This window comes from Acaryochloris sp. IP29b_bin.137, from assembly GCF_028285745.1.
Taxonomy (GTDB): domain Bacteria; phylum Cyanobacteriota; class Cyanobacteriia; order Thermosynechococcales; family Thermosynechococcaceae; genus Acaryochloris.
In genome coordinates this window covers 1-57,353 of record NZ_JANQOP010000046.1, presented here as the reverse complement: position 1 = coordinate 57,353, position 57,353 = coordinate 1, and the positions used below count along the sequence as shown (strand labels likewise).

Genomic DNA, 57,353 nt, shown 5'->3' with positions numbered 1-57,353 from the left:
AATCATTACGGGACTGAGCGGCATTGTCTGGGTCCATCATATGTTTGCCAGCGGCACCCCCGGCTGGATGCGGATGTTGTTCATGTTCACGACCATGGCAATTTCAGTGCCCACAGGCATCAAAGTCTTCGCTTGGGTCGCCACCATCTGGGGCGGTAAGCTGCGCCTGACCACTTCGATGCTATTTGGCTTGGGGGGACTGACGATGTTCCTATTTGCCGGAATTACTGGGATTATGTTGGCGTCGGCTCCCTTTGATATTCATGTCAATAATACCTACTTTGTCGTAGGCCATTTCCACTACGTTATTAATGGGGCCGTAGTGATGGGCTTCTATGCAGCGATTTACCACTGGTTTCCGAAAATGACGGGGCGGATGTATTACGAAGGCTTGGGGAAACTCCACTTTGCCTTAACCTTTATTGGCCTAAATCTCAACTTTTTGCCGATGCATCCCTTAGGGCTACAAGGAATGCCCCGTCGCGTGGCTTCCTACGATCCAGAGTTTGCCTTCTGGAATGTGTTGGCAAGCCTGGGAGCCTTTCTGTTAGGGGTTTCTACCCTGCCCTTTATCTTAAATATGCTCAGTTCTTGGGTTCGGGGTGAAACCGCGAAGGACAATCCCTGGCGGGCCATTGGACTGGAATGGTTGATTGCCTCGCCGCCTCCCCATGAGAACTTTGAACAAATTCCGATCATCCTGTCGGCTCCCTACGGTTATGGCAGCGATGAACCTTTGACCGCAAACGATCCGACGAAGGAGCTAGCCAGTGAACCCAGCGAATCTTGATCCGGCCCTCGAAGCTCAGGTTATCCAGGAAACGGCTCATGAAGAAGACCACCGCATGTTTGGCTTCATCATCTTTCTGTTATCAGAAAGCATCATCTTCATCAGCTTTTTTGTGGGCTACACCGTTTATAAAACGAGTGTCACTGACTGGCTACCGGCGGGTGTGGCAGGGTTAGAGGTCCATGAGCCCCTGATCAATACAATTGTCCTGGTCTCTAGCAGCTTCATCATCTACTTGGCCGAGCGTTGTTTGCATCGCGATAATCTGTGGGGATTTCGAGCCTTTTGGTTGTTAACCATGGCAATGGGTAGCTACTTTCTTTATGGTCAAGCTGTGGAATGGATGAGTTTGCCCTTTGGCTTTAAGTCAGGCGTGTTTGGCGGCACATTTTATTTACTGACGGGCTTTCACGGCCTGCATGTCTTAACTGGGGTGCTATTGCAGAGCATTATGCTGACCCGTTCATTTATCCCCAATAACTATAGTGGGGGGGAGTTTGGCGTCGCGGCAACGTCTATCTTCTGGCACTTTGTCGATGTGATCTGGATTGTGCTCTTTATGCTGATTTACGTGTGGCAATAGTCCACCCCATCCTTTGTTATGACCATCAGGTACATGGATAGCGCACACTGCAGAATGGGAAGGAAATAGCCATGATTATTAATGATCAGCACTACGACATTATCATTGTGGGGACGGGGGCGGGTGGGGGCACCTTGGCCCAAAAACTGGCACCCACAGGCAAACGAATTTTGATTCTGGAGCGCGGGATAGCCATGGCGCTAAAGGACCAAAATCCGGCGGGGGTCGATGTGTTGAAGAACAAGCGCTACCATGCTCCTGAACAATGGTATGACCAATCGGGTGAGCCGTTTTCACCCCAAACGAATTATGCGATTGGCGGCAATACCAAGATCTATGGGGCATCCCTGATGCGGATGCGCGATCGCGACTTCGATGCCGTCCCTTACCAGGATGGCATAGCCCCCGAATGGCCTCTGAAATATGCTGACTTTGAGCCTTACTATACGGCGGCTGAACAGCTCTATCAGGTGCATGGCGACTATCAGCAAGATCCAACGGAGCCTCACCATAGTGAGGGGTATCCCTATCCGGCGGTGGATCATGAGCCGGTGATGCAGCCGATTGTAGATGCGATTTCACGCCAGGGACTCCACCCTACCCCATTACCGGTCAGCTTGAACCAGCAAGGCGATGATCCCACCGGCGACGCAGAAGTGTTTGGCATCAATCCAGCGCTCAGTTATGACAACGTTACCTTAAAAACCTCGGCACGGGTGGTAAGTTTGCACACCAACCCCAGCGGGACTGAAATCAAAGGCGTGCAGGCTGACGTCAACGGACAGCCAATCCTGTTTACGGGACAAGTGGTGGTATTAGCCTGTGGTGCCGTCAACTCAGCCGCGTTGATGCTGGTATCGGCCAATGAAAAGCACCCCAACGGACTTGCCAACCACTCCGGCCAGTTAGGCCGCAATTTGATGAAGCATCAGATGACCGTCATTGTGGAACGTGCAGCCACGCCAAACTCGGGCACCTTTCCCCATAGCGTTAGCATCAATGACTTTTACTGGGGAGATGGTGACTATAGCTACCCTATGGGCCATATTGAAAATACTGGTGGCCTACTGCAAGATGTCATTTTTGCTGAATCGCCACCCCTGCTATCGGTGCTCGCCCAAATCATGCCGGGAGCGGGTCTGAAGCAACTGGCCGCTCGTTCGATTGGCTGGCGTGCCCAAACCGGTGTATTACCCGATCCCAACAATCGTGTGTACTTTCAAAATGGGAAACTCCGCTACGAGTTTACGCCCAACAATACTGAAGCCCACGATCGGCTCGTTTACAAGTGGCTAGAAGTGCTTAAGGCCGTGGAAAAAACCGAAAATTTACAACGCAGCGGCGTTTATCCGCGGGGAGAAGTGCCGCTGCAAGTGGTCGGTTACCAAAGCGGAACCTGTCGCATGGGGACCGATTCTACAACATCCGTCTTAGATCTCAACTGTCGCACCCATGAGATCGATAATCTCTACATCGTCGATAGTAGTTTCTTCCCGTCCTGTCCCGGTGTCAGTCCTGCCTTAACAGTGATAGCTAATGCACTGCGGGTTGGGGAACAGTTGATGCATCGAATGGGGGCGTGAGTCACGCGAGTCCCATTACATCATGCTTGCGAATGGATTGATCTATCCTTGCCTTTGATAAACGATCAGTCTATTGACCATTGATAATTCTAGAATTATCAGTTTTCGCTGTTCGCTGAATTGAAAGGCCTCTACTCGGCGGATAGTATCGTTAGCATCCAAGAAAACTACATCAGCGACATTTGGATATACCCCTGATATTCATCAACTGCTTTGATACGCCGAACGTTCATCAATTCGCATATCAAATGGGGCTCCTTTACCTGCGGGCGGATAGACTTTAATTCTAGCGCTCGGACTAAATTGGTTAAGCTGGTTGGCAAAGTCCACCATATGGTTGAGTATCTGCCAGTTTTTAGCTTGACTCGAACAATAGATAATCAACGTCACGGGCTCTAGGATCCGAATTGTCCATTGGCACTCTGCGAGTAGGACCTGGGTAGAACCCTCACAGTGTGAGAAAAAACATTGGCGGATAGAATCTTCTAGCTGCTTTTGCAACGCTATATCTCGGTCTGTAATCTGACGCGGTGGTAAATCATCAGGGGGCAAATCTTGATCAATCATGGCTTTATCCTAGGAAATGGAAGAGGTTAGAGACTGATACCTTGGCGCTCCATCGCCAGTACTTCAGCAATACGTTCAGGAAATTCTTTTAGATCTGCATCTTCCCCTTTGGGCATTGGAGATATAAAGGTATAGCAAGGATCGCACTGGCCCGTATCAAAGACCTGCAGCACCCATTTGTCCGGTAACTCCGGAACACCAATTTCTACGGTATACCAGGTACTGCCTGATTCTCGGGTGGCCAGTACAGCGAAGAAATCTTGGTCTACGGCTGGGATATCTAAGTCTGACATTAAAAATTCTATGGCCAAGGTTTCGGCATCCGTCGAACCTAAAGTCATCATCGTTCTTGTTCTCCAATATCAAGGTCATTCTTGTCAGGAGGCTAGCTGTAACTGCTATCACTCATACAGGTCTGGACATCCCGAGTCAGATCGCTATCTGATGCCAATCCAATCCAGTGGTCCACTTCTGCCAAGCCAAATCCTGAAATACAACGTTTTCACACCTGCATGAGGGGTCGCCAGATCAAAATGGGTTGTTTCACCATCAAGGCTAGAGCGGCTTCCACGCTGAGCTGCTTGGGGCAAACCTCCCCAGCGGTGATGGCTGGAGCCGTAGGGTTAAACCATTCCGCCACAGGGCGGTCGCCAAAAAAGGGCCGTAGTCGGCCTTGGGTCCAGGACTCGGCCAGCAGATTATGCACCTTTACCTGATGCCCAGCCTTCTTTAGAAGGTGTTTCTGTTTCGCATTTCCGGCGCAACCGGGTTTTTCGTAAAAATCCACTCTCACCATAGTGTTAGTCCTCCTCTGATGGATTGAGAATACTGAACAGCACTTCAGCCCCAAATTCTTTGGCTTCGATTTGCAGTACTCGCTCCCCAATAACTTGCACCTCTTCTAGACGACCGAGCCGGGCCAAGACGAGTCCCGATGCAGTATAGGCGCTGAGATAGAGACGGGCATTTGGATCATCCAGCCGTTCCTGAAGGATAGGTTGAAGGTCAGACCATGCGTCTGGCCAATGCTCATTCTTATGGATGTGATCGCAAATCAAAGCTGCCATCTCTAGCGCCCTAGGATCATCATTCTTGTAAAAGAAATAGCGATAAGCACTCACCAGCACATCGAGTTCAACATCTGGCTCAGCTAAAGCCTGGTGAATGTAAGCTGATGCGGTTTGGGTATCTTCCCAGGACTGGGCAGCTGCCACCAACAGGGATTGAGGCACATCGGCACCAGAGATCCAAGAGGCACAAGTTGTTGGGGTCATTATGCTTCACATGTAATAGATACTGATCAAAAAAATTAAGCAGGTGAATGCCAAAAACCCTAACGATAGATAATCTTGGAAAGATAGACTCAACTAGTTCTGTAGTGATCGATCAGGTCTATCGATAAGACATTTATAGTTTTATACACCTTGTATTTAGGCTATTTTAAATCTGTAAAATTATTCAGTATCAGTAAATACAAATCCTAGAATAACTAATCGTTTTAATCAACTATATAAAGTAGGCAATCAATTAGATTAAGAAATAAAATAAAAGCTTCTTTGAAGAATATAAAATCATATCTATTTCAAGATCAATTCAGCAAAAGCTTATCAAGCAAATGTCATACGCCTAAGCAAATTAAAACCTACTTCCTATAGCTGGCAAATTTATCCCAGATTAAATATATTCAGACTATCCATGATTCAGGAATATTTTGGAGTTAATTTAGAAGAAAAAACTAAAGAATAATCCTCTATTATCAAGAAACCCTAACCTATGCAGAGATAATGGCTGATTCCTCCAAAGTAGAGGGCAGAACAAAAATAGTTAATAAATCATTAAACCGTATTTATCGATATAAAAAAACAGCTCTCAGATTGATATATCTTATAGCAAGATATCTGAGTTTATCTCCAATTAAGTACAAGCTTTTATCCGGCTTCTCGGTGTCGAGTGAGTTATCTCTACACAAACTCTAGGTGTTTGTATCTCTTTCCTTAAAAAGGGCTCAGTGAAGAGCTTCTTGATGCAGGTTCTGTTAATCAGACTCATCAATACGGCAATGTGAGCCCAATGATCTGCGTGACTCATCTAAATCATGACTTATACCATCAAAGATAGCTGTAATGTTTGCGAAAACTGCTACCCCCAATGTCCGATTGGGGCCATCAAGCCTGAAGCTGAATCAGACGGCTACTGGATTGATCCAACCCTTTGCGATGGTTGCCAAGATATTGAGATACCCCATTGTGTCCAAGTCTGTAGTGTAGGGGCCTTATCTCCCCTGCAAGCCAAAAAAGGACGCTATAAAAGTACCCTGCTGCCTGCAGCAATTCCTGATATTTTTCTCAATGGCAAATCCACCCCCTTTGCTTCTTCCATGGTGATTTGGGAAGCCTGCAATATCTTAGCGATGCAGCAGCGCTTACCCTGGCAAACTGATCTTGAGGGGTGTCTTGAATATCGTCGGTCTGTGCGTCGAGGTCTGGGAGAAATGCGATTTCGACTGGCTGCAAATCCCGAAGATACTTCCCCTGCTGCCATGCCAGTGAAACAGGCAATGGATGCGCTTAAATGTTTCGACATTCGCGCGACCTGTATTCATTTGATTTTTGCGGCCTACGCAATGACGGTTGATTGTGCTTGGCAGGATACTTTTGTATTGAACGATCAACATATTGAGCAGTACTTAGGACTCGATAAGCGTAAAGATTTGACCAAATTAGAGAAGCTCACCTTAATTAAAAAGCTGGTGTCTCAAACCTGCCAAATTCTGGTGGCGATGGACTGGCCCCGCCAAGGAAAAGTGCAAGCCTTTTCCATCGGGGAATATCCAATTTGGCACCTACTCGATACTCAGTACTACTTTGAACAGGATGCTCATGGCTATCGCCATTTAATTGGTTTAAGCTTTACAGTCCGAGCTGGGCGTTGGGCTGAGTATTTTCTCAACAAGCAAAATTACCGTCGTCAAACCGTTTTCTACCAGTATGGTACGCTGCCCCAGTCCTTACTCACAGAAGTAATGGGCCATTGGCAACAACACCCAGGTGCAATCCGTTTGCTCTTATGGCTATTGTTTAAACTACGCTTGGGGGGCGATCATCGGCTAAAAGTCCGTACCCTGCTTCGCATTGCCTATGGCGATGAACGATTAAAAGAGGCAACCTCTGTTCGAGGGGCCCATAAGCGTCTTCTGAAGTCCTTTGAAAATAGTCTGGAACATATTTATTACTATGGCTTAAAACCGATATTTGATTCAGAAACCTATCCTTCAGAAATTCAACCGCTGTGGGCAAGGGTGAGTGATATTCCAGATGATGTTGATGAGGCATTGGAATTTTGGGTTGAAGATGCAAACCAGTCCTTTAGTCTGACGGATGCAGCCCCACGGGACAAGTGGCAGCGGCTCCTAAATGCGCGCCTGCTAGGGTTTGAGCTACCGGAGATATGGCAGCAAACGGTGAGTCGCCGTACGAACAAGAAACGGAGTCGATCCTCCAAAAGGCAGACTTCGGCCCAAAATCGGTCAGGCCAACTCTCCGGCCATGCAGTGAAAGCGGCGCGTCAAGCGCAAAGGCTGAGCCAACGGGCCTTGGCTGATCGTCTTGGCAAAAGTCAGAGCTGGATTCGCGATATTGAAAAAGGTCGATTTAGCATTAGTCCTGAGGATCAGGCTCAACTGCAAAAGACGCTAAATATTTCATGCTGATCCAGACCAAGAAATTAGCATTGATCGAGAACCTGAAGGAGAGAACTAGTCTTCATCCAAAGCAGGAAAAGACTCTTCAATTTCCCAGAGGATACTTCTGTGGGCGATAAACCAACTACGGGATTCAGGGGTTAATGCATCCCAAATAAGGTCGAGGTCAACATGGGGAGACTCGTACTGGTATGTTTTACCCAGCGATCGCAAATTTTCAGCGACTGTTTCTGGAATTCCAAAATCTAGCCAGTGCACGGTTATGGCTCTCCGGGCAATCCCGCCAGTTGGATCGTAAATGATCTGTGCAACTCGGATCAGATCGGCAAAATGGGTGGGTCTAAGGCCGGTAATCTGTTGGATTTCCCCAACTCGGTCTGGATTAGATTGAGTATTCATCACGGTGCTTTACAGGGAGTGCTATCGGTCTACGGACATGACTTAGCATGCTAACTGCTAACGGCCTGATAATTTTTCACCCGTTGCTCGGCTCCAACTCCTAAGATTTTGGCTAGCCAAGGGGGCGGCGAAGTTGCGATCGCATGCTGTAAGTCTGCGAGGATTTCTCTGATAGGGCCTCCTGTTTCAATCTTCATCGGATAGATATTGGCTTGAATCACCTTGGCGGCAGCGGGTCCTCCAATGGAAACCACATAGAGAATCGGACAATCTTTGATTAACTGGACCCGAAATCGGTTTTTATCCTCACTCAGCTTTGCTCCCATGGCCGAGCGAACCTCAATGAGTTTGAGGTCATCAGCAGAGAGTTGATAAATTAAGTACCGTTGGCAAGATCCAAAATGTCCATCTAATTCCTCAGCCGTGTTGGATGCAACGGCGATCCGAACGGAATTGGGCATATCGCCATCCCGATAATGTTCAACCGGCAAGTAGGGTTCAGCCTCCTCCTGTTCGCCCCACAGGATCTGAACGGCTTCTTTAAAGGCCGCAATATCTTGGTTATCGGCATCTTCGCCTTCCCAGTCCCCATCGTCTACATCGTAAATGTTGCCAAAGGATCGTTTGAGTTGGGTGACAGTTAATGTCCCTAGGGACTCTTCGTTAATGTCATCGCTGAGATGGGTTTGCAGTGCCTCAATTAACTCGCCAACTGAAACATCCGGTAATGCCCTAGCGGCTAAGGCAATTCTGATGGCGACTTCGTCAGAAAAGGGTTGGTTTTTCATCACTTTGCTCCTGAATGGGGTCGTTAATTTTGCGTTAAGGCTCAGACTGCTTTGAACCGGGCATCGGCAACCTCAGTTTGTTTCCTCGCGCCTTCTAGCCATCCAAATCTTGCTCCAGCCCGGTTGTCAAACTCCCCCACATAGGGCTTGATATCCAGTACGGGCGTGCCCTCCAAGAAATCGATATCCTCAATGTGCAATGTATGGGCTTTAATTCCACACAGTTTCACAATGGAAAGGCCAATGGGATTGGGTCTCATAGGAGCACGGGTTGCAAAGACACCCCGCAGTTCTGTATCCAAAAAGGGTAAGACCTTGAGGTTGTAGTCCCTCGATGCATGGAGGTGACACAACAGAACCAGATGAGAAAACCCCTCCAAATCACTCAGACCTTCGATATACTCATCCCACACTTCCACCGTTCCCTTAGCCTGCCTCGCGCGGGAAAGTTGGATAGGCGTACCTTCCACCGTAATAAACGGGCTGTGCACCACACCGATAGGATAATACTCGATTTGCATATTGGCTTTCCTGCGAATGTTTGGGGCAATGTCGTTGCCATGGTTGAACCGTCTAGTCCAATGACGACTTTACGTGCCTGACTGTTCAGGACCGAACCCTTACAAGATGAAGTCTGTGGATAAGAAATTCGATTTCCGTTCTCGGACAATCTCTGTGATGATGGCCTTGTTCAATGGCTTATCTTTGGCTGCAACGAGGGTGCGAATGGAAAACGATCGCAAAGCGTCTGAAACCGACAGGGTGCCCACGGCTGAATCTTTACGCCCCGTAAACGGGAAGGTATCTGGACCGCGCTGACATTGACTGTTCAAGTTGACCCGGCAGACCTGGCTGACGAGGGGGTCAATCAGATTGGTAATCGCATCGGTATCTTGACCAAAGATGCTGACCTGCTGGCCATAGTCGGAGTTCACAATGTAATCAATCGGCGTCTCAATGTTGTCGTAGGGAACCACAGGGATGACTGGACCAAACTGTTCTTCCATGTAAAGTCGCATGACTGGGGTTACAGGAAACACCACGGCTGGATAAAAGATAGAGGCCCTAACGGTGCCGCCATTGGGGTTGATCACTGAGGCACCATGGTGGATGGCATCCTCGACCAGTGCGGTGAAATACCGAGTCCTCTCTACCTCGGGTAAGGGGGTAATCATCACGCCTTCATCCCAGGGCATACCGACCGTGAGGGTTGCGATCGCAGCCACAAATTTTTCCAGAAAAGCATCCACAATCTGACGATGTACAAACAAAATCTTTAAAGCCGTACATCGTTGCCCATTAAAGGAAAGCGTCCCTAGCACACATTCTTGCACCGTCAGATCAAGATCAGCATTGGGTAGGATGATGGCTGGATTTTTGGCCTCCAATCCATAAATGGTGCGGAGACGATTTAGCTTAGGATGTCGCTTTTTCAAATCGTTGGCAGCCCGACTTGACCCAATAAACGCAAAGGCGCTGATCTTGCCCGAGGCCATCATTGGTGGAGTGACCACCCGACCACTCCCATAGACGGTATTCACAACGCCAGGGGGAAAGGCTTTCTGAAAGGCTTCAAGCAGCGGGGTGCAGAGCAATACACCTGGACGGGGCAGTTTCATCACTACCGTATTGCCCATGATCAGAGCTGGAATCAACAGCGTAAAGGTTTCATTGAGGGGATAGTTGGAGGGCCCCATACATAGAACGACGCCTAGCGGTGCCCGCCGAATTTGACCAATCACGCCTTCAGTGATTTCAAACCGAGACGATACTCGATCCAAGTTCTTTAGGGCATCAATGGTGTCTTCAATATAGATAACGGTGCGGTCAAACTCCTTTTGGGAGTCTTTATAGGACTTACCAATTTCCCACATCAGGAGCTTTACGACTAGCTCCCGTTGCTCCTTCATGCGATAAGCAAAGTCTTGCATATGTTCGATGCGCTGAGCCACAGACGAGGTGGGCCATACTCCTCGACCCCGGTCATAGGCTGCAACAGCTGCGTCAAGCGCGGCCAGAGATTCTGCCTCCGTGTGCAAAGGGAAATAACCCACCGTTGCAGGGACTAACCCTTCCTCCGTTTCAAGGTGAATGGGAGATAGTACCGTTTCCATCTCGCCTTGCCAATGGCGAAGCTCTCCGTTGATGAGGTACTCACGTTGGTGGATAGGGGCTTGCAAATGAAAGGCCTCTGGAATGTCATCGGCCCGCGGGAAAATCGAATCTACCTGCATGGGTCGTTTTGCATTTAAGCGGGGTTGAGTAGTAGTTTGGTTCATCAAGGGCTTACCGAAGAACAACGATTACAGATGGATGGAGACATCTTGGAACAAGGCTGTTGGCACACAAACAGGATGCTTACAAACTTGAATTAGCGGGCAATGGTGGTTGAATCTGGATAGTCTGTGGCGTCAATGTTGCTTTATTTGCTGAGCAAGCGCTTCGATCTCCCCTAGCAACAAATCTATTTTCATCAGACGATCGATAATTTCCGGCTGATCGAACAATGGTTTTTTCTTGTGAAACGACTTGATTCGTTCGAATATCTGCTCAGATATACAGTTTTTGGCGATGGATGGTGGCGCTGAATACCCTATGGCCCTGATCAGTGCCCTGACCTCACTTTTCGTCTTTCCCTGAGCCTGAGAGATTAAAGAATCATGATATTCAGGGGGCTGGCGGTTGATTAATATAGCATTGGTGGGTGAGAGTTCACCGGCTCGAACTGAGGCTAAGATGCTGGGAGCTAACTTAAGTAATGGCAGACGATTGGAAACAAAACTCGATAGTTTGAGTCCAAACTCGCCCAATATCTCTTGAATGACTTTATACTGTTGATCGCTAAACACACCCGGATTTACAGCCCCCCGAGCTTGTGAATTCTTGACTTTATACAGTGATACCTTCAGATCCTCAAACGATAGACAAAGTCTTAAAGCGAGGAGGCCCAGGATACTTTCGGTTTGTTCAATCAGCGAAATATCTTCGCTGAGGAGATGGGCAATAATGGCTGCTTCTAACGCTACTGTGTCGGACATGTCGCGCACAATGCCAGGAATAGTCTTGAGCGCGAGGGTCTGACAACATCGCCATCGTCGTTCACCGCTAACGACCTCAAAAAAACTACCTTGACTGGGTCTCAACAGAATAGGTTCAAGCACCCCATATTTATGGATAGAGTCTTGGAGCAATTCCATTTTTCGAGGATCGAAATACAGCCTTGGCTGCTTCATATTTTCCGGTAGTTGGAGTGGAATGATCCGATCAACAGGGACTGCATAGGATGGAACAGCATCAGACTTTAAATCTTCTATGGCCTTTTTGAGCTGGGGAATATTGTCTCCGACCGGGATGGCGATCTCACTCCCCATCAGCGAAGTGGGGGGGTGTTTACTGTTACGTTCCATCGTGACTAGACCTCCCGATGCAGTGAGCGTGATGGGCTTAGACATAGGCCAATTGGAGGCTATGCATATGTTGAAATAGTTGCCAGCAGTATTGCTCTGGCAACTTACAGGTAGTGGCACCTCGCATGACTACATTGAAGTACCAATCATTCGGGGGAACTTCAGCTGTAGTTTTTTGCACAGCGAGATAGGTCCGAACTGGGTGATAGGTCTGGTTATTCCTTTGGACAGTTACCTGTTCATGACGATAGCCACCCTGCTCAACCCCTTCCCGTTGATCCAAGCGATCGCTGAGTCGCCAGGGCAATCGATAGAGTACGCCGTGGACGACACTGCCTTGCTCGGGCAAGAGATCGAGGGCACCACATTGGCGGTGGGCAGAATAGTAGTGAAAGCCCAAGCGATATCCCTGCAATTTTGCAGGACCAACAACGTAGGGATGGGTCTTCTCCCCTAGAGAGCGCTTGAGATCCACCGGGCACATACAGGATCCATAGGCAAAATAATAAAAATGCGGGCCTATAGCGTTCGCAGCGTCGATGGAGCGACCCGCCCGAGGGGATTGAACGGTGTTAGCAGTCGGATTAGTCAACATGGTGGGATAGAGAATGAGGCTCTGAAACACAAAAATGTGTTTGGATGATGGTCATTAAGCGCTCTGGGGTGAGCCGTTCGTAACGATGCTTGCCCGGCATAACCGTCAGACTGGGAGCTTTTGAGCAACGCTTTTGACAGCCTGAGTATTGGATCTCAACTTGATCCTGGAGCTGATGCGCTTGAAGGAGCCCTTCCAGGGCTGCCATGAGTTGATACCCACCTTGCTTTTGGCAGCCAGACTTTTTGCAAACCAAGATTTTGGCCCGCTTACGCTGTGGTTGATCCAACGGACACTCCAATTTAGGGTTATGTGTTAGCCCAATGTGGGACACAGCGGGAGGTGAGGGAGGGCACGGGCCTGATCTGCCCCCTGAGTGAGGTGGGAGAGAAAAGAGAGTATAAGCTTGTAGCTTAATCACACCCGCCTCTCCATGGATTTGGCTGCGACCAATACAACAGATGCGATCGCCCAGCTTGAGACGTTGTCGTAGGGACGCCCGCAGAGGTTTAGGGAGCTTGATGGGAATTTCTTCTTCCTCTACCTCAAGCAGGAGTGATTTGGGTTGATCTGGATCGTTACCAAAGAACCCCAGAAAAGTGCCTTCTAAATTAAAAATCCAAGGTGGAGTGGTTGACATGGGTGTTCTCCTCTGCCCATCAAACAGGCGGTAATGGACTTAGTTCAAACGGGTCGCTCGGACGGTTTGGGGGGTTTGAATGGGATCACTGAGCCCTGTCACCAATAACTCCCAACCATTAGATAGAGTAAAAATATGAGCGTTTTTTGCCTGAGCTTGTTTGACAACGGGTGCTTCGAGATCTTTTTTGGCGACGTAGACCATGAGTTGGCCAGTGCGGTTGGTGTGGAGCATGACTTTCATAGGGCGATCCTGAGAGAGATGATTGAGGGAAGAAGACAAGATTAAAGTGAAAGGCTAAGGAAAAGAGGGGCCACTCATCCCAGGGGGGACAAGGTTGAGGAGTTCATCGGCCGTGAGGCCCCTTTTCACCTGGGTGGCATAATCACGGACTGCATCCAGTACGGATTGACTTTGGGTTGGGGGGAGGCTGATACCGTGGTGCTGGAGGATTTGATTGAGGAGGTGACGACCCGAGTGCTTACCAACTACTAAACGGCGATGCCACCCCACGTCTTGGGGGGCAAAAGGTTCGTAAGTCTGTGGATTCTCTAGCACGCCGTGAGCGTGAATACCCGATTCATGGGCAAAAGTATTATCGCCAACGATTGCTTTCCAGGGTGGCACTGGACAGTTTATTGTTTTCGCGATCAAGCGGGATAGTGATAAAAAATGTTGGGTTTGGATGCCGGTTTTGAGGCCATAGGTTTGCTTCAGAGCCATAACCACTTCTTCTATCGCCGCATTACCTGCCCGTTCTCCTAAACCGTTGACAGTGGTGTTAATGGAGATGGCTCCAGCTCGGACACCCGCAAGGGCATTGGCAGTTGCCATGCCTAGGTCGTTATGGGTGTGCATTTCTACAGGAATCGGGAGGGCAGCAACCAGGGCCTGTACTTTTTGATGGGTGGTAAATGGATCAAGAATGCCCACGGTGTCACAAAAACGGAAGCGGAACGCACCCCATTCTGCGGCAGATTGAGCAACGTCTATCAAGAAGTGCTCGTTAGCACGGGAGCTATCTTCACCGCCAACGCTCACGGCTAGGCCATGATCGCGAGCAAAGGTGATAGCCTCTCTCAGTTGATCCAGAGCGCGGGTCCAGTTGCCTTGAAACTTAACTTGAATTTGGATGTCAGAAACGGGAATGGAAATGTGAATTCGCTTCAGGCCACATTGAATAGAAGCTTGAATATCTGAAAGGACGGCGCGGTTCCATCCCAGCAGATGGGCATTGAGGTCGAGGTTAACGATCTCACGAATTGCAGCCGCTTCGTCCCCGCCCATGGCAGGAATACCGACCTCTAGTTCATGAACCCCGATGCGGTCGAGGAAGGTTGCGATCTCAATTTTTTCTTCTACATTGAAAGCAATTCCTGCAGCCTGTTCACCATCTCGTAGGGTGGTGTCATTAATGTAAATCTGGGGCGGAGTCGTCATTACAACCTCCAAAAGGCAGGTAGGACTAGTCGTAAGGGAATAGATGTGGGGCTGGGTGTGCGTGCATAGGTGTCAGAGGTGGCACCGTGTCCCAGCTGTACATTGCCGACATCGGATGGCATTAAAAGTTTGATACCAGCAGAGAGTTGTGCACTCTCCCTCATTTTCTTGATCCTCAAGCAAGAGATAACAGCCCAAGGCACAACAGATCACCCAAAATCTTAAAAGTTGTATGAGCAAGGTCTCCCACATGAGTTGATTGTCCAAAGTTAGGTACTCCATGGATATGAAGGAGCAGAGGTTGCTCTCTCCTCTGTTAACAAGGAAGTTGGATTCGGGCTGGGTAAGCTTTGGGTTCAATTCACGTCGACAAGACACCCGTGAGGCTATCTTGAGCAAGGAAGTGAGCCAAGTGAAAGGCTCGATCTTCTGTTTTCAGTAAAATCTCATCGTAGAGGTAGCGGGTGGCGCGATCTCCCACACTTTCAGCCTGGGTGGCAAGACGCCGGAGTAGCGCAATAATCATTTGTTCTGCAGTTAAATCGTTTTCTAGCATCTGACGGCAGGTATAAATTCCATCCGTCTCTGGGGGAAAGCAGCAATGTTCGGCGAGGGAGGTAAAATTGCCAACGGGGACACCGCCCAAACCATTGAGGCGTTCAGCAACATCGTGGCCATGTTCTTGGGTTGCCCCATAGCTTTCTTGAAAGAATTCATGGATTGAATAGAATTCTGCCCCTTCAACCACAAAATGATGTTTCTGATACTGGAGATAAAGGGCTTGAAAGCTGGCATAGACAAGATTAAGTCCTTCACAGATAACAATAGTCACATCTGATTCAAGGCCCACGGGGTTGTCCCCCACTTCACCAAAGGCCCGGACAAGATTTTGATCGAGTTGAGAGGTCATATAAAGTACTCCGATGAGGTGATCTAGTTACGAGTCATGACTGATGCATGGTGGAATTCAAAATTCAAACCTAATGGTTTGGGCAGGCAACCTTAGTTCCCCAACAACGTTCAAGCCAATCTACGCCTACTTGTCGGGATAGTGTGAATCGTCGAACAACACTATGTACCAACACCAATGCCAAGGGGTGGTGAACCTTGACGCGAAGGGTTCCATCAGAGGGGCAGGCACAAGGAATCTTAAGTTCTTGCAAACGATGCTTGACCGACCAGCGATCACCTTGATGCACAGAGACAATATGTCCCCATTCTGGGACAGTAGACGTAGACTTATTCATGGGGATGGGACTCCAGGGGTGAAAGGGATGGGCGGGTAAGATTTTGCATCTGGCTCTCTAAGGTTTCGATGCGATCCAAGAGCAACCGCAACGTCGATGCCTCTACATCAGGGAGCCGATTATGCTCTAGAGGTGGAATGGCGGTGTTATATTTGCAGACATTCCGGCTGGGAATGCCAACTGCCGTGCAGTCTGGCGGCACATCTTTTAAGACAACAGAGTTCGCTCCAATGCGGGCGTGGTTGCCAATTTGAATATCACCGAGGACCTTGGCTCCAGTACCCACCACCACCCGGCTGCCTACAGTGGGGTGGCGCTTGCCTGTTTCCTTGCCAGTGCCACCTAAGGTGACACCTTGATAAATAAGAGTGTAGTCACCAACAATGGCGGTTTCACCAATGACAACCCCCATGCCGTGATCAATAAAAACGCCCTTACCGAGTTGGGCACCAGGATGGATTTCAATCCCGGTCAATAAGCGAGCGAGATGAGAAATGAAGCGAGGTAAAAAAGAGACCCCTCGACGGTGGAGCGTATGGGCCAGCCGATGAGCGGCAAGGGCGTGCAGCCCCGGATAACAGCACAGGACCTCCAGCCAGTTGCGAGCGGCTGGATCACGCTTAAAGATAATGGCGAAGTCCTCTAAGATCGAGCACTGAAGTTCTCCTGCCCACAGCAAGAGAGGCTGGATAGAGATGCGGGACAGGGAGGGGGACATGGCACAGAGGGGAATGTCTTTCTCTGCTTATAGCAATTGTGGTTTCTGAATTGCGATCGCGAAGGCCCAATCCAGAATTACTAGAACTATTAACCTTATACTCAACGGTTACAACATTGATGTACCAAGCATTTCAAAATTATTGGGGGACAAGGGACGGGTGTTTTAGCGTTAAGGGGCAGGTATTTTAAACCTAGGGCACAAGTTTTTTTGTACTCAGTTCAAAGCCTTTATTGATAAGATTAATGCCTTTTTAATTGACCTGGTCTTAAAGCAGTTTTCTATGTACTCAAAGTTTATTTTGTGAATGTTTTATACATAAGTCATGAATTAAAAATGTAGCAGATCTTGCAAAATTACATTTAATTAGTTGAGTCTTCCTTAACAATCTTAGTTGATGTACTAATACTGAGTTAACGCTTGATAGATATCAAAGTGGGCTTACCCATTATGATGTTGGCGATCAGTCGAAGTACAGCTTTATATATACAAAGCTTAGGATTATAGATTACTCTCATTCTGATTGAAAACTCTCCTAATATTTTCCATTCAACGTTGATCCACAGTCTCTAACTTAGGGTTCTCTTCAGATCACTTAATATAGGACTGTCATATCTGATACTAATAAATAGGCGTTTTTGACACAAAGGATACAGATATATTTTCAGCCCTTAATATCGGCACTCTTATTGGTATCGAATCTAGCAAAAAAGGAGAACTTGAGTACTTAAATAATAGTCCCTGAGTCGAGCTTAAAAAGAGTGCTTATTGCTGACCAGTACAAGCATTAGGCTGAGTGCAGAAATTACAGAGTAAAGACTACAAAAAGCTAGGTGATTGACCAGGAAATACCTGTACCCTGATCAAGGAAAAAAATTAATTGCTTGAATGCCAAGGGTTGTAGTATTTGAGTACAGCGTTAATCATCCAATAAAACCTATCAGGGCGGCTCTTCTCAACACTGCTAGAGCCATTGATATAACTCATTCAACACCGAGCAGCCAATAAATTACTCGCTCAATCGATTTCAGGCGTAATACCCCTTCTTGAGGCTCTATCTGTGGCTTTACTAAGGGAAAGCCAACAGACCAACTGCTTTTGCCTCTCGGAAATCTATTGGTGATGAGAAGGATTGGATGCTTCGGAGAATGCACCACACTTTGAAAAAACGGACGTTGGATTGTCAGGTATCTAACTTGGTTCTCCGGCTTTGGCAGCCCTAGTAGAACAACTCATCCGTGTTTACGGACCTGATGCCGTCAATCCAACACCGTTATTTTTCCTCGACGACTTTGTCCTTTACATCCGTAAAACAATGACGCCACCGCCATCTACTGCCCTTGCCCCTGCGCCAACAACGACGCCCGAGCTGGACATTACCTTGACCAAAACCCAAACAACGGTCAAGACGTCTGGCGGTGGCTGCGGCTGTAGTAGCAAAAACGATGCTTCAACTAGCATGAGCGAAACTCTAAAAGCTCGTATTGAAAAGCATCCCTGCTACAGCGAAGAAGCCCACCATCACTATGCCCGTATGCATGTTGCCGTGGCTCCAGCCTGCAACATCCAATGTAATTACTGCAACCGCAAATATGACTGTGCCAATGAAAGCCGCCCTGGGGTGGTGAGTGAGTTACTCACCCCCGAAGAAGCCGCCCACAAAGTATTGGTTGTCGCCGGAAAAATTCCCCAAATGACAGTCCTGGGTATTGCCGGTCCCGGCGACCCCCTGGCTAATCCCGAGAAAACCTTCCGAACCTTTGAACTGATTGCTGACAAAGCACCGGATATCAAGCTTTGTCTCTCCACGAATGGTCTGATGCTGCCCGATTATGTGGATCGGATCAAACAGTTGAATGTGGATCACGTCACCATCACCATTAATATGGTGGACCCCACTGTGGGTGAGAAAATCTATCCCTGGGTACACTATCGACGCAAACGCTATCGAGGGATTGAAGGAGTCAAAATCCTGCATGAACGCCAGATGGAAGGTTTGCAGGCTCTCCAAGAAGCAGACATTCTGTGCAAGGTCAACTCGGTGCTCATTCCCGGCATCAATGATGAGCATATGCCGGAAGTGAATCAAGCCATTCGTGCTCGCGGTGCTTTTCTCCATAACATCATGCCGCTGATTTCAGCCCCAGAGCATGGCACCTATTTCGGCTTAAATGGCCAACGGGGACCGAAGCCCAAAGAACTGAAGGCTGTTCAAGATAAGTGTTCTGGCAACATGAAAATGATGCGCCACTGCCGCCAGTGTCGTGCCGATGCCGTGGGTCTGCTCGGTGAAGACCGCAGTCAGGAATTCACCAAAGAGAAGTTCATGGAAATGCCCGAGGCTTACAACCTAGAAGCCCGTCAGGCGGCCCATCAGGATATTGAAGCCAATAAAGCGGCTGTTGCAGCGAAAAAACAGGCAGCGGCGAGTGTAAAGGTTGCTGATTCTCCAAAGGTTTTAGTGGCCGTTGCCACCAAAGGTGGGGGCCTAATTAACCAGCACTTCGGCCATGCCAAGGAGTTCATGATTTACGAAGTGGATGCCAACGAGGCAAAGTTTGTGGGTCATCGGAAGGTGGCGGACTACTGCCAGGGCGGCTATGGCGAAGAAGCCACGCTCACTGGCATCATCGACACGGTTTCAGATTGCAAAGCTGTGTTGGCCTCGAAAGTGGGACCTTGTCCGCAGAAAGAACTACAAAAAGCTGGACTGGTAGTGGTCGAGGCCTATGACGTCATCGAAACCGTTGCCCGACAGTTTTACGACGAGCATATTTTAGCCCCGAGTCCAGCGTAGATGTCATGGGTCCTACGTAACGTAGGACTCCTGTCTTCTCTTACATGGAGGAATCGAGCCATGACTTATGTCATCACCGATCAATGCATTAGTTGCCATCGTTGTCTCCAGACCTGTCCAACAGGTGCCATTGAAACCGATGGAACCACCTTTAGGATTAACGCCGATCGCTGCAATGATTGCCAAGGCGCTTACAGCGTGGCCCAATGTCGGGCTGCCTGTCCGACCCTTGGGGCTTGCGTCCTCCTAACTGACCTACAGGCTGTTTCGCTCGGGACCCAACTCGAAACGGCCACCGACTACTGGAGTGCCTGGTTTGAAACTTATAACAATCGGATTGCACGTCTCCAGGCTTCGCAGCAACAGGGCTACTGGCAACGCTGGTCCCATGCCTACTCTCAATCTTTAAAGAATTTACAGACCCAGTCCCAAACGGGTACGACCCCGCCCTTGGTTCCATAGCCTGGCTGTCACTCGTTTCCCATATCGCCCCTATTCACACCGTCAATGGAGTTAATGTGATGGTCATTTATCTAGACAACAATGCAACCACTCGGGTTGACCCCGACGTTTTGGAGGCGATGCTGCCCTACTTAAGTGACCTCTACGGCAATCCTTCTTCAATGCACAGCTTTGGGGGACAAGTCGGGGCAGCGATCCAAGATGCCAGAGTCCAAGTCGCCGATCTCTTCGGGGTGGAAGATACCGAAATTATCTTCAATAGCTGCGGGAGTGAGGGCAATAACACGGCGATTCATGCCGCCCTGGCAGCCCAGCCGGAGAAGCGCCATATTGTCACCACAGCGGTGGAGCACCCGGCCATTCTCAATGTGTGTAAGCACCTAGAGAAGAAGGGGTATACCGTAACTTATCTGTCGGTTGATCGACGCGGCCAGCTAGATCTAATGGAAGTCGAGGCGGCCATGACCGGGGGCACAGCCTTAGTCACCACGATGTATGCCAATAACGAAACTGGCGTAATTTTCCCGGTGGAGCAGATTGGGGCGATCGCCAAAGAGTATGGCGCCACGTTCCATGTGGACGCCGTCCAAGCCGTTGGCAAAGTTCCCATCCATTTGCAAAACAGCACCATTGATATGCTCACCCTTTCTGGCCATAAGCTTCACGCGCCTAAAGGCGTAGGTGCCCTCTATGTGCGTCGAGGGTTCCGGTTTCGCCCCTTCCTACTCGGCGGTCACCAGGAGCGAGGACGACGGGCAGGCACGCACAACGTCCCCAGCATTATCGGTTTGGGGAAAGCGGCTGATTTAGCCCATCAGCATCTGGCGAATATCGATCAGGAGCGTCAGCTCCGGGACTGGTTAGAGAGGCAACTACTGGAGCGAATTCCAGACTGCGAAGTCAATGGCGGCGGTACGACCCGACTCCCCAACACCACCAACATTGGGTTTAAGTACATCGAAGGGGAAGCCATCTTGTTTATGCTCAATCAGCAAGAGATTTGCGCTTCGTCAGGATCAGCCTGCACCTCAGGCTCCCTCGATCCATCCCATGTGCTTACAGCGATGGGATTGCCCTACACCATTTTGCATGGGTCGATTCGCTTTAGCTTGTCACGGTTTACCACGGAAGCGGAAATCCAGCAGGTCCTAGCCGTTATGCCCGGTATTGTCGAAAAACTCCGAGCAATATCGCCATTCAACCATGACGAGTCCGACTGGTTGCAAGGTCGCGACCTTGCCTATAGCGCTTAGGAAAGACGAGGTTTGAATTTAGCTCACTCCTCACACCTTACTCAATCAAAACATTCACCATCGCTCAAAACTCTCCTGTCCACCCTCTACCCCCCAAAAGAACCATGTGGGACTATTCTGAAAAAGTACTCGATCTGTTCTATAACCCCGTCAACCAAGGGGCGATCGTAGACCCTAACGAGCCTGATATCGCTGTAGTCTACGGTGAAGTGGGCAGTATTGCCTGTGGTGATGCGCTGCGGCTACATCTAAAGATTCAAGAGTCTGTCGACACGATCTTGGATGCCCAGTTTCAAACCTTTGGCTGCACGAGTGCGATCGCATCCTCTTCTGCTCTCACCGAAATCATTAAGGGCAAAACCCTCGATCAAGCCCTCAATATTACGAACCAAGATATAGCCCAGTATCTGGGTGGGTTGCCAGAGGCGAAGATGCATTGTTCCGTCATGGGGCAAGAAGCCCTAGAAGCGGCCATCTTCAAGTATCGGGGGATCGAAGTCGAGCAACATGATGACGATGAAGGTCACCTTGTTTGCGAATGCTACGGCATTACCGAACCTAAAATTCGGCGGGTGATTATTGAAAACGACCTCACCACCGTCGAACAGGTGACAAACTACGTCAAAGCTGGAGGCGGTTGCGGTTCCTGTCTAGCCAGCATCGAAGATACGCTGCTGGAGGTTCAACGTGAGCGGGCGGCTGTTCCCGAGCGGGTGGCCGCTGAGATGGCTAACGCAGCCCCCCTGACCCCTATCCAAAAAATCAATCGCATTCAACAAGTACTGGATGAAGAAATCCGCCCCATTTTGGTGGCAGATGGTGGCGATGTCGAGCTATTTGATGTTGATGGCGATCGCGTTCAGGTATCCCTCAAAGGAGCCTGCGGCGACTGCGCCAGCAGCACCTCGACCGTTAAATATGCCATTGAAGCCAAGTTGCGGGAGCAGGTGCTCCCTACCCTCATCGTTGAAGAAGTCACGGTTTAGTCCGTTGTTAACCCCCTCTCAGGGGTGTACTCACCACTGAAGGGGAAAGGGAACGTTGTTTCTAATGCCCTCCCCCAACCCCTGCATTCATTTTGGGCGATCGCCCCCAGCCTGAACCCGAAGCTCCTAAGCCTTTCCAGAATTCTGCTCAAACACCAGAGTTTTGGTTTCTCAAGACCCATCTTGATTATCCCTACTGATTTGGAGAAATCACACCATGAGACAGATTGCATTTTACGGAAAAGGTGGCATTGGTAAGTCCACGACTTCCCAAAACACCATTGCTGGTTTAGCTGATACCCAGCGAATCATGATTGTTGGCTGTGATCCAAAAGCCGACTCCACTCGTCTGATGCTCCACAGCAAAGCCCAAACCACGATTCTGCACCTAGCAGCCGAGCGGGGTGCCGTTGAAGATCTAGAAATTGAGGAAGTGCTGCTCACGGGCTACAAAGGCGTTAAATGCGTTGAGTCCGGTGGTCCTGAACCCGGTGTCGGCTGTGCCGGTCGGGGCATCATCACCGCCATCAACTTCCTGGAAGAAGAAGGCGCTTACGAAGATCTCGACTTTGTCTCCTACGATGTCTTAGGTGACGTTGTATGCGGTGGGTTTGCCATGCCCATTCGGGAAGGGAAAGCCCAGGAAATTTACATCGTCGTGTCCGGTGAAATGATGGCCATGTACGCGGCCAACAACATTGCCCGAGGCATTCTCAAGTATGCCCACTCTGGTGGAGTCCGTCTTGGTGGGCTGATCTGTAACAGCCGTAACGTGGATCAGGAAGTGGAGCTCATCGAAGCCCTCGCAGAGAAGCTCGGCACCCAAATGATCCACTTTGTGCCTCGCGATAACATCGTCCAACATGCTGAACTTCGTCGGATGACGGTGATTGAGTATGCCCCGGATAGTAAGCAAGCTGAGGAATATCGCACCCTGGCTCGCAAGATTGAAGAGAACAGGAATCTCGTCATCCCCACCCCAATTTCTATGGACGAGCTGGAAGAACTCCTGGTTGAGTTCGGCCTCCTCGGTGGGGATGAGGAGTACGAAAAGGCCGTTGCCGCTGACCAAGCTGCTGGCAAGGTTCTGACCAACGTGTAATCCCTAACTGTCTGAACTCGAGCGACACAGGCCCAAATCACTTGCGAGTTAGCATTCGGGGCATCTCTCGCATCGAGTCAGACATTCCCCTCCTCCTTCTCAAAACACTACTCCTAAAGCCGAAAGTGAGGGCACCATGACTACTGTAGAAGATAGAAAAGCACTGGTTCAGGAAGTCCTGGACGCGTATCCCGAAAAAGCCCAAAAGAGACGTTCGAAGCATCTCAATGTTGCGGAGGAAGGCGCGTCCGACTGCGGCGTCAAATCCAACAAAAAGTCTGTTCCTGGCGTCATGACAACCCGTGGCTGTGCCTATGCAGGCGCGAAAGGGGTGGTTTGGGGTCCGGTGAAGGACATGATTCACATTAGCCACGGTCCAGTGGGCTGCGGTTACTACTCCTGGTCCGGTCGCCGCAACTATTACATCGGCACCACCGGGGTTGACACCTTCGGTACCATGCAATTTACCTCTGACTTTCAGGAACGGGATATTGTCTTTGGTGGCGACAAAAAGCTGGCCAAGCTGATCGATGAGCTTGAAATTCTTTTCCCTCTCAGCAAGGGCACCACCATTGAATCTGAATGCCCTGTGGGTCTGATTGGTGACGACATTGAAGCTGTTGCCAGGACAAAGAACAAAGAATACGGAAAACCCGTTGTGCCGGTGCGGTGTGAAGGATTTCGAGGCGTGTCTCAATCCCTGGGTCACCATATTGCCAACGACACGGTTCGAGATTGGGTGCTGCCCAAAGCCGATGAGTACCGTGAACTTCCCGACGGATTTGAGCCCAGTCCCTACGATGTCAATATCATTGGTGACTACAACATCGGAGGTGACGCCTGGCCCAGCCGCAAACTCCTGGAAGATATGGGTCTGCGGGTGATTGCTCAGTTCTCTGGGGATGGCACCTTTAATGAAGTGGTGATGACGCCCCTCGCCAAGCTTAACCTTATCCACTGCTATCGGTCCATGAACTACATCTGCCGGTTTATGGAAGAGAAGTACGGCATTGGCTGGTTGGAATATAACTTCTTTGGTCCTACCCAAATTGCCAAGTCCTTGCGCAAGATCGCGGCGCAGTTTGATGAAACCATCCAGGCAGGCGCCGAACAGGTGATTGCGGAGAACCAGGCTCGGATGGACGAAATCATCGCCAAATATCGTCCTCGCCTAGAAGGTAAAACCGTGATGATGATGGTGGGCGGCTTGCGACCTCGCCACGTCATCCCCGCCTTTGAAGATCTGGGGATGAAGGTGATTGGCACTGGCTATGAGTTTGGCCACGGAGATGACTACAAGCGCACCGCTGATTATGTCAAAGAAGGCACCGTCATCTACGACGATGTGAGCGGCTACGAATTCGAAGAGTTTGCCAAGCAACTCAACCCCGACCTGATTGCCGCTGGCATCAAAGAGAAGTACGTCTTCCAGAAAATGGCGCTACCCTTCCGCCAAATGCACTCCTGGGATTATTCCGGTCCTTACCACGGCTATGAAGGGTTTGAAGTGTTTGCCCGTGATATGGACTTAGCGATTAACAATCCCACCTGGGGGTTGATCAATGCCCCTTGGAATGAGTAGGGCGTGACCAGAAGTGGGAGTGTATCCCACTTCCCCCCTCCACTTCCGTTTTCTCCCCTGATTAAGCACGTCCCTAATAAGGAGAGCATCATGACTGATACCGTTGACAATACCCAAAACATTCCCGCCCCTGAACCGGGCAAAATTCAGGATCACTTTGATCTGTTCCAAAACGACGAATACCAAGACCTGTTTGCCTACAAGCGTCAGTTTGAAGGAGCCCATAGTTCCAACAAGGTTGCTGAAGTCGCTGAATGGACGAAGTCTTGGGACTATCGGGAAAAAAACTTTGCCCGCGAAGCCCTGACCGTCAATCCAGCTAAGGCCTGTCAGCCGCTAGGCTCTCTATTTGTGGCCTCTGGTTTTGAAGGGACTTTGCCCTACAGTCACGGATCCCAAGGTTGCGTCGCTTACTTCCGCACACACTTAACACGCAACTACAAAGAGCCATTCCAAGCAGTTTCTTCCTCCATGACCGAGGATGCGGCGGTCTTTGGTGGTCTAAATAACATGAAACAGGGTCTGGAAAACGCCTATACCCTCTATAAGCCGAAGATGATTGCCCTGTGCACAACCTGTATGGCGGAAGTCATTGGGGATGACCTGGGTGGATTTGTGGCCACGGCCAAGAACGAAGGCCACATTCCGCAGGAACTGCCAGTACCTTGGGCACACACCCCCAGTTTTGTCGGTTCCCATATTACCGGATATGACAACATGCTGAAGGCGATTCTCAAAACCCTCACTAAGGATAAAAAGGCAGAAACTACCAACGGCAAGTTCAACTTCAACCTGGGGTTCGATCCCTATGTCGGCAACATTCGTGAGCTAAAGCGGATTCTGGGTTTGTTTGGCATTGATTACACCATCCTGTCCGACAACTCCGATACCTTTGACTCTCCCAATACGGGCGAATTCAAGATGTACAACGGACTCACCACCCTAGAAGAGACAGCTGATTCTATCAATGCGGAAGGTACCTTCTTCTTTCAGACGTATACAACACCTAAAACTCAGGAGTTGATTGCCAAAGACTGGGAGCAGAAGACTTACAACTTCCGACCTTTTGGCATCAAAGGAACGGATGAGTTTTTGATGAATCTCTCTGCCATCACCGGCAAGCCGATTCCGCAAGAACTCCAGCAGGAGCGGGGACGTGCGGTGGATGCCCTCACGGATTCTCAAGCTTGGATTCATGGCAAGCGGATTGCCCTGTACGGCGACCCTGACCATGTATTCAACCTTACCCAGTTCTTGCTGGAAACAGGGGCTGAGCCAGTTCACATTGTGGTCACTAACTCTAATGAAGAGTTTGAGGCCGAAATTCGTGAGCTGCTGACCAACAGTCCCTACGGACAAGAGGCCACGGTGTGGGGCAAGAAGGACCTGTGGCACTTGCGATCGCTCCTATTCACAGAGCCAGTTGATCTCTTAATCGGCAACTCCTACGGCAAGTACCTGTGGCGTGACACCCACACTCCTTTAGTCCGCATTGGCTATCCCATCTTTGATCGTCACCATATGCACCGCTATCCCACGCTGGGCTATCAAGGGGCGATCAATCTGTTCAACTGGATTATCAACACAATCCTAGATGAACTCGATCGCCAGACCATCGTACCGGCGAAGACAGACATCTCCTTTGACCTGATTCGCTAGTTCATATTGTCCAGAGACGCACATCCTGCGTCTCTGGTAGCCCTCTGGAGGAATTGACCATGCGTCTGAGTGAAGAAATCGAAATTGATTCCCCCCCTCAGTATGAGATGGGCAGCCGGGTTCGGGTTCGTAAAGTAATTCGCAATGACGGCACCTATCCCGGCAAAGCAGTTGGCTTTCACCTGGCCAAGAAAGGGGACATTGGCTACATCGTTGGCATCGGTACCTACCTACAACGAGCCTATATCTATTCAGTGCATTTTCTAGAAAGTAACTTCGTGGTCGGTTGCCTGGGCAAAGAGCTAGAGCTAACGGAAGACCAAAAAACAGTTTCACTCTAATCACACAATTGGGCCACGACTGATGGTACACGCAACTCACCATAACTCTCTGATACCGAACGCTCCGAAGCCCCCCAGCTTTGATATTCTGAGGCCCCTCCGACGCTGGATTGATCACATTGAAATCGAAGACCGTGCTTTTGCACAACTTCTGTGTCAAGTCATTCCTTGTGCTTGCCCCTTTGAACGAGATATCACCCTTTTTAGTTACACATTGCATATCCCCGCACTGTGCAAACTCAACCCGCTTTACAACGAAATCGTGAACTTGCGTTTTCGAGCACTGACCTATCTGGCTGACTGTTGTGGCGAAGATATAACCCCCTACCTCTGTTGATTCTGAGTCTCTCCCCATATCCTGACCCAAGCTCCTACCCTCTCTCCCTGCCCCTTCATCCCTTCATTGCCATGAAAATGACGACAGGTAAAATCAACGAACTTCTTACCCAGCACGGTTGTGAACACAATCACAAGAAAGACGGCAAGGCCAAAAAGAAAGCTTGTCAGCAGCAAGCCCAACCGGGTGCTGCCCAGGGTGGATGTGCCTTTGATGGCGCTAGTATTGCCCTTGTTCCCGTTACCGACGTTGCCCATTTAGTTCACGGTCCGATCGCCTGTTCCGGGAATTCTTGGGGCAGTCGGGGTAGCCTATCGTCGGGACCGATGATATACAAAATGGGCTTCACCACAGATCTGAATGAAAACGACATTATCTTCGGGGGTGAGAAGAAACTCTACAAAGCCATCCGTGAAGTTAAAGAACGCTACAGTCCCGCTGCAATTTTTGTTTACCTCACCTGTGTCCCCGCCTTGATTGGTGACGATTTAGATGCAGTGTGTCAAGCCGCCAGTGAGAAATTCGATATTCCGGTGGTGCCCGTCACGTCTCCAGGGTTTATGGGCAGCAAAAACCTCGGCAATCGCATGGGCGGCGAAGCCTTGCTGGATTATGTCGTGGGCACTGAGGAACCTGAATACACGACCCCCTATGACATCAACCTGATTGGTGAGTACAACATTGCCGGGGAAATGTGGGGTCTGCTGCCGCTGCTCGAAAAGCTGGGCATTCGTGTCCTCGCCAAGATTACAGGGGATGCCCGCTACCACGAGATTACTTGTGCTCATCGGGCCAAGCTCAACGTCATGATCTGCTCCAAGGCGCTGATCAATATGGCTCACAAGATGCAGGAGCGATATGGCATCCCCTATATCGAAGCGTCGATCTACGGCGTGGAAGATATGAACCATTTGCTGCGTGCGATCGCAACTCAACTGGGCAATGCGGATCTCCAAGCTCGGGTTGAACAACTCATTGAGACTGAAACTCGCAAATTAGACGAGGCCCTCGGCCCTTATCGTCAGCGACTAAAAGGGAAGCGGGTTGTCCTGTATACCGGCGGTGTCAAAAGCTGGTCAATCATCTCCGCTGCCAAAGATCTGGGCATCAATATCGTTGCTACCAGCACCAAAAAGAGCACCGAAGAAGACAAAGCCCGTATCAAAGATCTATTGGGCAAAGATGGCATCATGATGCCCAAAGGGAACGCCCAGGAACTCCTGAAGGTGATTGCAAGAACCAATGCCGACATGCTGATCGCCGGCGGTCGCAATCAATATACTGCCCTAAAAGCAAAAATCCCCTTCCTGGACATTAATCAGGAACGCCATCATCCCTATGCTGGCTATCTAGGCATGATTGAGATGGCAAAGGAACTCGATGAAGCGCTACATAGCCCAATTTGGTCGCAGGTTCGACGGCAGGCACCTTGGGAGAAGACGTCTCGGATCAAGAAGGCTAACAAAGAGGTGGAGCCCCTACCCTCTCCCACACCTGCAACGAAAGTTTTAGCCCGTCGAAAATCCGTCGCAGTCAATCCTCTTAAGCAAAGCCAGCCTCTGGGCGCAGCCCTTGCTTACCTGGGTGTCAAGGGAATGATGCCCTTGTTTCACGGCTCCCAGGGATGTACGGCATTTGCAAAAGTGATGCTCGTTCGACATTTCCGGGAGGCCATCCCTCTATCAACGACTGCGATGACAGAGGTGACGACCATCCTCGGTGGTGAAGAGAATATTGAAACCGCTCTCTCGACACTCGTAGAAAAATCAAAGCCTGAGATCGTGGGGCTGTGTACGACAGGACTCACGGAAACTCGTGGGGATGATATGCGGGGGATCTTGAGAGAGTTACGCCAGCGCAATTCCCAGATTGCAGCTCTCCCGATTGCCTTTGCTTCCACGCCTGACTTTAAAGGGGCCTTGCAAGATGGCTTCGCCGCGGCGGTAGAGTCCCTTGTCCGAGATATTCCTGATCACGACTGGGACGAAGGCTCACAGCAAGAAAATGCCTATGGCCCGTTCTATACCACCGGCCTGCCGTCCCAGGTGACGATCTTGGCTGGTCCCTCTCTCGCCCCAGGAGATGTACAGGCGATCAAAACGATGGTAAGTGCCTTTGGCCTCAATCCTGTGTTGGTGCCGGATCTATCGACATCTTTAGATGGCCATTTGGCTGCAGGCTCTTCGGGGTTGACCAGTGGGGGGACAACCCTCATTCAGCTCAAATCCCTCCCTCACTCTGCCTTTACCCTAGCCATCGGTCAAAGCATGAAACTAGCTGCTGAAATTTTACAACAGCGTTTCGGTACCGAGTACAGACTCTTTGATGGCCTCACGGGACTGGAGAACGTCGATCGCTTTCTGCAAACCCTCTCAGAGATTAGCGATCGCCCCGTCCCTGAACCCTTCCGGCACCAGCGTCACCAACTGCAGGATGCTATTCTGGATACCCACTTTTTCTTTGGCCGCAAGCGCGTGGCTCTAGCTCTAGAACCGGACCTACTCCATACCATTGCCTGGTGGCTGACCACCACTGGAGCTGAAGTCCATGCTGCAGTTACGACCACAAAATCAAAACTACTCAAGAATCTGCCCATTGACACTGTCACCATTGGCGATCTAGAAGACTTTGCCGATCTGGCTTCGGGTGCGGACCTGCTGATCGCCAACTCTAATGCCAAAGCCCTTTCTAAACAGTTGAACATTCCCCTTTATCGCCTTGGGTTCCCCGTGTTGGATCGCCTCGGCAATGGTCAACGCTGCACCATTGGCTATGAGGGGACGATCCAGCTCCTATTCGATATCGGCAATATTTTTCTGGAAGCTGATGAGAACACGGCTCACGCCCAGGTTCATGCCTGGCGAACCGGCAATTTGTAGGGGATGGTTGGTCTCGTTTGCGATTGCCAAAGGCAAATTGGAGACCTTCGCAACTATCCCTTTGCCAGTAGACCCCATCTGAAGGAGGCCCACCACTCATGAAAATTGGATTCACCACCCGCGACTCGGTTCACATTAACGCCCATTTTGGCTCGGCTAGCCAGATTGATGTCTATGACGCCAATGATCGAGGCTACGCCTTTCTAGAAACTCTGAAATTTGAAGATGACCTCAAAGAAGATGGCAACGAAGATAAGCTACAGCCCAAGCTCCAGGCCCTGAAAGACTGTGCCATTGTTTATGTTTCTGCAATTGGAGGCAGTGCTGCCGCCCGCTTGATTCAGAAAAACATTACACCGATTAAGGCCCAATCAGAAAATGACGAAATTCAGGATGTCCTATTGCGGCTAGTAAAGACCCTCAATGGCAGTCCACCCCCATGGCTACGGAAAGCTCTATCCAAAGGCCAAAGCCACACTTTTGAAGACGAGTTTGAAACCACTATCGAGGAGGAAATCACCGTATGAGTTCGACTGAAACCCCCACCCCTGTCCAGGAAGCCGTAGCGATTGACAGCTCCCCCTTTCTCAAAGCCATCGTCCAGCAGATTCGCGCTAACGATGCCTATGGCACCTATCGTAATTGGGCTGATGAGACGCTACTGAAGCCTTATATCATTCCCAAGAAAAAGCGCCGAGAGATCTCTGTAGAAGGTGAAGTTGATGTGATTACCCAAAGCCGAATCCTAGGATTTTATCGGGCGATCGCCGCTCAAATTGAACAAGAAACCGGCCAGCTCTCTCAGGTTGTCGTCGATTTGAGTCACGAAGGCTTTGGTTGGGCGCTGATCTTCTCGGGTCGCCTCATCCTGGTTTCCAAAACGCTACGAGATGCTCAACGATTTGGCTTTGATTCCTTAGAAAAGCTCAACGCCGAAGGCGAAAAGCTCGTGCAAAAAGGGATTGCCCTGAGTCAAACATATCCACAAGTTTGTGATATTTAGCCCAGGCTATCTTTCTTGTGTCCTGTCGCCCCCATTTCTACCGATGACACCCACAACTGTTTCCGAAACCATCGATACACTGAAAACCCGAATCAGAAAGCTCAACAGTAAAGCAGGGCAGATGAAAATGGATCTTCATGACATTGCTGAAGGTCTTCCCACTGATCTCGAAAAACTCCCAGCAGCTGCTGAGGAAACCTACCTCATTTATTGTCAACTCCGTGATCTTAAGCAACAGCTCAAAACTTTGGAGGCCAATCCATGACACCCACAGAATTATCGCTCGCTCAGTTTAATCAGCTCAAAGATGCTGAGGATTATTTTCAATTTTTTAATCTCCCCTTTGATCCACAGGTCTTGAACGTAAATCGTTTACATATTCTACGGAAGTTCTCCCAGCTTGTAGAGGCGGAAGAGAAAGACCTCAGGGAAGAAGAAAAACTAAATGCCTACCGCAAAGCCTTACAAACTGCCTATGACCTGTTTTTAACCTCCTCTTCGGTGGAGCAGAAACTATTCAAGGTTTTTAAGGAGAAACCCAAAGATGTGGTTAGGGTTTCAGACATTACCGTGGAATAGCCTTGTCAGAAGGTGAGGTCTCCATCATTTATCACGCTTAGCGCTAAAACCATGCTGCCATCCTTAACCCCCACTGAAGTTGAACGCTACCGCCGCCAAATCATGCTGCCCGGCCTAGGTGAAACGGGCCAGCGGCAGTTAAAGAAGACAACGGCGTTAGTGACTGGTGTCGGTGGGCTAGGTGGAACTGCGGCACTCTACCTGGCTGTGGCAGGGGTTGGCAAATTGATCCTCATGCGCGGTGGCAACTTGCAGCGGGATGACCTAAATCGGCAAATCCTCATGACCGATGACTGGGTAGGGCAACCTCGGGTCTTCAAAGCCCAAGAAACCTTGACCAACCTTAATCCTGATATTGAAATCGAGGCTATTTGTGAATATGTCAGTGCCGATAACATTGACGCGCTGGTACAGCGGGCTGATATTGCCCTCGATTGTGCCTTTGACTTCGCGGAACGGGACGCCCTGAATGCTGCCTGTGTTCGCTGGGGGAAACCCATGATCGAAGCGGCGATGAACGGGATGGAAGCTTATCTAACGACCATTGTCCCGAGACAAACCCCTTGTCTAACTTGCCTGTTCCCCGAAAAACCCGAATGGGATCGTTGGGGCTTCGGTGTTCTGGGAGCTGTGTCAGGGACCTTAGCCTGTCTTGCGGCCCTGGAGGTTATCAAGCTCGTGACCGGCTTAGGGGAACCGCTACTAGGGCAGCTATTGACGATGGATTTGGCCCGAGCTGAATTCGCAAAACGTCGACCCTACCACGATCCTCAGTGCCCAGTTTGTGGACCAATGCCTGAAGTAACCCGATCCGATCCTGTAGCTGCAAAGATGCCTGAGGATCAACCGGCAATCGTTGCGCTGCCTCCCCTTTGTTGAGTTCTGTTTAGACCCATGTTTTGGACCTCTCTTTGTTTCTTGGTACTTGCGATTGAATTTTGGCGATTCGGCCATCGATACTCTAAGGATGTTGTTCAAGTCCTTGCCTACCTTGCTTCCGTAACCTGTCTGATTATCGGTCTCGCCTTTGCTCATGTTCTCTTAAAGAGTTTCATTCTTCTGGTTTTACTCTTTAATCCCCACTGTCCCCTTGCCTCTAGATTTCGAGAGAAAAATACCTGTTCTCAGCTGTGTCTGAGACGGAAACAATGTCATATGACTCGTTAAACACGTTTTCTTATCAAACATCTTCATGGACAGCAGTCTGCCAGCCATTGTGATGGTGACTCAACGGCTCCTCTCTATTAGCTAATAACCCATATCAGGAGAATTCCTATGACTGTTACCTTGACTGAACTTGCAGAACTTCGGCTACGAACCTTTGTTCGAGGTACCCCTAACCCAACACCCACCCGAGGCATTCGACTGGCCGTGAACGAGGGGGGCTGCAACGGTTATGAATACGACATCAAAGTAGCCGAGGCACCAAAAGCAGATGATGAAATTACCGATACGGGCAGCCTCAAGATTTTTATTGACCCCAGCAGTGCTCCCCTCTTGGATGGCATCGTGGTGGACTACGTCGATGGAATGATAGAGAGCGGCTTTAAATTCACGAATCCCAATGCCACGGACACCTGCGGCTGTGGAAAATCTTTTCAGACAGCCAAGGACTGCAGCCCTGCGGGTGTGCCTTGTTCCTAAGCAACCCATCCCACTCAGTTCGGCATAAAACTGTTCTCATCCAAATGTATTGCATCGGTCAGATGCCCAGATGTCAGCTTATTGAGGAGATCAACCATGACAACTTACCAAGTTCACCTCATCAACAAAAAGCGCGAGATTGATATCACGATTCCCGTTGCAGATGACATGTTTATTCTTGATGCAGCAGAAGAACAAGAGCTAGATCTCCCTTTTTCTTGCCGAGCTGGGGCTTGCTCTAGCTGTGTTGGCAAGATTGTGGAAGGGACAGTGGATCAAGATGATCAGTCTTTTCTAGATGATGCGCAAATCGAAAAGGGATATGCATTACTGTGTGTTGCCTATCCGCGTTCTGATTGCACGATTAAAACCCATATGGAAGCTTATCTTGTTTAGTCAGAATTGCTACCGTTAAACCGTTGGAGGTTACAGATGCTGAGCTTAAACTCGAAGGCTTCCCTCAAACGACTGAAGATTGGAGAACGAGGGGTGATTGCGACCATTAGTGGCGTTAATCCAGCCGTTGCCGAAAAGTTAAAAAGGCTCGGCTTATCTCCCGGTGCTTGGATTGCCCTGGAGCAGCGGTCTCCTCGGTTTGTGGTTCGCACCCGCCAGGGGCCGTTGGCATTAACTCAGGCCATGATTGAGGCCGTTGATGTGCGGCCTCAAGTGGCATAACAGTGAATCCATGATTACTCTGTTTTGATTTTCATTCTGAGTAACAAAGTTCTCATCACCCTGCATTCATTAGGAGCAAAAACCATGGCAAAAATCGGTATTTTTTACGGCAGTACCTCCGGCGTCACAGAAGAGATCGCAGAAAAAATTTATGAGGAACTTGGATCGGAAATCTGTGATTTATACAGTATGGAAGAAGATTTTGATGATGTCGAGGATCTCTTGCAATACGACTATTTATTGCTGGGCTGTTCTACCTGGGGGGCTGGAGAGGTCCAGAATGACTGGCGTGAGCCATTGTTTGATATGGAAGTCGAGAAACCTGATTTCTCCGGCAAAACCATTGCCCTTTTTGGTCCAGGTGATTGTCAAGGTCACAGCAAACATTTTGTCGGTGCTCTGGGGATCCTCTATGACCAATTCAAAGCGCTAGGCGCAAGGATTGTCGGGGCAGTTCCCGCGGAGGGCTATTCCTTTGAAAAATCCACTGCGATTCGGGATGGCAAATTCGTGGGTTTACCCCTTGATGAAGTGAATGAAAGCGATAAAACCGAGCAGCGGATTGCCAACTGGCTAGACATTCTCAAAGCAGACTTTCCATTTCAGGTTGCTTAACCCGTGATCCCCCAGATGTTTGGCCGGATGGTGTGCGATCAACTCTAGTCACCCGTCAAACCTAGTCCCAGTATCCTAGGAGGAGATACAACATGATCACCACCCTAAATCCAGCTCCAAGACTGAATTCCAAGCGAGTGTATCGTCAAAGGGCTGATTATTTTCAGGCTGTTGCCAGGGGGCATCCAAGTGAGATGTTGGTGGCAGCACTTGAACGGTATGAGGGAGTCCCTTCATCTCCAGCCCGGTGTGCCATCAATTTGGGTTACCAAGATGGATGTGACACCGTGGAGTTACTGCGGCGAAAGTGGCAGGTTCTATCCATGGAGGGAGAACCAGACAAGCCTCCTAGATGGCATCGGCGTCAGAATTTCGATCCCCCCCATCTAGATACACGGATGCAGCACCCTAAAAACGGGTTTTTGCCCACTGGTGTTGATCTGAATTAATGCCGGCTTTGGTCTACTTTTTTGTCCTCCTGCAACCTTTCACCAGCTTTGGGACGCAATCGTGCACTCCCTAAAAGCTGGAGGCAGATTTTGTGGATATCTATCCGGTGATCGCGACTACTGGGCAACAGACCCTAATTTTAACTATCTGACGCCAGATCAGATTGAGCAGCTGTTTGAGCCGTTTGATCTAGAAGTTTTTGATGAAGAAGAACATCTGGGCCGTAATGTCCTCGGCGAGGAAAAGTATTGGCATTTATACAATATTGTTGCGCGCAAACGGGGTTAGGCATAGATTTCTTACCCTTGAGCTGAGTTGAGTTCTGCGTTTTACCTTGTAGGTCATCCCTGTCCATACAAAAACTTTCCAAATTTAACTGGAAATGAATATTGATTCCACGAGGAGGGTTACCAATGCCAATTGCCAAAGATGTGACTGAGCTAATTGGCCACACACCCCTAGTACAGTTGAACAACATTCCTCAAGCAGAGGGCTGTGTCGCCCAAATTGTGATCAAGCTTGAGGGTATGAATCCAGCGTCGTCCGTTAAAGACCGCATCGGCTTCAGCATGGTCCAAGCTGCAGAATTGGCGGGTGCGATCGCACCTGGGAAAACAGTGCTGGTGGAACCCACCTCTGGGAATACGGGAATTGCCCTAGCGATGGTTGCAGCCGCTAAGGGCTACCGCCTTATCCTCACCATGCCAGAGTCCATGAGTTTAGAACGTCGGGCCATGCTGCAGGCCTATGGTGCAGAATTAGTGCTCACCCCTAGACAACAAGGAATGAAGGGGGCTATCACTAAAGCGGAGGAAATTGCGGCGACATTGGCCAATGCCTATATGCTTCAGCAGTTTAATAATCCTGCGAATCCTCAAGTTCATCGTGATACCACTGCTGAAGAAATTTGGGCTGACACCGAAGGACAGGTCGATATCGTGGTGGCAGGGGTCGGCACGGGGGGCACGATTACCGGCGTTGCTGAGGTGTTGAAAGACTGTAAACCCGAATTGCGTGCGATCGCAGTCGAACCCGTCAATAGTCCAGTACTCTCTGGAGGTGAGTCTGGCTCCCACACAATCCAGGGGATTGGAGCTGGCTTTATTCCTGCAGTTCTCAATGTTGATTGTATTGATGAGGTGGTTACGGTGACAAACGAGGCGGCCCTTGCCTTGGGTCGTCGCCTTGCCCGCGAAGAAGGTCTCCTCTCTGGGATTTCCACGGGTGCTGCCCTCGCAGCAGCGATCCAAGTGGGTCAGCGAGCTGAAAATGCTGGCAAGTTAATTGTTATGATCCAACCCAGCTTTGGCGAACGCTACTTAAGTAGTGCTTTATTTAAAGATTTAGAACCTGCCTATCCGACCCTGGTGCCCGATAGTCTGCCAGCAAACTATTCGATCCCTAATCCGGTTGCTTGAATGGAACTAATATCATGACAGCTCCCCCCGCCGACAATCCTCGTCAAGCGCGTTATTATGCGTTGATCGATCGATTACTGGCCTGCCCCAATGGTCAAGAGCCTGAAATTCTGGAGGCTGAACCTGACTTGCTGGATGCAGCGTTTGTGCAGGCATTGATGCAAGCAGCTAGCTATTTTGCCCATCAAGATAATCCTGATGCAGCGAAGTTCCTCATTTTTATCGCCAGGGAGCTGTCCCGACAGTTGGGACTCTACCCTACGACTGAAGCAAAAACCTAGGCTGCTTAGCAGTATGGCTCATAAACGTGGAGACCCTATCTGTGAGTGTAATCATGAAACGTCGCCCATTTCTAATCTGGTTTCTGGTGGGGTTGCTTTCCTGTTTAGGGATGAGTTGTAGCTCCCAAATTTACCAGTTGACCTCAAGCGCTCAGGGCACAGCATCCGTGACCATCACGGTTTCTGCCGCTGCTAGTTTGCAAGATGTCCTAGATGCGATCGCACCCCAGTTTCAAACGGCCTATCCTCAAATCAACGTGGATTACAACTTTGGGTCATCTGGGGCGCTTCAGCGGCAAATTGAGCAGGGCGCTCCCGCCGATCTGTTTTTCTCCGCCGGTGTGAAGCCCATGGATCAGCTATCAAAGCAAGGACTGATTGTATCCGGTAGTCATCGCCCCTTAGTGACGAACCGATTAGTTCTGGTTGCCCCCGCCACCTCCCAACAAGACATCACTCATCTTGAGCAGCTCAAAAGCGTTGACATTCGCCGCTTCGCGGTTGGTGAATTCCGTAGTGTTCCTGCCGGACAATATGCTGAACAAGTTTTTGCGAATCTGGATTTGTTAGAATCCCTTCAATCTAAGTTTGTGTTTGGCAATAACGTTCGCGCGGTTCTCGCTGCCGTGGAAAGTGGCAATGCTGAACTCGGAATGGTTTATGCTACCGATGCCGTGCTTTCTCCACAGGTAAAGGTGTTGACCACCATACCCACCAAATCCCACTCGCCGATTGTCTATCCCATTGGGGTGGTGCAGAATGCATCCCATCCTGCAGCAGCTCAAGCTTTTATTGATTTCCTGAACACAGAAACGGCACAAAACACCTTCGAACGCTTTGGATTTGGCCGTGTCTAGGCTACCCTTACCCCCCCTTGGCATTCATGCATGATCTTTCTGCTCTCTGGATCTCCCTCCGCATTGCGACGATTGCCACCGCCATCACATTCTGTTTAGGGATTGCTGCTGCCAATGCTATGCAGCATTATCGGGGACAATGGCGATCTCTCCTGGATAGTCTCTTGCTAGCCCCGATGGTCTTGCCTCCCACCGTGCTGGGCTTCTTATTACTCATGCTTTTGGGGAAGAATGGTCCATTTGGGTTCCTATTTTCGGCCGTGGGCTTCAACCTGGTGTTTACTTGGTACGCCGCAGTCATTACCGCCACCATGGCCGCCTTTCCCCTGATGTACAAAACGACCTTGGGAGCCTTTGAGCAAATTGACCGTAACCTCCAACAGGCGGCCCGGACCTTAGGGGCTTCAGAACGAACCGTTTTTTTGCGGATTACTCTGCCCCTTTCCTTGCCAGGGCTTTTAGCCGGGACCACTCTGGCCTTTGCCCGTGCCCTCGGCGAATTTGGCGCAACCTTAATGTTGGCGGGCAATATTCCCGGACGGACCCAGACCCTGCCGATGGCGATCTACTTCGCGGTTGAAGCGGGAGATTTACGGGAAGCGGCTCAATGGTCGACCCTTGTCCTGGGCTTGTCTTTGGGGGGGATTGTACTAGCGAATGGCATCCACTGTGGGCGGTTTCAACCCCAGCCGCGTCGCCCTCCTAAGCGGGTTGAGAACAGAGACCCCCAACTCCGTAGTATTGTCGTTAATTCTGAGGTTTCTGAGATTCAAGGCTGGGCACTCCATGACCCCGTATTGCCATCCCCTCAATTAGAGGTGGATATTGAGAAGCGATTGCCAGGATTTACCCTATCGGTCAAGTTTATGGCAGCGGACCAACCCTTGGGGATTTTAGGGGCCTCGGGGATGGGGAAGAGCCTGATTTTGCGCTGTATTGCGGGCATCGAAAGACCCGACCAGGGCCGCATTGTACTCAATGGTCGGGTGCTGTTTGATGCTGACTTGGGGATTGACGTCACAAGTTGCGATCGCAACGTCGGGATGCTTTTCCAAAACTACGCCTTGTTTCCCCACTTAACCGTCGCTCAAAATGTCGCCTTTGGCCTTTATCGGCGTCGGCAACTCTCGTCCACTCAGATCAAGGCTGCGGTCAACCAGCAACTGAGCCTCCTTCACCTGGCGTCCTTGGCCCACCGCTATCCCCATCAGCTATCAGGGGGGCAGCAGCAGCGGGTTGCGCTGGCCCGTGCCCTGGCGAATCAGCCTCAAGTATTACTGCTGGATGAACCCTTTTCCGCCCTCGATACTCACCTTCGCAACCTAATCGAGCGGCAACTGATCCTCCGGCTGCAGGGTTACCCCGGCATCACTCTCCTGGTAACTCACAATTTAGAAGAAGCCTTTCGAATGTGTCACGGTTTACTGATGATAGACAACGGTACCATTATTGCCATTGGCCCCAAACATAAGATTTTTGAACGGCCCCATACCGTCAAGGCGGCTCGCCTGACGGGCTGTAAAAACTTTTCTCTCGCCGTGGCCCGGGGGCCTAACCAAGTGGAAGCGCTCAACTGGCATTGTCTGCTTCAGACCTTCGAACCCTTACCTCCCCAGTTGAGCCAGATTGGAATTCGGGCTCACCAGCTTTGCTTCTCTACCCACTCTCCTTCATCTGCCTCCCCCAATACTTTTCCCTGCTGGCTGGCGGCTACCAGTGAAACGCCCCATCGGATGACCCTTTACTTAAAGTTGCATGGTCCCCCGAACCATGGGCAAGACTATCACCTGCAGGCAGAAGTATTTAAAGAAAAATGGGTTGCGCTGAAGGATCAGCCTCAACCATGGACTGTTTACTTGGATCCCCTGCGATTGCTGCTATTAGAAGATCCACCGCCTCAGCGATAGTCAAGTTTAGCCCTCACCCCCCAGCCCTCTCTCAATTGGAAGACTATGCAAGAGGGTACTTCAAGCAGTACCAGTATGACTTTTATGAATTCGCCAACAGTGTCGCCCCTTCAAGTACCCCTACTAGGTAAAGGTTTCGGAGTTGGAGATGAAGTTATGGGTTACAGACCGCAAAGTTCTTTGTCCTCCTTAGATACATTTGGATTTGTGAGCAGGTAATCCTTCAGCCAATTACAGCTATGTGCCACGAAAAGATCTATCGACCAAGGCCACAGTTTGATGGTTGTGTCACTACTGGCAGAGGCAAGGATGTTTCCATCAGGACTAAAGGCCACATTATTGACAGCAGTTGTATGTCCTTTGAGAGTGTTGAGAAGTTTCCCACTTCGATCCCATAACTTGATAGTGTTGTCCTCACTGGCAGAGGCAAGGATGTTTCCATCAGGACTAAAGGCCACACTGATAACAGTATCAGTATGCCCTTTGAGGGAGTTGAGAAGTTTCCCACTTCGATCCCATAACTTGATAGTGTTATCCTCACTAACAGAGGCGAGGGTGTTTCTATCAGGACTAAAGGCCACACTATAGCCAGTATCAATATGCCCTTTGAGGGAGTTGAGGAGTTCCTCACTTCGATCCCATAACTTGATGGTGCCGTTCCTACTTGCAGAGGTGAGGGTGTTTCTATCAGGACTAAAGGCCACACTATAGACAGTATCAGTATGCTCTTTGAGGGAGTTGAGGAGTTTCCCACTTCGATCCCATAACTTGATGGTGTTGTCCTCACTGGCAGAGATGAGGGTGTTTCCATCAGGACTAAAGACCACACTGATAACACCAGCTTGGTGACTATTTAATTGATTATGTTGGTGGAAGCTAGGTGGACTACTCGAAACAGCATTGTTTCTGATGGACACATTCTTTAAAAACAAGCTGGTTGTGGAAGACAGAATGGTTGAATCTTGATTGTTTGAAGCCCTTAGCATTTGTCCAACCTGAGTGAGCATCACCAAGGCATCTAGGTGATTATTCGCTACTGTCAGCGCCCGAGCGTCATGTAAAAGTTGATTCATGTGCCTGGTGGGAGCTGTAATTGTCCACCAAGCATAAAGACCTACTGAAACAAAGATGAAACCAATAACAACAGTTAACCTTAATTTCTGACGGCGGAGAATTTTCTCATATTGACTTCCATGGAATAAAGGCTTGAGATCTTCAGGAATCGCCACTGTTAGCAGTGATTCTTTGGTCATAAAGTCCAGAAAAATAAAGTCACGTAACGGAGCTTCATCGCTTGTTTGACGTGATAGCAATCGTAGTAGGGGACGGGTTAAGTTGGGTAATGTTTGCTGATACTGCTGAGCAATCTCTAACTGAAGCGGCCCAATGTCTCCTCTCACTGCCATTACCATCAGTTGTCGAAAAGCTTGACGTACTGCCTTATTTTGATCTGGTGTCAAATTTAATACTAGATACCGCCTTAACCAATCGGGAATGTAGCCATAGCGAAACCACGGTAAACGTACCAGCTTTGAAAGGATAGGACCAGATAACAAAGCTCGCCCCTCAGTATTCTTAAGCACATTTCCTAAGTAAACCGTTATTGTCCAATGGAGTTCAGGAAATACAGCGCAAGCGGCAAACCAATACAAGCCTGATTCTTCCAAATACGTGGCAAGTTCTGATAGCATCTGTTGCCCTTTTTCCGCTCTTGGTGGATACCTTCCCAACCACTGCTGTGACCGGATCGCTAGCATCTCAGGAAAAGGTGTTGAAGGCGTTTCAGCCAATCGATAGACAGTAGAACCTTTAAGGAAAATTTGTGGAAATGCAGCGATGCCTTGGGGGGTTAAGGGTAGCACAATAAACTTCTGCATCAAATTCAATTCCCATTGACTCCAACTTTCCACGGGGTTAGGGGTTAAAAGCACCCGTTGCTCCCAGGCTTGAAGCAGATCGAGCCAGGTTTTTGGTTTCCCCGTTTGATGGCTAAATAGGATCTCTGCTTCGACCACAATTACTAGCCGATCTCTGCCGTATTGACTGAATAGGTCTTGCAATGACTGGGGGTAATGGCTCTGGAGTTCTGGATAACAAACCTGAGCATCCTCGTCAAAGAAAAAGCGTTTGATGTAGACCCCGTTTTGTTGAAGTTGTTGAATTAATTCTTCCGTTAGCTTAGCTTGGTGATCCGCATAACTGGCACGATCGATTAAAAACAGATATTCAGGTATGGTTTTTTTTGTGCAATAAATCGGTGTTAGCCATCCTCCTTGCTTGATAGAAGCTAGAAGAGTTTGCTGTATGTCAAGAGTGTTGGCAAATTGTCGGGTTCGTCGGCGTAACTGCTGGGCCGTTTGAAATACAAGGTTGGATGAAAATAGCGAACTTTCGATGCCCTGCATTGAAAGCTTCTGGAGTTCAGGCGAATGGTTGCTTTCTCGACGATTGAGAAACTGACGGGCGCTTCGATACCACCAGAAGCGCCAAATCAATAGAGTTGCTACAACTACTCCAAAAAAAAGAATGGCTCTCCATTGAAATCGTTCATTTTTAACCATTGAAGATGGTGGGAGAGGAGTTTCTAATGAGAATGGGTCAGGTACTTCGCTAGGTTGGAGGCTAGGTACTTCGCTAGGTTGGGGGCTAGGTACTTCGCTAGGTTGGGGACTAGGTACTTCGCTAGGTTGGGGAGCATTACTAGGGCGAGTTGCAGACGTCGGCTCCGGCAATGGAGTACTTGTTGAATGACTTAGGGGAATATCTTTTTGCAGTTTATGGCTCGGGAATAATAGCACTGCGCAGATAATAACAACTCCTGTTAAGAGCCGTGTTAAAGTCTTGCCTCCCCTTTGAATACGGTCCAAATCCTCTACCAAGCTTTTAGCGTTATGTTCTGGAATTTCATGACGACGAAAATCTTCTAGATTCAGCTGCCGAAAATCGTCTAGATTCAGCTGTTTTGTCCATCCATCGAATCGCTCTTGGAAATCAATCTGTTCTATGGCAGAACTGCAGACGATGGGGCCAATAAAGGACCTTAAATTCCTTAAGTCAGGCAGTTCACCTTGAGTCGCCAGGGTTAAAACCAGATCCTGAACGGCAATATATTGCTGAATGCCAATGTTGTAACCTGCATCTCGCAGATCATCCAAAAACTGAACTAGCAGTTCAGACGCTACCCATTCTGGAGTGGTTGCTGTTCCTGACTCCATCGTTCAATAACACCTCTGGCTTTGGGGATATCTTCAGCCGTTTTGATCAAACTACTCAAAGTCTTCAATACCAGACTCCGATCTTCTAAGGGGTTAGATTTGCCCTCTCCAAATCGCTGTAGTGTCAACACCCAGCCCAGTAGTTCAGCCGTTGCAGGCTTTTTACGCAGGCCGTTCTCAGGTGCACGTAAGCGATCAAATATATCCAATGCCGTTCTCAAAAATGCATTGTTGATATCAGTATTCGTTCCTAGGTGGCTGGCAATAATATGCGTTAACCGCTCCTTCGTGGGGAATGGCACATTGTAGTAAATACACCGCCGTAGAAAGGCATCTGGCAGGTCTTTTTCTGAATTGCTAGTAATTACAACCAGCGGCTGGAGGGCAGGATCTGCTTCGATCTTGGCATTCTCCAACTCGCTGACCTTGAAATACAGTTGCTCCAGCTCGTTGAGCAGATCATTTGGGAAGTCCCGTGGGGCTTTATCCACTTCATCAATCAATACCACAGAGCGCTGGGGTTGAAACGCCCCAAAATCGGCGGGGAGGTAAGGTTTGACCTCATCCCACGGTCGAGTACGTAGAATAGCTAACCCTAAAGCTTGATAGGAGATGTAGTTCAAGATCGTGCTCGACTCCAAGCCACTTTGAATATCTTGGAACCGCTTAAGGGCGTCGTAGGTATAAAACAGATCACGCGCGGTACTATCAGACTTGGTTTCAAATTTGAGCGGAGGTTCAAACCCCAATTCCCAAGCCAAGTTATAGGCAAATTGAGTTTTCCCAGTGCCTGGTTCCCCAGTCAGCAGCAAAGGCTGACCCAGCAGTAACGCCACATTACAGGCATCTCGTAACCCGTCATCTGCAATATAGCTTTCAGGATTGAGTAATCGAGAACGCTGAGGGATTGGTAAGCTAGCCGCCACCTGGCGACGGTTCCCACTGGCATCTCCCCGATAAAATGGGAGTTCCATCAAAGTTGCCTCCCACTGATAACCGCCTTTTTAAGCAGATCTCTTAATTGGTCTGCAACTTGATCCATCGGCATTGTCTCTTCTTGCTCAAACATCTGACGCACAGCACTCAACAGTTGCTCTAAGACTGCTTCCCCCGCGAAAGTTTTAGTATCAGGGCAACGCACCCAGTCTTCAACATGGTTACGGTTTACATTGCTGAGCTTGGGTAAAACAGTACCCGTGAAGTGATTAAATTCTTTAAATTCTGATGCATCCAGAGTTTCTAGGTGCTCCGTAATCTCACGATTCAGCTTTTGACATCGGCGACATTTTAGAAATCTTTTCAACCAAGCAAAAGGGTTGATCAACCACCCACGTTTCTGCTTTTGTGCTGAACGCTTGAGTTGATATTTGATAAAGATGCAAACGATCAGAGTTTGATTAATCCCTAATTCCGGCCATTGCTGCCAAAATTCTAAGATTTTATGCAGTAAGCCTGGTCCTAACCGACGCCAATCGTCTGTCAGCAGGTGTAAATGTACGATAACAGGGCCGGGATGTTTACCAAAAGTCTTGTTAATTTCCTCAGCGGAAGCATAACTATTATTCTCAACAGTATCCGCTAAGTTCTTAGTGAGTCGTGCAGAGAGCTGCTCCAACTTCTTGAGCGTAGAGGGCCATGTCAGGTGATGTTCTTTAATCGCAGTTTGCTTGAGGTCAAGGTTTAAGAGACGGGGTAAGGAAACCTTACGCAAACGTTCTAAGAACTTGTCATGACTTTGTAACTCATCCCCATGTATCAGACAGATTAAAGGTTGTTGTTGGGGCCGTGAGTGCCATCTTTGTATCGCTTGACTCAGCGTAAACTCCTGATCCGTTCGATCAGGTAAATAAGGCAAGAGCGACGGAATGACTGGCATTGCGCTCAAACCTTTCTGATCTAGGGCTATCCCGTTACTATCAACAAAATAGACGTTGCTCCCGGATATATTATTCGCATTCCCCCCAGACATCTGTCCAAAAGCCTGCCCCAGATTTTTGCCCATATCCTGTTGAGCCTGATTGGTTGGCTTTGGGCTTGGCTCTGGAGAACTCTCTGGCGATGGATGCATTGGGGGCAGATCACACTAAAGGCGTAAATTTTAGGCTTATAGTTTTATATCACCTTGAACAGAGTCAATTACGCCGATATTGTTAACGTTGCCGCCTGACATCTGACCAATCACAACCCCTTGGTTCTCATCAACATTTTGCTGAGCAACATTTTGGTTAGCTGAAGGTTGAATATCCGCAAAGATTTCTGCAATAGCAGCTTCTAATTCTGAATCATTGGCCAAAATCGCTGCTAATTCCTCTTGCAAGGCTTCCTTCCAAGCAGCACTATCGGGAGATGTCGCCAGCTTCTCAGCAGCGATCTGCGCTGCAGCTTCAGACTTTACCTTAGGGTGCAACTTACCCCAAATCGCTTTTGCTTTTCCCCAGGTATCCTCCCCTAACTTTTTGGCGGCCCCATCTAATGCTGAAGCACCAACTTTTTTCATCAGGAATGGCAAACAGGGAGCTAAGAATGAAGTCAGCGCGATAATATCCATAACTAATAATTTTTGATAAAAAGCATAAATTATTCCCTTTATCACACAAATTCGGCTTGAATACTATGGATATAAGAGTTCTTTAAACGTAAGGATTTAGGTGGTAAGGGATTGATAAAACAGAGGGAATGGCTAGGGTATCAATATGCCCCCTTCCGAATACCATCCCTTGCAAATCGTGAGCAACTAATCCAACAATCAAATGAATAGTGAGTTGATCTGGTATTGCGCCTGCAAGAGGTGCTTCAACACTGACTTGAAGAAGTCGACTGCTTAAAGAATAAGGAAACCAGCGATAATCAAAGTTCCTCAAAACCGCCTTCTAGTTACTCAGCATAAAAAATGAACTTTAGGAGCTGTTTTGAATCTCTAAAAGCCTTATCAGGAATAAATTGTCATCAAAGTGGGCGATACTGGATTTGAACCAGTGCCCTCTTCCGTGTGAAGGAAGCGCGCTACCCCTGTGCTAATCGCCCTTGGGCTACTCAATTTAGCATGATCACCCTGCTGAAGCAACTGTGAGCAATGATTGGCTCAAAGAAGACCCTTATTGGTATTCGACTTAAAAACAATTAGGCATTGGAAATTATTCACTCACTTAAATTAAGGAAAAGTAAAGTTGTCTATGATTTGATCAAGTAAGTATCGGATAATACAAAAAACTGGTTAGAAAAAAGTAAGCACCATATAAATAAAGTGTCTTATGAATATCAAATCACCTAAAAAATTGGACTTATCTCCAACGTCTACCCAGCAACAATCCAACATGATGACAAGCTTGCAACATCGCATAGATGTTGCCAAGGCCAAGCATGATCATCGCTTACTTAAATTGCTCAGGAATGAGCGCACTCAACTTAAATCTCGCTGGCGTCAGGCTCCATCACTCACTCTACAAATGCCAAGACTTGCCCAGCTGTGGCAGCGCATGGCGAGAAGCATAACCTCTCGAACACAACTCAGCATCGAACGCCGGATCACCGCCAAAGGTGAAGAATGGTGGCATGTCGCCGATCCTCGCTCTGGTAAAACTTTCAATGCTGAATCCTTCGGTGTTGCCATGCACTGGATTGAGCAGAATCGATTAGGGCATTAACCGCTTTGACGCCGCGCTTAATGCCGGAAATTTGAGATTGACCTCGCCTGTGATCTTGGGGCTGGCCTTCTGTATGATCAGAAGAAACAAGCAGCTGGCATCCCCATGAACGTAGTCGTAACAGGAGCAACCGGATTTGTAGGCCAACGCCTCGTTGAACGGTTGCAAGAAGAAGGCCATCAAGTTTTAGCATTAGTCCGAAGTCCCGATAAAGCGGCTCAGCTTTTCCCCGCCCAACAGTTCCCTAACGTCGAGATTCAAGGCTATGAGCCCCAAGTTTCAGGGGACTGGCAAAAAGCGCTATCCGGTTGGGATGGGGTTGTCAATTTAGCAGGAGAACCCCTTGTGGGGGATCGCTGGACCCCCAGCCGTAAAAAAGAAATTATCAACAGCCGCGCCGTGGGCACGCAGAAACTGGTCGAGGCTATTGCTGCGGTTGAGGACAAGCCATCAGTCCTGGTGAATGCGTCTGCGATTGGCTTTTATGGCACCAGTGAAACGGCCACTTTTGATGAATCGAGCGGCCCTGGCAATGATTTTTTGGCAGAAGTTTGTCAAACCTGGGAGAAAGCAGCCCAAACTGCCTCGGATGCTGGGATACGATTAGTTATTTTTCGCATCGGCATTGTTTTAGGCAATGGCGGGGCCTTAGCCAAAATGCTGCCGCCGTTTCAGATGTTTGCGGGGGGGCCCATTGGCAGTGGCAAACAGTGGTTTTCCTGGGTACATCGAGATGACTTGGTCAACCTTATCCTCACGGCCCTGACGGATACCCATAAATCTGGCGTTTACAATGCCACGGCCCCCAATCCAGTGCGGATGGCTGAACTGTGTGAGTCTCTTGGCAAAGTCCTTAATCGTCCTTCCTGGCTTCCAGTTCCAGACATTGCGTTGGAGCTACTTTTGGGGGAAGCGGCCCAATTAGTTTTGGAAGGACAAAACGTACGACCAGAGAAAACTCAGGCCGATGGATTCCAATATAAATATGAGACCATTGACTCGGCCCTTCAACAGATTTTGACCTAATGGCGCTTCAACGAATTCTGTTCCTCCATCCCAATTTCCCGGCTCAGTTTCGGCATTTGGCGATGGTGTTAGCGAAGAGTCCAAAGCATCAAGTGGTGTATGGGACGGCTCGGGAAGAGGGACAGATTCAAGGAGTCCAGAAGATTCTGTACAAACCGTCACGGGAAGTCCGCCCCGAAACCCATCACTATGTTCGCCCTCTAGAGAGCGCGGTGTTGGAAGGACAGGCGGTGTATCGGATTGCCCAGCAATTGAGCGAGCGGGGATTTGTGCCGGATGTGGTCTATGCCCATTCTGGGTGGGGACCGGGATTATTCGTAAAGGATATTTTCCCGAAGGCCAAGTTCTGCTGCTTTTTCGAGTGGTACTACCATGCCCACGGCACTGATGCTGATTTTGACCCCGCTGATCCCTTAGATGCTGATGCAGAAGCCCGTATTCGGATTAAAAATGCCCCGATTTTATTGGATTTGGCGAGTTGCGATTATGGCCTATCCCCTACTCAATGGCAGCGCCATCAATTCCCGCCAGAATTCCATAGCAAGATCAAGGTTTTACACGACGGCATCGATACGGAGTATTTTCAGCCTAAACCCGGTGCCAAACTAGTTTTGCCTGACATTAATCTGGATTTGTCAGCCGTGGATGAAGTCGTCACCTATGTGGCACGGGGCATGGAACCTTATCGGGGGTTTCCTCAGTTTATGGAAGCTATGGCTCTGTTGCAGCAAAAACGACCCCATTGTCATGCAGTCATAGTAGGGGCGGATCGGGTAGCTTATGGCAAAAAGCTGCCCAATGGCAAAACCTATAAGCAGCATATGTTGGAGACCTTGCCCCTAGATCTGTCGCGGCTACATTTTACGGGGCGGTTGCCCTATAGCCAGTATTTGCAGGTGTTACAAGCTTCTTCCGTGCATGTTTATTTAACTCGGCCCTTTGTCTTGTCTTGGTCCATGCTGGAATCTATGTCCGCGGGCTGTTTACTGGTGGCATCCGATACGGCCCCAGTAACGGAAGTGATTAAGGATGGCCAGAATGGCCTACTCGTGGACTTTTTCTCGCCGCAACAGGTGTGCGATCGCATCCAAGAAGCCCTCGATCACCCTGACGGCATGGCCGAACTCCGAGCCAATGCCCGTCAGACCATTCAGAAAACCTATGACTTAGCAAAGCTATTGCCCCAGCACCTAGACTGGTTAACTCGCTAAGGGCTAACCCACTTTTTTGGAAGCCAACACCTTAATTTTCGTCACTAGCGTCTTTTTCAAAATCTCATAATCCGTTGCAGACCCAGAATTCGGTTTAGGGAAAAAGTCTAGGGCACCTGCCTGCATCAGATTAAAAATATTGTCTACATCGGAAGGATGCACACTATTGCTGATGACTAGTATGGGACGGGGAAAGTCCTTCATCACCTTTTCGGTGAATTCTAAACCGTCCATATTGGGCATCTGCAAATCGGTGCAAATGACATCTGGCATGGTTTGAGCAATGACTCTTAACCCTTCATTCCCGTCCTGGGCGGTTCCCACAACGTTGACTTCTGGGGCAGAATCCAGCAATCGATTGAGAATCTGGAGGGCAACTCCAGAATCTTCAACTAGAACTACTTTGATCGGATCTGTCATGACGCAATTAACCTCCTTAAGGTCTCGATAAGCAATGTTTGATCAAAATCACCTTTGGTTAGGTAAGCGTTGGCCCCCGCTTCCTGACCGCGACGTTTGTCTTCTTCCTTCGCTAGGGTCGTGACCAACACAATGGGAAGCTGCTGGTATTCCTGTCTCTGACGAATCTGGGCCGTCATTTCCAGTCCAGTTAAATTGGGCATTTCCACATCAGACACCACCGCATCAAAGCGATCAGCCTGCAGCTTCTCCAATCCCTCTTGACCGTCTACTGCTGCAGTGACGTCATACCCAGCTCCTTGCAGAATCCGTTTCATTTGCGTTCGGATTGGTATGGAATCTTCAACCAACAACACCTTTGATGTCACGGCCTCATGCAGATGTTCGGACAAGGTTAGATCGTCCATGCCTTGGGTGGCTTGTAGGAAATCTTGAGGATTGAGTACCATACAAATCTCACCATTTCCCAGAATAGTGGCCCCGGTAATGTTCCGAATGCGTTTCAGCAATTTACTCTGGGGTTTTAGCACAATATCCTGCTGATCTACGAGTTGATCGATAAATAACCCCAAGCGTTCTGAACCAATTTGGAGAATGACACAAGGAATATTGGTGCGTTCAGTTTCGTGTCTATCCTGTTCGGTTGGTAATTCAAGAACATCACTTAGCCACATTACAGATAAGGGTTGGTCTTGATCCGTAATGGTAGGATGCCCTTCCAACGAAAAGATTTGGTCAGGGGTGACACTGATCATCTTGTCCACATATTCCAAGGGAATCGCGTAAGGATGCTGATTTACCTCAACAATAAGGACTGCAGTGGTGGTTAAGCTAGAGCTGAGAGTGAGCTGAAAGGTACAGCCTTGGCTGGGAATCGAACGAACTTGAATGGTGCCTTGTAGTCGTTCCACGTTGGCACGAACCACATCCAAGCCGACCCCTCGGCCCGAAATCTCTGTCACTTGGGTCCGCGTTGAAAAACCGGGTGCAAAGATCAGAGATTGGACTTGGCTGGTGGTCATGCGGGCTAACTCGGCCTCAGTATGTAGCCCTCGTCTGATGGCCGTTTCTTGGATTTTGGCCAGCTCCAACCCTCGGCCATCGTCGGTGAGTTCAATGGCAATACTACTGCCTAATTGATACGCCCTTAAGCGGAGGGTAGCTGTTTCCGGCTTACCCATCGCCATTCGTTCGGTTGTTGTCTCGATGCCATGGTCGATGGCATTGCGAACCAAGTGGGTTAAGGGAGCCTGCATCTGTTCCAAAATGTTTTTATCTGCCAGGGTCTCTGTACCTTCTAGAACCAGCTCAATCTGTTTTTGCTGTTGTTTGGCAAGATCCCGCACCATGCGAGGGAAGAGTTGAAATAGACCGGCCACGGGCAACATGCGCAAATTGCGAATGCCGACTTCTAATTGGTTCGCCGTAATATCCAAGCGAGTTGAATCTTCTCCCACTTGGGCCTTTAGATTTTCAATCTGAAAACTGAGGGCTGAGAGACGCTGTTGATGAACTTGCAAGACCTGATCCACCAACATGGCATCGGCCGCAGAGAGTTGCTGTTTTAGCGGCGTTAAACTCAACTGATGGGCTTGTAAATCAGTGGTCCATTGCTCCCTAAGGGTGGCTAATTGTTCCACTTCCCCAAGTCTCTGGGCAATCCGAAGTTTCGTAACAGCCAACTCACTCGCCTGAGTCATCAATTGATCCAGCTTGGCTGCCTCTACCCGCACGGTATCCACCTGATAAGGAGAGGTGGTCGGTGTTTCAGCGGGCTTAGATTGTCCCTGATCGGAGGGAGATTGTTTGAGAAGTTGATTCAGTTCAGCCGCTAAATCGGGCTCAGTCTCTTCCGCTACTTGTATCAAGGTGGCAGCAGGGTCAATCTCTACCGTTTCATCCCCTTGGATGATATCTAGGGTCGCTGCAGGTCCTGAAGGGATGTCCGCATCATCGCCAGCCATCAACTGAGCCATGACGTGGAAAACACTCACATCTGTCTGTTCCCCAGTCACTGCCGTATGGGCAATTTTACGAACTGCATCCAAACCAGAGTAAAGGCGATCACATAACCCAGACGATAAAACTCGATCCCCTTGCTCAACCTCAGACAAAAGATCTTCCATCTGATGGGTCACGGTCTCAGCATCACCAACCCCTAGCATCCGCGAATCCCCCTTAAGGGAATGGGTTGCTCTTAGGAGAGCTTGTAACTGCTGTTGATCCCCTGGGTTTTTTTCCAAATGGATCAAACCTGCTTCTATGGTTTCGATATGTTCGGCACTGGCAGCTTTGTAAAGTCCACGCAGTTCGTCATCTTCGATGAACATGGTTGTTATGCTTGCTTAGATAAAGGGTGGGGAAAAGTAGGAAAGAGCCTTCGCTTGGGAGTCGAAAGAACCCAGGCAATCAAGGGTTTCTTTCCTAAAAATAAGGCCGTCTTAAACCGTAACAGCCAATTGTTGAGCAACGTCTGTTAGCTGTTCTGTGGTGGTATTCACCTCACTCACAGCAGAGGCGGTTTCTTGGGCACCGAGGTTAATGGTGTTAATCGCGGAAACCGCTTGCTGAACCACAACCGCCTGTTGCTTAGAACTTTTAGCAATCGTTTGACTACTATCAAACACGTCTTGAATCGACTGGGCCATTTTGAGAATCACCTCATTGGTGGATTCCGCTAGTTCAATCCCTTTCGTTGCCGTTTTAGTCCCTTCATCGGTTACCATCACGGTGCTGTTAATGGAAGCTTGAATGTCACCCACCAGGGTATTAATCTTGTCGGCGGAACTGCGACTTTGGTCTGCCAGCTTCCGAATTTCACCGGCAACCACCGCGAAACCTTTTCCTTCCTCACCGGCTCGAGCTGCTTCCACCGCAGCGTTTAGGGCCAGCATGTTCGTTTGGTCTGCAATGCCAGCCACCAGCTGAGACACCGTCGAAATCTGCCCGGTTTGTTCACTCAACTGCATAATCTGTTCGGCAATTTCTCCTACTTTGGTTCGGAGTTCGCCAATCCCTTCCACGGTTTCTGCCACGGATTGAGTTCCATTCTTGGAGAGTTCCAGGGCTTCTTGTGCCCCTTTGGCTGATAAATCAGCTTGCTGGGCCGCTTGCATAGAAGACATCCCTAGACCTTCAATGGTGACCGTTGTATCTTTAACGGATTGGGTTTGTTCGTTGATGATTTGCTCTTGTTTGCCAACGGTTTCCGCAATCGCGTAAGAGCTGGTGGCCACAGATCCCACAGAACTGGTCAACACTTTTGAAGCTTGCTGAATGGTCCAGAAAATAAATCCCAGAACGATCAGGTTCAATGCCAACACAACGTACTGGGTATTGCTTAGCCCTTGAACGTTATTCGTGGCTGCATTTTCAGCGGCAAACACAGCTTCGTTGGTTAATTCAAAGAATTTTTCGCTCTCATCAATGACCTGAGCTTTCATACTAGGATTTGACCGATATTGCTCAATCATCTGTCCCAATACTTGCCATTCAGCTTCTACAGCCTGAATTTTGTCTAGGAACGCGGCATCTGTGGCCTTGGGCAGACCCAGTTCAGCATCTCCGTTAATCAATCCGTTGATGAGACCATCAATTTTCTGGCGAAGTTGATTATCCGCTTTGCCATTCGTCTCTAATTTAACCAAGCGCTGGGTTGCCCCCCGAACAATACCGGCGTTGTTCACAACCGTACCGTCGTTTGTGTTGCGACCAATATTGCTAACGGTGTAAGCAGTGGTGCCTAGGGCAAAAACCGTCAAGCCGGCAACGGTCCATCGGAGTTGGTTCGTAATTTTCATGGGATTCCTTGTGTCCTCTGACTGATAAAAGTTTGATAAGAAGTCCGCAAATAGCGGTCACGTAAAGATTGATTGGCCATTCCTGGCCCTAGGTCAGCTCAGTTAAGCCACACTCAAGACTCCTTGGCTAATCATTTTGGGTAGATCCAGAAGATTGAGGTATTGATTGTCATAGAGAATCATTCCCTGCAAAAACTCACGGTAAGTAGCGGAGACAGCGGCTGGAATTGGGGCAATCTGGGCTGATGATAAAGCGGTCACATCGATCACCTCATCAACGGTGAGACCCGCCACCACATCATTCACCTCGAATACGACTGCTTTTTGGGGAGAATCACTGGATTCGTCGGACAGATTTAAAGCTTTTTGGATATTCACCAAGGTCATGACTTCCCCCCTTAAATTGATATTGCCCACAATATGTTGGGGGCAACAGGGAATGGGGGTCACGGACCGAATATTGATAAATTCCCGAACCCAACTTAAGTCCAGACCAAAATACTGATTGCCCAGGCCCACAACGGCTAGAGACCGCAAATCAGCAGGATCGGTGTCGGTGAGTGCCTCCCTTAAACTGGCTGCCCGCTGCCGAAAAACGTCTTGATCAGCCTCAGATGCGTCGGGGCAGTAGCGCTCGAAAAAAGTGCCTAGCTTAGGAGGTTGAATGGTGGTGGGTTCAGGGTCAAATGCCTCTTCCAAACCAGTCTCTAATGGCTGATCTGATTCAGACTCAGCTGCTTCTAGATCAGCCATTAACATTTGCTCTGAATCAGACTCAGAGCCTTCCAGTAGCGCCTCCCACTGTTGATGCAGGGCTGCGATCTCATCTGGATCTTCAACCTCTTCCAGTGACTCTGATGATTGCTCTGATTCTAGGTTGAGTGGAATTTCCGGAAAGTCAGGCTCTGCCCTATCCAGTTCAGATTCCCAGACCAGGCTAGCGACCTGGTCCGGCTGGCGGACCAGGGAATCTGGGTTGAGAAACACAATAGGAACCTCTAATTCCCGGGTGACGCCTTTGATGTAAGAAGAAGCTTGAGGTCTTCCGTATTCAACCGATGTATCAATCGCAGACGCGTCAAACGTGAGTACATCTTGGACTTGATTAACGACGATTCCGACTTGAATGCCTTGCCAGTCCATAACGATGACGGCATCCTTGAGCTTACAATTAGGCTGAGATTGGCCCAATCGACAAGCTAAATGCATAACAGGGACAATTTTTCCCCGTAGATTCAGCATACCGATAATATCGGGCGGTGCTTCTGCCAGAGGTGTTAGTTCCGGTAACGGAAAAACTTCTTTTACGAGCTCAGCATCAATTCCATACCGCAACTCTTGCAGCTGAAAGATCAGATAAGCTTGACTGTCCATAACAATACGTCCTTACGAAGAATATCGAACCCGCTACCGACTCACTTGAGGAGAAGGGATATATTTTTCGATAGCAGCGAGTAATTTTTCTTTTTCAATCGGTTTGGTTAAATAGTGGGTTGATCCCGCCATTTGCCCTTTCATTTTGTTGAGCAATCCGTCCTTAGCCGTCAGCATAATCACCGGCAGATCCTGAAATTGACCAATAGAGCGTACGGTGCGGCAGAGTTCAAAACCATCAATATCCGGCATGGTCACGTCCAGCAGCAATAGCTCCACGGAGTTATTGTTGAGGACATGCAGGGCATCAATGGCGCTATTGGCGGTCAAGACCTGATAGTATTCGCCGATAGCTCGTTTAATCAGGGTTTGCACCACGAGGCTGTCATCCACACTTAAAATGACGGGCAAGTCCTTCCGCTCTGAACCGATTAGCGGAGCCACAATCTCAGGCTGACCCCCCGTAAAAGTGATCCACCCCTGCTTGTGCCACTGCAGATATTGTTTTCCTAAGGCCAATGGATCTTGCTTGGCTTCGGCAGCAATTTGGAGCAAGGACCGCTGCCCATCAATCCAAGTTTGCAAATGTTGCTGGGCAAAAACATCGTCTACGGTATGGGTTTTATTCACCCGAATGGTATGGGGTACCGCGTCCATTGAGGGGATATCTGGAGCTAGGGCAGCCCAAGCTTGTTGGCGTTTCTCAAGGGAAGTTTTGAGCTTTTGCCAATCCAGTCCATGGCGATCTTCGCCATAAACCAGATCAAAGGCCGTTTGAGGGTTGACAACCAGTCGACCTTCGTAGGGTAAAAGCAGGTCCAGCCTCAACACCGCTTGGTTATACATCAACGTTTCAATCTCATTCCACTCAAACAGATTGATGCGGGTATAAATGGATAAATAGGCGTGAATAGAGTTTGAATCTTTAACCTTTTTTTCTGCCATTTTAATGGCAGCATTCATGATTTTTAGATTCAGCCTTTTACCAATATCTTGAGAGAAATGAGTGGGATTAGGCAAGGCCTCACCCACATAAGTAATGGCTCCTTCTTTAAAGAAAATAATTTGGGAGCGTACGGTGTTCTGGCTATTAATAGATACATCGACGTAGGCTGCTCCCGTAAAGCCTTTTTGATGTAAATCCTCCAAAGACTGTAGTAATTTTCCAGTTTGAAACTGAAGCATTATTTACCATCCAGATAAAGCATTATTTTTCTCTTTAAGTACAGGATTGAAGACGCCAAACCCAGGATATTCAGTGAATAATAAGAAGCCCTGATAGACGTCTTGAATGAGTCTTTTTTATCAAATAACTGAACCCTATACTAAAAGTGACCAATCGCAATCATCGACCTAGGTTGTTTGGCGATGTACATGTTGAACATCCTATGGGTGGGACTGCAGAAGATACATTCTCTAGCGTGCCCATCCGACAACGACTCTTTTGGATCTTTCGTAAAGGAAAAATTAATTTTTTTAGCTTGAATGTCCTAATGCCAGCAACATCTCCCTATATCGCACATCTATGATCCTTGAATCCTTCTCAGGGAAAGGAATTCAACTATTCTTTAAGCCGATACTTTACTGGACGGCAGGTATTTGTCGATCGCATTCAGTAGCTTGTCTTTCCTGACGGGCTTGGTTAGGTAATGGGTTGAGCCTGCCATTTGGCCTTTCACTTTGTTGACCAAGCCATCCTTGGCCGTCAGCATAACCACGGGTAGATCTCTGAACTTAGAAATTCCCCGAACGGTTTTACAAAATTCCAAGCCATCAATATCCGGCATGGTGACATCCAACAACATCAGATCTACCGGTTGGCTATTCAAAAGGCTGAGAGCATCCACGGCATTGCTAGCAGTCAAGACCTGATAAAAATCACAAAGGGTCCGTTTAAGCATAGTTTGCACCACTAAGCTGTCATCCACACTTAAAATCAAAGGCAAGCGCTGGAGAGCGGTGGTATTGGGACTCTCCCCCATATATTGAGGTTGATCGCCAGAGAATGTGACCCAACTCATTTTTTGCCAATGGAGGTATAGATGCCCCAACTCCAGTGGATCGCGTTGCAGCCCTTCGGCAATGTCCAGCAGCGAGCGCTCACCATCAATCCATACGCTTAGATGCTGTTGGGCATATTCATCGGCGACGGTCTGACCATCCCCAGGTACCTGGGGATGCGGGATGGCATCCATGGACGGGATTGCAGGGGTCAAGGAGGCCCAGGCCTGTTGCCGTTGAGCTAAGGATAGGCAAAGCTGTTGCCAGTCAAACCCATGCTGATCCTGGCCGTAGGCTAAATCGAAATCTGTCGTTTCTTCTAGGCATAGGGTACCTGCATGGGGCCAAAGTTGATCGAGGCACAATACGACCTGCGATCGCATCGCCTTCTCCAGGGCATGCCAATCAAATAAGCCCAGGCGTAAATAAATCGCTAAGTAAGCCTGGATGGAGTGAGCATCTTCAACCTTTTTATTTGCCAACTGCATCGCAGCCTTCATCACCTTGAGCTTCAACTTCTCTCCAATCAGTGTTGAAAACTCAGGGGGAGTGGGTAGGGTCTTGCCAACGTAGGTAATCGCCCCCTTCTGGAAGAAAACAACCCGAGATCTAACTTCTTCAGAATGTCCAATGGATACATCAATATGAGCTGCACCCGAAAATTGATTGTGATGCAGCTGATCCAGTGTCTTTTGTAATTGTCCCGCTTCAAATTGAAGCATTAGATTCTCCCCCAAAATAATATGAAGCCCAATTCTAGAACTTAGGCAAGGATGTTATTGACAGATAGTAGGTGCTATTAAAAGTTAGCAGAACTCAAGCACAAAAATATCTTCGAAAGGAGCGTTATATATAACGTTGATCGAGTTAGTGAAAGCGCTCAAACTCTCTGAGAATAATCACATTAGGCATCCATTCCCTAGTTTACCCATTAATAAAGAAGGATGATGCAAAGGGATTAGAAAATCATTTTTTTGACGGACAATTATCTTACAAGCCCAATAAAAAGGGTTTAGAAAGAAAAAATAACCCGATTTTTTCTTGTATCAAACACTACAAAATAAATCCATATGGTATAAATTGATACTTTCTCTTCCCTCTTACCAAAACGTCTTTAAATCCAGGTGGAAGGCCCTGACTTTTATCTAGAAATCGGGAATCTCTCAGGGAAAACTCATTCCGCTTCGTTTTAATGGGGCTGTGGACAAGGAGGCCCTTGAGTTTGCTAGTCGAGGCACCCTCTGCCCGTTACATTGATGCTGAAATCCTCTCGATAGATGACTTGAAGCTGCAAAAAACAGATAAACATGGCATAGTGCCCATGAATGACCATTCATTACAAATCCATCGTTGACCGCTATGACGTATTTAGAAT

Annotated in this window: 58 protein-coding genes and 1 tRNA gene (1 of these 59 running past the window's edge); 32 read left to right on the top strand and 27 right to left on the bottom strand. The window is 49.0% G+C overall.

Annotated elements, in window-relative coordinates:
• From ctaD to Q0991_RS03790, 3 genes are all read left to right on the top strand, one after another.
• Positions 1-790 carry the 3' end of a cytochrome c oxidase subunit I gene (gene ctaD / locus Q0991_RS03800; RefSeq protein WP_299485658.1) on the top strand. It extends 899 nt beyond the left edge of the window, so 790 of the gene's 1,689 nt are visible here — the last part of the coding sequence; its start codon lies beyond the left edge, outside the window; it ends in the stop codon at positions 788-790.
• Positions 771-1,373, top strand: coding sequence for a heme-copper oxidase subunit III (locus tag Q0991_RS03795; RefSeq protein ID WP_366524892.1), 603 nt, complete (start codon positions 771-773; stop codon positions 1,371-1,373). Before ctaD ends, Q0991_RS03795 begins: the two co-directional genes overlap by 20 nt.
• Before the next feature lie 71 nt (positions 1,374-1,444).
• Positions 1,445-2,956 (top strand): GMC family oxidoreductase, encoded by a 1,512-nt coding sequence (locus Q0991_RS03790; RefSeq protein ID WP_299485656.1) that lies wholly within the window; start codon positions 1,445-1,447, stop codon positions 2,954-2,956.
• Positions 2,957-3,160: 204 nt separating this feature from the next.
• Here Q0991_RS03790 and Q0991_RS03785 read toward each other — a convergent pair whose 3' ends face one another.
• The 4 genes from Q0991_RS03785 to Q0991_RS03770 all read right to left on the bottom strand — a co-directional run bounded on the left by Q0991_RS03785 (position 3,161) and on the right by Q0991_RS03770 (position 4,797).
• Positions 3,161-3,523 (bottom strand): hypothetical protein, encoded by a 363-nt coding sequence (locus tag Q0991_RS03785; RefSeq protein WP_299485655.1) that lies wholly within the window; start codon positions 3,521-3,523, stop codon positions 3,161-3,163.
• Positions 3,524-3,549: 26 nt separating this feature from the next.
• Complete coding sequence (locus tag Q0991_RS03780; RefSeq protein WP_299485653.1) at positions 3,550-3,867, bottom strand: hypothetical protein; 318 nt, start codon at positions 3,865-3,867, stop codon at positions 3,550-3,552.
• A 158-nt stretch (positions 3,868-4,025) separates the two neighbouring features.
• Positions 4,026-4,319, bottom strand: coding sequence for a hypothetical protein (locus tag Q0991_RS03775; protein WP_299485651.1), 294 nt, complete (start codon positions 4,317-4,319; stop codon positions 4,026-4,028).
• 4 nt (positions 4,320-4,323) lie between these two features.
• Complete coding sequence (locus Q0991_RS03770; RefSeq protein WP_299485650.1) at positions 4,324-4,797, bottom strand: hypothetical protein; 474 nt, start codon at positions 4,795-4,797, stop codon at positions 4,324-4,326.
• A gap of 821 nt (positions 4,798-5,618) precedes the next feature.
• On the opposite strand from Q0991_RS03770, the gene Q0991_RS03765 reads away from it, so the two are divergent.
• The gene (locus Q0991_RS03765; protein WP_299485648.1) at positions 5,619-7,232 is read left to right on the top strand and encodes a helix-turn-helix domain-containing protein; all 1,614 of its coding nucleotides are present in this window, start codon (positions 5,619-5,621) and stop codon (positions 7,230-7,232) included.
• Positions 7,233-7,277: 45 nt separating this feature from the next.
• Here the strand turns inward: Q0991_RS03765 and Q0991_RS03760 are convergent, their stop codons facing one another.
• The 12 genes from Q0991_RS03760 to cysE all read right to left on the bottom strand — a co-directional run bounded on the left by Q0991_RS03760 (position 7,278) and on the right by cysE (position 16,457).
• Positions 7,278-7,622, bottom strand: coding sequence for a hypothetical protein (locus Q0991_RS03760; RefSeq protein ID WP_299485646.1), 345 nt, complete (start codon positions 7,620-7,622; stop codon positions 7,278-7,280).
• A 50-nt stretch (positions 7,623-7,672) separates the two neighbouring features.
• A complete protein-coding gene (locus tag Q0991_RS03755) occupies positions 7,673-8,410 on the bottom strand; it encodes a dinitrogenase iron-molybdenum cofactor biosynthesis protein (protein WP_299485644.1) in 738 nt (245 codons plus the stop codon).
• Positions 8,411-8,451: 41 nt separating this feature from the next.
• Positions 8,452-8,931: a tRNA (N6-threonylcarbamoyladenosine(37)-N6)-methyltransferase TrmO gene (gene tsaA / locus Q0991_RS03750; RefSeq protein ID WP_299485642.1), complete on the bottom strand. Its 480-nt coding sequence runs from the start codon at positions 8,929-8,931 to the stop codon at positions 8,452-8,454.
• A 99-nt stretch (positions 8,932-9,030) separates the two neighbouring features.
• Positions 9,031-10,689, bottom strand: coding sequence for an NADP-dependent glyceraldehyde-3-phosphate dehydrogenase (locus tag Q0991_RS03745; RefSeq protein ID WP_299485640.1), 1,659 nt, complete (start codon positions 10,687-10,689; stop codon positions 9,031-9,033).
• A gap of 132 nt (positions 10,690-10,821) precedes the next feature.
• The gene (locus Q0991_RS03740) at positions 10,822-11,862 is read right to left on the bottom strand and encodes a ParB/RepB/Spo0J family partition protein (protein WP_299485638.1); all 1,041 of its coding nucleotides are present in this window, start codon (positions 11,860-11,862) and stop codon (positions 10,822-10,824) included.
• Positions 11,855-12,412 (bottom strand): gamma-glutamylcyclotransferase, encoded by a 558-nt coding sequence (locus Q0991_RS03735; RefSeq protein ID WP_299485636.1) that lies wholly within the window; start codon positions 12,410-12,412, stop codon positions 11,855-11,857. The genes Q0991_RS03740 and Q0991_RS03735 overlap by 8 nt, the downstream gene beginning before the upstream one ends.
• Positions 12,402-13,052 (bottom strand): (2Fe-2S) ferredoxin domain-containing protein, encoded by a 651-nt coding sequence (locus Q0991_RS03730; RefSeq protein ID WP_299485634.1) that lies wholly within the window; start codon positions 13,050-13,052, stop codon positions 12,402-12,404. Before Q0991_RS03730 ends, Q0991_RS03735 begins: the two co-directional genes overlap by 11 nt.
• Positions 13,053-13,091: 39 nt before the next feature.
• Positions 13,092-13,295, bottom strand: a complete 204-nt coding sequence (gene nifT, locus Q0991_RS03725) for a putative nitrogen fixation protein NifT (RefSeq protein ID WP_299485632.1) — start codon at positions 13,293-13,295, stop codon at positions 13,092-13,094.
• 54 nt (positions 13,296-13,349) lie between these two features.
• Positions 13,350-14,492, bottom strand: coding sequence for a homocitrate synthase (nifV, locus tag Q0991_RS03720; protein ID WP_299485631.1), 1,143 nt, complete (start codon positions 14,490-14,492; stop codon positions 13,350-13,352).
• 361 nt (positions 14,493-14,853) lie between these two features.
• Positions 14,854-15,402, bottom strand: coding sequence for a ferritin-like domain-containing protein (locus Q0991_RS03715; RefSeq protein ID WP_299485630.1), 549 nt, complete (start codon positions 15,400-15,402; stop codon positions 14,854-14,856).
• Between the two features lie 70 nt (positions 15,403-15,472).
• Positions 15,473-15,739, bottom strand: a complete 267-nt coding sequence (locus tag Q0991_RS03710) for an Asr1405/Asl0597 family protein (protein ID WP_299485628.1) — start codon at positions 15,737-15,739, stop codon at positions 15,473-15,475.
• Positions 15,732-16,457, bottom strand: coding sequence for a serine O-acetyltransferase (gene cysE / locus Q0991_RS03705; RefSeq protein ID WP_299485626.1), 726 nt, complete (start codon positions 16,455-16,457; stop codon positions 15,732-15,734). Before cysE ends, Q0991_RS03710 begins: the two co-directional genes overlap by 8 nt.
• Positions 16,458-17,772: 1,315 nt before the next feature.
• On the opposite strand from cysE, the gene nifB reads away from it, so the two are divergent.
• From nifB to modB, 25 genes are all read left to right on the top strand, one after another.
• Positions 17,773-19,254, top strand: coding sequence for a nitrogenase cofactor biosynthesis protein NifB (gene nifB, locus Q0991_RS03700; RefSeq protein ID WP_366524893.1), 1,482 nt, complete (start codon positions 17,773-17,775; stop codon positions 19,252-19,254).
• A gap of 60 nt (positions 19,255-19,314) precedes the next feature.
• Positions 19,315-19,716, top strand: a complete 402-nt coding sequence (locus Q0991_RS03695) for a 4Fe-4S dicluster domain-containing protein (protein WP_299485623.1) — start codon at positions 19,315-19,317, stop codon at positions 19,714-19,716.
• A 59-nt stretch (positions 19,717-19,775) separates the two neighbouring features.
• On the top strand, positions 19,776-20,969 hold the full coding sequence (gene nifS / locus Q0991_RS03690; protein WP_299485621.1) for a cysteine desulfurase NifS: 1,194 nt from the start codon (positions 19,776-19,778) through the stop codon (positions 20,967-20,969).
• 104 nt (positions 20,970-21,073) lie between these two features.
• Entirely contained in the window at positions 21,074-21,955 is an 882-nt protein-coding gene (gene nifU / locus Q0991_RS03685) for a Fe-S cluster assembly protein NifU (RefSeq protein WP_299485620.1), read from the top strand.
• A gap of 217 nt (positions 21,956-22,172) precedes the next feature.
• Positions 22,173-23,057 carry a nitrogenase iron protein gene (gene nifH / locus Q0991_RS03680; protein ID WP_299485619.1) on the top strand — a complete coding sequence of 295 codons (885 nt, stop codon included), beginning with the start codon at positions 22,173-22,175 and terminating at the stop codon, positions 23,055-23,057.
• 136 nt (positions 23,058-23,193) lie between these two features.
• Positions 23,194-24,639 carry a nitrogenase molybdenum-iron protein alpha chain gene (gene nifD, locus Q0991_RS03675; protein WP_299485618.1) on the top strand — a complete coding sequence of 482 codons (1,446 nt, stop codon included), beginning with the start codon at positions 23,194-23,196 and terminating at the stop codon, positions 24,637-24,639.
• A 90-nt stretch (positions 24,640-24,729) separates the two neighbouring features.
• A complete protein-coding gene (gene nifK, locus Q0991_RS03670; protein WP_299485616.1) occupies positions 24,730-26,298 on the top strand; it encodes a nitrogenase molybdenum-iron protein subunit beta in 1,569 nt (522 codons plus the stop codon).
• 59 nt (positions 26,299-26,357) lie between these two features.
• Positions 26,358-26,639 carry a nitrogen fixation protein NifZ gene (locus Q0991_RS03665; RefSeq protein ID WP_299485614.1) on the top strand — a complete coding sequence of 94 codons (282 nt, stop codon included), beginning with the start codon at positions 26,358-26,360 and terminating at the stop codon, positions 26,637-26,639.
• 22 nt (positions 26,640-26,661) lie between these two features.
• Complete coding sequence (locus Q0991_RS03660; protein WP_299485612.1) at positions 26,662-26,976, top strand: Mo-dependent nitrogenase C-terminal domain-containing protein; 315 nt, start codon at positions 26,662-26,664, stop codon at positions 26,974-26,976.
• A 71-nt stretch (positions 26,977-27,047) separates the two neighbouring features.
• Positions 27,048-29,855, top strand: coding sequence for a bifunctional nitrogenase iron-molybdenum cofactor biosynthesis protein NifEN (locus Q0991_RS03655; protein WP_299485610.1), 2,808 nt, complete (start codon positions 27,048-27,050; stop codon positions 29,853-29,855).
• Positions 29,856-29,953: 98 nt separating this feature from the next.
• Positions 29,954-30,382 (top strand): nitrogen fixation protein NifX, encoded by a 429-nt coding sequence (gene nifX, locus Q0991_RS03650; RefSeq protein WP_299485608.1) that lies wholly within the window; start codon positions 29,954-29,956, stop codon positions 30,380-30,382.
• The gene (locus Q0991_RS03645; RefSeq protein WP_299485607.1) at positions 30,379-30,858 is read left to right on the top strand and encodes a NifX-associated nitrogen fixation protein; all 480 of its coding nucleotides are present in this window, start codon (positions 30,379-30,381) and stop codon (positions 30,856-30,858) included. The genes nifX and Q0991_RS03645 overlap by 4 nt, the downstream gene beginning before the upstream one ends.
• A 43-nt stretch (positions 30,859-30,901) precedes the next feature.
• The gene (locus Q0991_RS03640; RefSeq protein ID WP_299485605.1) at positions 30,902-31,123 is read left to right on the top strand and encodes a CCE_0567 family metalloprotein; all 222 of its coding nucleotides are present in this window, start codon (positions 30,902-30,904) and stop codon (positions 31,121-31,123) included.
• Positions 31,120-31,437, top strand: a complete 318-nt coding sequence (gene nifW / locus Q0991_RS03635; RefSeq protein ID WP_299485603.1) for a nitrogenase-stabilizing/protective protein NifW — start codon at positions 31,120-31,122, stop codon at positions 31,435-31,437. The genes Q0991_RS03640 and nifW overlap by 4 nt, the downstream gene beginning before the upstream one ends.
• 51 nt (positions 31,438-31,488) lie before the next feature.
• Positions 31,489-32,316 (top strand): HesA/MoeB/ThiF family protein, encoded by an 828-nt coding sequence (locus tag Q0991_RS03630; RefSeq protein WP_299485601.1) that lies wholly within the window; start codon positions 31,489-31,491, stop codon positions 32,314-32,316.
• 396 nt (positions 32,317-32,712) lie between these two features.
• A complete protein-coding gene (locus tag Q0991_RS03625; RefSeq protein ID WP_299485599.1) occupies positions 32,713-33,081 on the top strand; it encodes an iron-sulfur cluster assembly accessory protein in 369 nt (122 codons plus the stop codon).
• 96 nt (positions 33,082-33,177) lie between these two features.
• Positions 33,178-33,477: a 2Fe-2S iron-sulfur cluster-binding protein gene (locus Q0991_RS03620; protein WP_299485598.1), complete on the top strand. Its 300-nt coding sequence runs from the start codon at positions 33,178-33,180 to the stop codon at positions 33,475-33,477.
• 36 nt (positions 33,478-33,513) lie between these two features.
• Positions 33,514-33,759, top strand: a complete 246-nt coding sequence (locus Q0991_RS03615; RefSeq protein ID WP_299485597.1) for a ferrous iron transport protein A — start codon at positions 33,514-33,516, stop codon at positions 33,757-33,759.
• An 84-nt stretch (positions 33,760-33,843) separates the two neighbouring features.
• On the top strand, positions 33,844-34,374 hold the full coding sequence (locus Q0991_RS03610) for a flavodoxin (RefSeq protein ID WP_299485595.1): 531 nt from the start codon (positions 33,844-33,846) through the stop codon (positions 34,372-34,374).
• A 92-nt stretch (positions 34,375-34,466) separates the two neighbouring features.
• Entirely contained in the window at positions 34,467-34,823 is a 357-nt protein-coding gene (locus Q0991_RS03605) for a hypothetical protein (protein WP_299485593.1), read from the top strand.
• A gap of 61 nt (positions 34,824-34,884) precedes the next feature.
• Positions 34,885-35,112, top strand: a complete 228-nt coding sequence (locus Q0991_RS03600; protein ID WP_299485591.1) for a hypothetical protein — start codon at positions 34,885-34,887, stop codon at positions 35,110-35,112.
• A 125-nt stretch (positions 35,113-35,237) separates the two neighbouring features.
• A complete protein-coding gene (gene cysK / locus Q0991_RS03595) occupies positions 35,238-36,242 on the top strand; it encodes a cysteine synthase A (protein WP_299485589.1) in 1,005 nt (334 codons plus the stop codon).
• A gap of 14 nt (positions 36,243-36,256) precedes the next feature.
• Positions 36,257-36,523, top strand: a complete 267-nt coding sequence (locus Q0991_RS03590; RefSeq protein ID WP_299485587.1) for a hypothetical protein — start codon at positions 36,257-36,259, stop codon at positions 36,521-36,523.
• Positions 36,524-36,576: 53 nt separating this feature from the next.
• Positions 36,577-37,380 carry a molybdate ABC transporter substrate-binding protein gene (gene modA / locus Q0991_RS03585; protein ID WP_299485586.1) on the top strand — a complete coding sequence of 268 codons (804 nt, stop codon included), beginning with the start codon at positions 36,577-36,579 and terminating at the stop codon, positions 37,378-37,380.
• 26 nt (positions 37,381-37,406) lie between these two features.
• The gene (modB, locus tag Q0991_RS03580; RefSeq protein ID WP_299485584.1) at positions 37,407-39,287 is read left to right on the top strand and encodes a molybdate ABC transporter permease subunit; all 1,881 of its coding nucleotides are present in this window, start codon (positions 37,407-37,409) and stop codon (positions 39,285-39,287) included.
• A gap of 161 nt (positions 39,288-39,448) precedes the next feature.
• Here modB and Q0991_RS03575 read toward each other — a convergent pair whose 3' ends face one another.
• From Q0991_RS03575 to Q0991_RS03555, 5 genes are all read right to left on the bottom strand, one after another.
• Complete coding sequence (locus Q0991_RS03575) at positions 39,449-42,502, bottom strand: hypothetical protein (protein WP_299485582.1); 3,054 nt, start codon at positions 42,500-42,502, stop codon at positions 39,449-39,451.
• On the bottom strand, positions 42,466-43,476 hold the full coding sequence (locus tag Q0991_RS03570) for a MoxR family ATPase (protein ID WP_299485580.1): 1,011 nt from the start codon (positions 43,474-43,476) through the stop codon (positions 42,466-42,468). Before Q0991_RS03570 ends, Q0991_RS03575 begins: the two co-directional genes overlap by 37 nt.
• Positions 43,476-44,570: a hypothetical protein gene (locus Q0991_RS03565; protein WP_299485578.1), complete on the bottom strand. Its 1,095-nt coding sequence runs from the start codon at positions 44,568-44,570 to the stop codon at positions 43,476-43,478. Before Q0991_RS03565 ends, Q0991_RS03570 begins: the two co-directional genes overlap by 1 nt.
• 36 nt (positions 44,571-44,606) lie before the next feature.
• Positions 44,607-45,095 carry a hypothetical protein gene (locus tag Q0991_RS03560; protein WP_299485576.1) on the bottom strand — a complete coding sequence of 163 codons (489 nt, stop codon included), beginning with the start codon at positions 45,093-45,095 and terminating at the stop codon, positions 44,607-44,609.
• Positions 45,096-45,454: 359 nt separating this feature from the next.
• Positions 45,455-45,526 (bottom strand) — tRNA-Val (locus Q0991_RS03555).
• Positions 45,527-45,753: 227 nt separating this feature from the next.
• Here Q0991_RS03555 and Q0991_RS03550 point away from each other — a divergent pair.
• The 3 genes from Q0991_RS03550 to Q0991_RS03540 all read left to right on the top strand — a co-directional run bounded on the left by Q0991_RS03550 (position 45,754) and on the right by Q0991_RS03540 (position 48,383).
• Positions 45,754-46,146 (top strand): hypothetical protein, encoded by a 393-nt coding sequence (locus Q0991_RS03550; protein WP_299485574.1) that lies wholly within the window; start codon positions 45,754-45,756, stop codon positions 46,144-46,146.
• Positions 46,147-46,251: 105 nt separating this feature from the next.
• Positions 46,252-47,172, top strand: coding sequence for a TIGR01777 family oxidoreductase (locus Q0991_RS03545; RefSeq protein ID WP_299485572.1), 921 nt, complete (start codon positions 46,252-46,254; stop codon positions 47,170-47,172).
• The gene (locus Q0991_RS03540) at positions 47,172-48,383 is read left to right on the top strand and encodes a glycosyltransferase family 4 protein (protein ID WP_299485570.1); all 1,212 of its coding nucleotides are present in this window, start codon (positions 47,172-47,174) and stop codon (positions 48,381-48,383) included. The genes Q0991_RS03545 and Q0991_RS03540 overlap by 1 nt, the downstream gene beginning before the upstream one ends.
• A gap of 3 nt (positions 48,384-48,386) precedes the next feature.
• Here Q0991_RS03540 and Q0991_RS03535 read toward each other — a convergent pair whose 3' ends face one another.
• From Q0991_RS03535 to Q0991_RS03510, 6 genes are all read right to left on the bottom strand, one after another.
• Positions 48,387-48,803 (bottom strand): response regulator, encoded by a 417-nt coding sequence (locus Q0991_RS03535; RefSeq protein ID WP_299485568.1) that lies wholly within the window; start codon positions 48,801-48,803, stop codon positions 48,387-48,389.
• On the bottom strand, positions 48,800-51,133 hold the full coding sequence (locus Q0991_RS03530; RefSeq protein ID WP_299485566.1) for a hybrid sensor histidine kinase/response regulator: 2,334 nt from the start codon (positions 51,131-51,133) through the stop codon (positions 48,800-48,802). Before Q0991_RS03530 ends, Q0991_RS03535 begins: the two co-directional genes overlap by 4 nt.
• Before the next feature lie 111 nt (positions 51,134-51,244).
• Positions 51,245-52,603, bottom strand: coding sequence for a methyl-accepting chemotaxis protein (locus tag Q0991_RS03525; protein ID WP_299485564.1), 1,359 nt, complete (start codon positions 52,601-52,603; stop codon positions 51,245-51,247).
• A 102-nt stretch (positions 52,604-52,705) separates the two neighbouring features.
• Positions 52,706-53,977 (bottom strand): chemotaxis protein CheW, encoded by a 1,272-nt coding sequence (locus Q0991_RS03520; protein WP_299485563.1) that lies wholly within the window; start codon positions 53,975-53,977, stop codon positions 52,706-52,708.
• A 33-nt stretch (positions 53,978-54,010) separates the two neighbouring features.
• Positions 54,011-55,162, bottom strand: coding sequence for a response regulator (locus Q0991_RS03515; RefSeq protein ID WP_299485561.1), 1,152 nt, complete (start codon positions 55,160-55,162; stop codon positions 54,011-54,013).
• 383 nt (positions 55,163-55,545) lie between these two features.
• On the bottom strand, positions 55,546-56,700 hold the full coding sequence (locus Q0991_RS03510) for a response regulator (protein WP_299485559.1): 1,155 nt from the start codon (positions 56,698-56,700) through the stop codon (positions 55,546-55,548).
• Between the last annotated feature and the right edge of the window lie 653 nt (positions 56,701-57,353).

Coding starts and splice junctions, on each gene's coding strand:
- Q0991_RS03715 (WP_299485630.1), bottom strand. CDS start 15,402: ATGACCTCTCAACTCGATCAAAATCTTGTCCGGGCCTTTGGTGAAGTG.
- nifS (WP_299485621.1), top strand. CDS start 19,776: ATGGTCATTTATCTAGACAACAATGCAACCACTCGGGTTGACCCCGAC.
- Q0991_RS03590 (WP_299485587.1), top strand. CDS start 36,257: ATGACAGCTCCCCCCGCCGACAATCCTCGTCAAGCGCGTTATTATGCG.
- Q0991_RS03550 (WP_299485574.1), top strand. CDS start 45,754: ATGAATATCAAATCACCTAAAAAATTGGACTTATCTCCAACGTCTACC.
- Q0991_RS03610 (WP_299485595.1), top strand. CDS start 33,844: ATGGCAAAAATCGGTATTTTTTACGGCAGTACCTCCGGCGTCACAGAA.
- Q0991_RS03655 (WP_299485610.1), top strand. CDS start 27,048: ATGAAAATGACGACAGGTAAAATCAACGAACTTCTTACCCAGCACGGT.
- Q0991_RS03770 (WP_299485650.1), bottom strand. CDS start 4,797: ATGACCCCAACAACTTGTGCCTCTTGGATCTCTGGTGCCGATGTGCCT.
- Q0991_RS03745 (WP_299485640.1), bottom strand. CDS start 10,689: ATGAACCAAACTACTACTCAACCCCGCTTAAATGCAAAACGACCCATG.
- Q0991_RS03660 (WP_299485612.1), top strand. CDS start 26,662: ATGGTACACGCAACTCACCATAACTCTCTGATACCGAACGCTCCGAAG.
- Q0991_RS03615 (WP_299485597.1), top strand. CDS start 33,514: ATGCTGAGCTTAAACTCGAAGGCTTCCCTCAAACGACTGAAGATTGGA.
- Q0991_RS03525 (WP_299485564.1), bottom strand. CDS start 52,603: ATGAAAATTACGAACCAACTCCGATGGACCGTTGCCGGCTTGACGGTT.
- Q0991_RS03625 (WP_299485599.1), top strand. CDS start 32,713: ATGACTGTTACCTTGACTGAACTTGCAGAACTTCGGCTACGAACCTTT.
- Q0991_RS03785 (WP_299485655.1), bottom strand. CDS start 3,523: ATGATTGATCAAGATTTGCCCCCTGATGATTTACCACCGCGTCAGATT.
- nifW (WP_299485603.1), top strand. CDS start 31,120: ATGACACCCACAGAATTATCGCTCGCTCAGTTTAATCAGCTCAAAGAT.
- nifB (WP_366524893.1), top strand. CDS start 17,773: ATGACGCCACCGCCATCTACTGCCCTTGCCCCTGCGCCAACAACGACG.
- Q0991_RS03730 (WP_299485634.1), bottom strand. CDS start 13,052: ATGTCAACCACTCCACCTTGGATTTTTAATTTAGAAGGCACTTTTCTG.
- Q0991_RS03695 (WP_299485623.1), top strand. CDS start 19,315: ATGACTTATGTCATCACCGATCAATGCATTAGTTGCCATCGTTGTCTC.
- Q0991_RS03520 (WP_299485563.1), bottom strand. CDS start 53,977: ATGGACAGTCAAGCTTATCTGATCTTTCAGCTGCAAGAGTTGCGGTAT.
- Q0991_RS03775 (WP_299485651.1), bottom strand. CDS start 4,319: ATGGTGAGAGTGGATTTTTACGAAAAACCCGGTTGCGCCGGAAATGCG.
- nifK (WP_299485616.1), top strand. CDS start 24,730: ATGACTGATACCGTTGACAATACCCAAAACATTCCCGCCCCTGAACCG.
- nifX (WP_299485608.1), top strand. CDS start 29,954: ATGAAAATTGGATTCACCACCCGCGACTCGGTTCACATTAACGCCCAT.
- Q0991_RS03780 (WP_299485653.1), bottom strand. CDS start 3,867: ATGATGACTTTAGGTTCGACGGATGCCGAAACCTTGGCCATAGAATTT.
- Q0991_RS03510 (WP_299485559.1), bottom strand. CDS start 56,700: ATGCTTCAATTTGAAGCGGGACAATTACAAAAGACACTGGATCAGCTG.
- Q0991_RS03630 (WP_299485601.1), top strand. CDS start 31,489: ATGCTGCCATCCTTAACCCCCACTGAAGTTGAACGCTACCGCCGCCAA.
- nifD (WP_299485618.1), top strand. CDS start 23,194: ATGACTACTGTAGAAGATAGAAAAGCACTGGTTCAGGAAGTCCTGGAC.
- nifU (WP_299485620.1), top strand. CDS start 21,074: ATGTGGGACTATTCTGAAAAAGTACTCGATCTGTTCTATAACCCCGTC.
- Q0991_RS03640 (WP_299485605.1), top strand. CDS start 30,902: ATGACACCCACAACTGTTTCCGAAACCATCGATACACTGAAAACCCGA.
- Q0991_RS03740 (WP_299485638.1), bottom strand. CDS start 11,862: ATGTCTAAGCCCATCACGCTCACTGCATCGGGAGGTCTAGTCACGATG.
- Q0991_RS03755 (WP_299485644.1), bottom strand. CDS start 8,410: ATGAAAAACCAACCCTTTTCTGACGAAGTCGCCATCAGAATTGCCTTA.
- Q0991_RS03605 (WP_299485593.1), top strand. CDS start 34,467: ATGATCACCACCCTAAATCCAGCTCCAAGACTGAATTCCAAGCGAGTG.
- Q0991_RS03570 (WP_299485580.1), bottom strand. CDS start 43,476: ATGGAACTCCCATTTTATCGGGGAGATGCCAGTGGGAACCGTCGCCAG.
- Q0991_RS03735 (WP_299485636.1), bottom strand. CDS start 12,412: ATGTTGACTAATCCGACTGCTAACACCGTTCAATCCCCTCGGGCGGGT.
- Q0991_RS03575 (WP_299485582.1), bottom strand. CDS start 42,502: ATGGAGTCAGGAACAGCAACCACTCCAGAATGGGTAGCGTCTGAACTG.
- Q0991_RS03540 (WP_299485570.1), top strand. CDS start 47,172: ATGGCGCTTCAACGAATTCTGTTCCTCCATCCCAATTTCCCGGCTCAG.
- nifH (WP_299485619.1), top strand. CDS start 22,173: ATGAGACAGATTGCATTTTACGGAAAAGGTGGCATTGGTAAGTCCACG.
- Q0991_RS03535 (WP_299485568.1), bottom strand. CDS start 48,803: ATGACAGATCCGATCAAAGTAGTTCTAGTTGAAGATTCTGGAGTTGCC.
- tsaA (WP_299485642.1), bottom strand. CDS start 8,931: ATGCAAATCGAGTATTATCCTATCGGTGTGGTGCACAGCCCGTTTATT.
- cysE (WP_299485626.1), bottom strand. CDS start 16,457: ATGTCCCCCTCCCTGTCCCGCATCTCTATCCAGCCTCTCTTGCTGTGG.
- Q0991_RS03710 (WP_299485628.1), bottom strand. CDS start 15,739: ATGAATAAGTCTACGTCTACTGTCCCAGAATGGGGACATATTGTCTCT.
- modA (WP_299485586.1), top strand. CDS start 36,577: ATGAAACGTCGCCCATTTCTAATCTGGTTTCTGGTGGGGTTGCTTTCC.
- Q0991_RS03645 (WP_299485607.1), top strand. CDS start 30,379: ATGAGTTCGACTGAAACCCCCACCCCTGTCCAGGAAGCCGTAGCGATT.
- nifV (WP_299485631.1), bottom strand. CDS start 14,492: ATGACGACTCCGCCCCAGATTTACATTAATGACACCACCCTACGAGAT.
- Q0991_RS03760 (WP_299485646.1), bottom strand. CDS start 7,622: ATGAATACTCAATCTAATCCAGACCGAGTTGGGGAAATCCAACAGATT.
- Q0991_RS03515 (WP_299485561.1), bottom strand. CDS start 55,162: ATGCTTCAGTTTCAAACTGGAAAATTACTACAGTCTTTGGAGGATTTA.
- Q0991_RS03790 (WP_299485656.1), top strand. CDS start 1,445: ATGATTATTAATGATCAGCACTACGACATTATCATTGTGGGGACGGGG.
- Q0991_RS03530 (WP_299485566.1), bottom strand. CDS start 51,133: ATGTTCATCGAAGATGACGAACTGCGTGGACTTTACAAAGCTGCCAGT.
- Q0991_RS03545 (WP_299485572.1), top strand. CDS start 46,252: ATGAACGTAGTCGTAACAGGAGCAACCGGATTTGTAGGCCAACGCCTC.
- Q0991_RS03765 (WP_299485648.1), top strand. CDS start 5,619: ATGACTTATACCATCAAAGATAGCTGTAATGTTTGCGAAAACTGCTAC.
- Q0991_RS03620 (WP_299485598.1), top strand. CDS start 33,178: ATGACAACTTACCAAGTTCACCTCATCAACAAAAAGCGCGAGATTGAT.
- modB (WP_299485584.1), top strand. CDS start 37,407: ATGCATGATCTTTCTGCTCTCTGGATCTCCCTCCGCATTGCGACGATT.
- nifT (WP_299485632.1), bottom strand. CDS start 13,295: ATGAAAGTCATGCTCCACACCAACCGCACTGGCCAACTCATGGTCTAC.
- Q0991_RS03665 (WP_299485614.1), top strand. CDS start 26,358: ATGCGTCTGAGTGAAGAAATCGAAATTGATTCCCCCCCTCAGTATGAG.
- cysK (WP_299485589.1), top strand. CDS start 35,238: ATGCCAATTGCCAAAGATGTGACTGAGCTAATTGGCCACACACCCCTA.
- Q0991_RS03565 (WP_299485578.1), bottom strand. CDS start 44,570: ATGCATCCATCGCCAGAGAGTTCTCCAGAGCCAAGCCCAAAGCCAACC.